Source organism: Olsenella sp. CU969 (genome assembly GCF_905219715.1).
Lineage (GTDB): Bacteria > Actinomycetota > Coriobacteriia > Coriobacteriales > Atopobiaceae > Granulimonas > Granulimonas faecalis.
Genome location: NZ_CAJMXC010000006.1, coordinates 1 through 57,573 on the forward strand (window position 1 = coordinate 1; position 57,573 = coordinate 57,573).

The window sequence follows — 57,573 nt, forward strand, 5'->3', positions numbered from 1 at the left end:
CGTCGACACCCCGCGCCCCATGGAAAGGGCCCCGCCGCACTTAGTGCGGCGGGGCCCTTCTTTGGACCTTCCGTGGTCGCGAGTTTCAANNGCGCCTTCCGCTAGGCGGGCACCACCATACAGGCCACCGTCACGATGACGACGAGGACCACGAAGAGGATCGCCAGGAGCTTGGTGGCGAACTTCAGCCAAGTGGAGTACTCCACGCGGGCCAGCGCCAGGCCACCCATGATGGCGCCGCAGGTGGGCGTGAACAGGTTCACGAAGCCGTTGGCACTGGAGTAGATCTGCACCATGACCTCGGGCGAGAAGCCCAGCTCCACAGCCAGCGGGCCCATGATGGGCATGGACACGGTGGCCATGCCGGAGCTCGACGGGATGAGGAAGGACAGGAGCACGTAGAGGATGAAGGACAGGGGCGCGAAGACGATGGCGCTCATGCCCTTGAGACCGGCGGCGGCAGAGGCCAGAATCCAGTTGGAGAGGCCGGTAACGTCCATGAGGACGGAGACGCCGCGGGCGAGGGCGATGACGAGCACGACGCCCATCATGTCGCCGGCGCCGGCGATGAAGGTGTCCACGAGCTCGCGCTCGGACAGGCCGGCCACGACGCCGATGATGATGGCCATGATGAGGAACCAGGCCGTGGCCTCGGCGAAGTACCACTGGCCGAGCGGGGTGCCGGTGAGGAAAGCGGACCAGCCGAGGGACGTGGTGGTCTCGCTGGTCACGACGGCGTCGGGCTCGGAGTTGAACACGATGTCGCCGTCGATGCCGCCGTCGCCCCAGGCGGCGACGATCTCGTCACCGGTGATGGGGGCGGTGACCTCCTCGGAGGCGTAGCCGGCGTTGAAAGCGTTGACGCCCAGGTCCTCCCAGGGGATGAAGCCGATGATCATGACGACGAAGGTGACGGCGAACAGGGNCAGGNCGGCCTTCTGGCGNCCAGTGATGGCCTTGGCCTCGGACACGGCCTTGGCGGCGCTGCCGTACTCCTTCTCGGCGGCCTCGATCTCGTGGCCGGTGAGGATGGACTTGCCGGTGTCGGCCTTGACCTTCTTGGCGTAGTTGTACACGAAGAGGATCGAGATGACGTCGGCCACGACCATGAGGATCAGGCCGAGGACGATGATGATCGTCTGGTCCACCGGGATGCCGATGGAGGTGAGCGTGGCGGAGGCGACGCCCGTGGCGAACGGGTTGACCGTGGAGCCGAGCACGCCGCAGCCGGCGCCGAGCAGCACCATGGCCGCACCCACGAGCACGTCGGTGCCGGCGGCCATCATGGTGGCGGCGAGCAGGGCGTAGAAGCCCACGGACTCCTCGCAGAAGCCGTAGGTGGTGCCCATGATCNAGAAGATGATCATGAGNATGGGAATGAGCTTGAGCTCGTTGCCGCCCATGGCGCGCACCAGCGTCGAGATGCCGGCGTTCAGGGCGCCGGAGCGCTCGACGATGGCAAGGAAGCCACCGAGCACCATGACGAACAGGCAGACATCGACGGCGTCGACGAAGCCCTCTGCGGGGGCCATCAGCACGTCACCCAGGGTGGCGNCAGTGATGTCCGGGATTGCCGCGGACATGGCAATGGAGATAAGNGCCANCANGATCAGGATGATGAACAAGATCGTGTAAGAAGAGAGCATCTCCCGCTTCTTCTTAGGCTTTGTCACGTCTGACATGCCTTGGGTCTCCTTTCCTCGTTGGGGGCGGACCTCTTTTGAGACGCGCCCCGTGCGGGGGCTCACCAGAGCCCCTCCCCTAACGATTCCTGACTCATTTTATACATATGAAGATTCCCTTAATGCCGAAAACTGGGATTAGGCGGAAAAGGTACCGCTTACTGGTACATTACGGCCGTTCGCGGAAACCTAGATGAAATAATGCAAATTTCCCCTGTTTTCGCAGTTAGAAGCCGACTTTAGTAATACGTGTAGTTATTATTTATTAAGTTATGATTTATCTATTTACTGTCCCGATATTCCATCCATAAGGTTTTAGCCGACTTTACGCCATCAAACCATTTTCATCATATACGCAATAAANGGACACTGATTCATGATTTCCTATGAATGACCTTCCTGGTGCACGCAGGCGGCAAGACGGCACCGGCTTATGCATGGGCACCCCAGGCGCATCCCTATGAACAATTATAGACCTGCCGACCTGTGCCCATCCGCCCCCCTCTCCCAAAGCACAGCCAGTGCCCGTTCAAAGATGTTGGAGCCGGGTCGTCGCCACGGCCGCAACGATCTGTCGGGAGGCGCACAAAGAAGGGGCGCCGAGCGAACATGCGCGACNCCCCTTCCTTGGGCACGGTTTTTCCTGGGATGGAGGGCAAGGCTAGATGACGATGATGCCCGTGGCCAAAAGGATGACGGCCAGAACAGCGCCTGCAATGACGACGTATTCCACAACGTGCTCGGCCGGCGTAAAGGACCTCACGCCCTCTGTCTTGCGGGCGCTCACATAGGCGAAGAGGCCCGGGATGTAGCCGATACAGGTGAGGAGCAGAAAGCTCCAGCCGTTGAAAAGCACGCCGACGACCAAGAAGGCCAGGGCGATAAGGCCGATGACGGCCTGGCCCGCCTGCTTGTGAGCAAGGGAGTACTTCATCTGGTAAGCGGCGGCCAAGGCCCAGGTAACCACGATGGCAACGGTGCACATGGAGAACGCGAAGTCATAGGCGCTCTCGGAGAAAATCACGACGATCAGGAAGGCCTGGGTGCAGGCGGCAACCACGAGCAGCGAGNACTGCGGCNACTTCTTGTCGTTGAGCTGGCCGAAGGAGGCCGGCAGCAGCTTGTGGTTGGCCATGAGCTGGGTGGTCTCGGCGGGCAGGATGGTGAACGAGAGCCAGCAGCCGGCGATGGAGACGATCATGGCGATGGTGATGAAGGGACCGCCCCAGCCCGGGGCCATGAGGTTGAAGACCTCGGCCATGGAGGTGGTGTCGTTGAGCTGGGCAATCTCGGTGTAGGGCATGAAGCCGAAGGGCAGCACGGACNCGCCGATGTAGATGACGAGCAGGGCCACAAGGCCGATGACCGTGGCCTTGCCAGCGTCGCTCTTCTTCTGGGCGCGGCTCGAAAGCACCGAGGCGCCCTCGATGCCGATGAAGCACCACATCATGATGATCAGGCAGTTGACCACCTGCTGGCCCACAGATCCCAGGGCCACGGCGTCGGGGCCGGCCTGGCCCATGGCCACGAGGTTGTCGTAGAGCTGGCCCCAGAAGTCCTGGGTGAAGACACCCGCGTTGAACATCACGACACCGAAGACGATGAAGAGCGCGAGGGCGGCGACCTTGGCCACCATGACGATGGCGTTTAGGAACGAGGCGCTCTCGACGCCGCGAATCACCAGGAAGGTCAGGGCCNACATGAAGATTGAGGCAATGACCACGCAGGGCACGGTNTTGCCGCTGGCAAANGGCGGATAGAACATGCCCACGGCGCTCATCATGGCCGTGGCGAAGGCCACGTTGCCCAGCCATGCGGAAAGCCAGTAGCCCCAGCCCGAAANGAAACCGGCGAACGGTCCGAAGCCCTCAGTGGCGTAGCTGAAGATGCCGTCGAGGTCGGGACGCTTCTCGCCCAGGTTCTTCAGGGAAAGGGCGAGCATGAGGAAGCCGACGCCGGCAATGCCCCNAGCGATGAGGGCCGGGCCTGGGGCCGCGANCTGGGCGATCTGACNGGTGAGGGCAAAGNNNNGCGANCCGATGCAGGAGCTCACCACCATACCGATCAGCCCGAAAAGGCCGATCTTGCCCGNACCGCCCGACTGAGCGGCAGACGTCTGTCCGTCTGACAAGGGAACCCTCCTTCTCCGCAGGGAGGCTTTCGCCCCCGTTTTCTCACAACGCTGGAAGGTATTCCCAAAACAGGCTCCTTTGATTTCAAGTATATATACAGAAGCGACATATATACCGTTTTATTCAGCGCAAAAAAGGGCCCCAGCAACTGCCGGGGCCCTTCGAGAGCACGCATGGAGCTGAAGTTACTTCAGGGTCGCGTACATGACGGCCTTGATGGTGTGCATGCGGTTCTCGGCCTCGTCGAAGACCTTGGACTGACGGGACTCGAAGACCTCGTCGGTGACCTCCATCTCCTTGATGCCGAACTTCTCGGCGACGTCCTCACCGATGGTGGTCTTGGTGTCGTGGAAGGACGGCAGGCAGTGCATGAAGATAGCGTCCTTGTGGGCGAGGCCCATGAGCTCGCTGTTGACCTGGAAGGGCTTGAGCTCCTTGATGCGCTCGGCCCAGAGCTCGGCCGGCTCGCCCATGGACACCCAGATGTCGGTGTAGAGGACGTCGGCGTCGGTGGCGGCGGCCTTCGGGTCGTCGGTGAAGGTGATGGTGGCGCCGGTCTCGGCGGCGATCTTCTCGCAGGTGGCGATCAGCTCGTCGGTGGGACGCAGCTCCTTGGGGCCGCAGCCCACGAAGTGCATGCCCATCTTGGCGCAGAGCACCATGAGGGAGTTGCCCATGTTGTTGCGGGTGTCGCCGAAGAAGNCGAACTTCAGGCCCTTGACGCCCATGGGGAAGTTCTCCTCGATGGTGAGGAGGTCGGCGNTNATCTGCGTGGGGTGGAACTCGTCGGTGAGGCCGTTCCACANNNGGACGCCGGCCNNCTCGGCCAGCTCCTCGACGAGCTCCTGGGAGAAGCCACGGTACTCGATGCCGTCGTACATGCGGCCGAGGACGCGGGCGGNGTCCTCGATGGACTCCTTCTTGCCCATCTGGGAGCTGCCGGGGTCGAGGTAGGTGACGCCCATGCCGAGGTCGTTGCCGGCCACCTCGAAGGAGCAGCGGGTACGGGTGGAGGTCTTCTCGAAGAGCAGGACGATGTTCTTGCCGGCGAGGTACTTGTGGGGCACACCGTTGCGCTTCATGTCCTTGAAGGTCTTGGACACGTCGACGAGGTACTGGATCTCCTCAGGGGTGTAGTCGAGAATCTTGNTAAAGCTGCGGCCGGCGATGTTGACACCCATCGTTGCGGTTCCTTTCTGTCATGCGCCCCCGATGGGGCGCGGCGTTTGAAGCATCGGGATAGCGCGGGCCCCAGGCCCGCGTCGACCGGGGGCCGGACGGGCCGGCCCCCGGAGGAGGCTGAGGTTTAGAGGTCCTCGCGCCAGAACGGCATGCTCATGCAGCGGGGGCCGCCGCGGCCGCGGGAGAGCTCGGCGCTCGGGATGACCAGGAGCTCCATGCCGGCCTTGTAGAGGATGTCGTTGGTGACGTTGTTGCGCTGGTAGACGCAGATGGTGCCGGGGCNCACGCAGAGNGTGTTGGAACCGTCGTTCCACTGCTCGCGGGCAGCCGCGATGGGGTCGCCGNCGCCGCAGGGGATCAGCGTGACCTGGTCGAGGCCCAGGATCTTGGCGAGGGTGTGCTCGAGGGTGTCGTTCATCTCCTCGATCTTGACCTCGTTCTCCTCCTTGCCTGGGGTGAGCTTGAACACCTGCAGGGTGCCCATGATGGCGGGGTGGATGGTGAACTTGTCGACGTCGATCTGCGTGAACACCGTGTCGAGGTGCATGAAGGCACGGGAGCTCGGGATGTTGAAGGCGTAGATCTCGTCGATCGGGCAGTCCTCGTGGCCCCAGAACATGTGGTTGGCCATGACGTCGATGGCAGCGGCCTCGGTGCGCTGGGAGATGCCCACGGCGATGGCGTGGCTGTTGAGGTTCAGCACGTCGCCGCCCTCGGTATGGTATGCGGAGTTGCGGCGATACCACAGCGGGGAGTCCTTGTAGTCGGGGTGGTACTTGAAGATGTACTTGCCGTAGAGGGTCTCGCGGTTGCGGGTGACCGAGTACATGCGGTTGAGGTTGACGCCGTTGCCCACCACCGCGAACGGGTCGCGGGTGAAGTAGAGGTTGGGCATCGGGTCGACCAGGAGGTCGCTCTCGGTGTCGCCGTCGGTGCCCACGATGGAGCGCAGGGTCTCGCTGGCCTTGACGGGCAGCTGCACCTCCTGCTTGGTCACACCGGCCATGGTGTGGAGCACCATCTCGTAGTTGTCCTTGAACGAGTCGATGTACTCGCGGATGATGGCCGGGGCGTGCTTGCCGGTGATGCCGGCCTCGGAGATCCACTGGTCGAGGAACTCGTCACGGGCGCCGGGGGCGGCGTCGAGGGCCTCGGCCACGAGCTTCTCGAGGTAGAGCACCTCGACACCCTGATCGCGCAGGGTCTGGGCGAAGGTGTCGTGCTCCTCCTGGGCGACGNGCAGGAAGGGAACGTCGTCGAACAGCAGACGCTCCAGCTCGTCGGGGGGCAGGTTGAGCAGCTCGTCGCCGGGGCGATGCAGCATGACCTTCTTCAGGTCGCCGATCTCGCNCGGGACATGTAGCCCTTTGGACATTGTGCCTCCTTCTGTCGACGGCGCCTCGCCTNTNTGCGGGACGCCAGCCATTGTGCGGACCAATTATCGGTGGGAACACGCGGTTCGCGGGGTTCTCGGGCACCCGCCAGCCTCGGTTTCGCTGTGCCAATTATGGTTCGCTGACGGTGAATAATGTTTCCTGTTCACGGCCAACGGTTACTTTTCAGCTGTGGACGGCAATATGCTCTGAATTTGGCCTTATTAGTGAATTCGTTGTGTATAACTCGTGGTTTACCTGTGATTATGCAATCACACTAAAATACGGGTTCNCTATTTNATTCAANGCATCCCCCCATTGATACAACACATCAGAAAACTGCAATATTTGCTTTATCTGACAGTGCCGTAATATGTGCATATAGTCTCTCTATTACTGCATATTATTGCGGGACCATGCATAGGGGCCGAAACGGCCTTGGAAAATCGGCGCCCCCTTGCTGCGAAAGACGCGTTTCAATGCCCGAAATGCAGCCGGCCCCACAGCGCATCCACCGCATAATGGGGATGAAAACAACCGGCCGCAAGGCCGACATCGAGGAGCGCCCATGGCCAAGAGCCCTAAGAAAAAGAAAAACAACCTGAAAAAAACTCGAGAGGCCCACAAAAAACGGAAGGACACAGGCCAGAAGGGGCAAGCGCCCGACAAGCGCGCCCAAAAGGACAAGGCGCACGGCGGCAAAAAGGCCAAGCGCGACGCCGCGGCCCTCAAGGCCTATGCCAAGAGCGCGANCCGCAAGGGGCACGAGGAGTCCAGGCGCGCCCGCGCCAAGGAGGCACCCCACCAGCTCAGAGACTACTCCTTCACCCANAACCGCNAGGTAAGCTGGCTGCGCTTTGACGACCGCGTGCTCACCGAGGCGCTCACGCCCGAGGTGCCGCTCTTCGAGCGCCTCAAGTTCTGCGCCATCTTCCAGAGCAACCTCGACGAGTGGTTCATGATCCGCGTGGGCGGCCTCTCCACCATGGAGGGCCTCAAGAACCCGCCGNGCGACAANAAGAGCGACCTCACCCCTGCCCAGCAGCTCGACGCGCTGTTCTCTTTGCTCCCCGACCTTCTCGGGCGCCAAGAGGAGGCCTTCGGCGCCATCGAGCGCCAGCTCGAGCGCTTNGGCCTGGAGCGCGTGGGCGTGGGAGACTTCGACGACCGCGACAACNTGGCCGTGGGCCGCCACTTCGACCGGGTGCTTCTGCCTGTGCTCTCCCCCCTTGTTGTGGACCCGCGCCACCCCTTCCCCAACCTGCGCAACGGGCAGCTCTACGTCATGTGCGCCCTCGACGCCGGCGAGGAGGGAGAGCTGCTCGGCATGGTGGAGGTGCCACCCAACGCGCCCCGCGTCGTGGCGCTGCCCTCGGGCCCCGACCGCTACCGCTACGCGCTCGTGGAGGACGTCATCGTCCAAGGCCTCGCCCACTCCGACGTATTCGGCTCCATGGTTCCCACGAAATGCGCCGTCGTGCGCGTCACCCGCAANGCCGACATCGACCCCGACGGCGAGGGCGTGGAGGAGGAAGAGGACTACCGCCAGCACATGAAGAAGATCCTGCGCCGCCGTTTGCGCCTCGACCCGGTGCGCGNNGANTNCCAGGGCNGCCTGGGCGAGGAGCTCGAGGAGCTGGTACGCGAGGAGTTGGGCCTCTCCCGCGAGCGGGTGAGCCGCCTCGACATCCCGCTGGACCTCTCTTATGTATACGGCCTCGAGTCGAAGCTGCCTGCCCGTCACCGGCAGGCGCTGCTGTTCGAGCCCTTCGAGCCGCAGGGCTCCCCCATGGTCGACGCCTCCGTGCCCGTGCGCGACCAGGTCATGGACCACGACGTCTTGCTCTACTTCCCCTACGAGTCCATGAACCCGTTCCTCGACCTCGTGCGCCAGGCCGCCACCGACGACGAGTGCATCTCCATCCGCATCACCCTCTACCGCGTGGCCACCCGCTCGCGCCTCTGCGAGAGCCTTATCACTGCCGCCGAGAACGGCAAGGACGTCACCGTCCTCATGGAGCTCCGCGCGCGCTTCGACGAGAAGAACAACATAGAGTGGGCCGAGCGCCTCTCCCAGGCCGGCTGCACCGTCATCTACGGCTCCGAAGGCTACAAGTGCCACTCCAAGATCTGCCAGATCACCTACCACGGCACCGACGGCATCCGCCGCATCACCTGTTTGGGCACCGGCAACTTCAACGAGAAGACCGCCCGCCTGTACTCCGACTTCTTGCTGCTCACGGCCGACAAAGGCATCGGCGAGGACGGCAACGCATTCTTCAGGAACCTCACCCTGGGCAACCTCCATGGCACCTACCGCCACCTGGGCGTGGCCCCTTCGGGCCTGAAGCCGCTCATCATGCGCGGCCTCGACCGCGAGATCGGCCGCGCCCGCTCCGGGGCGCGCGGCCGCGTGTTCATGAAGATGAACTCGTTCACCGACCGCGACGTCATCGACAAGGTGGCCGAGGCGGTGCAGGCGGGCGTCTCGGTGACCCTTGTCGTCCGCGGCATCTGCTGCATCCTGCCGGGCATCGCAGAGCGCACCGAAGGCCTTGAGATCCGCCAGATCGTTGGACGCCTGCTGGAGCACTCCCGCGTCTACGCCTTCGGCGAGCATGCCGACNCGCTCTATCTGTCGAGCNCCGACATGATGACCCGCAACACCGAGCGCCGCGTGGAGATCTGCTTCCCCGTGCTCGACCCCACCTGTCGCGAGCTCGTGGTGGAGTACATGGACCTCCAACTCTCCGACAACGTGAAGGCCAGGCGCCTCACGACGTCGGGAACGTGGAGCCCTATCCCTGTGGAAGCCGACGACCCTTTGGTCAACAGCCAAGAGGTGCTCATCGCCCTCGCCTACCACCACGCCATGGTCAATCGCGGGCACGCTGACCGCGGCACCCCCCTCTCGCCCGAGCTGGCGTCGTTNCCGCNCGACGTNACCAGACGCCTCATCGCCCTCTACGCCGGTTACCCGGCAACNAGGGTCCCCAACGTCGCCGCCGACGTGCGCCCCATGGCCGTTGGCGCAGACCCCGTTGTGGAGGACGAGGTGCTCGCCCGAGCNGTCACCGCCGGCGCCGCGACCCTTGCCGAAGCCGACAAGGCCGTTGGAGAAAACGACGCGCCGGCGTCGGGCCTTCCCCACGAGCCCGACTTTGCCGCCGATCCGGACAAGTCCGCCGCAGAGCCGAGCCCGCAAAAAAAGGAGGGCGCAGGCGGGAAAGACGCGGACGAGGTGAAGGCAGAACCCACCGTGGAAGGGTCGGCAGGCAGCGAGGCTCCCACCACCATCGTGCGCAGGCCCCCCGGGCGCGTCGCCGCGGCGCTCTCCCTCATCGGCCTGGGGCTTCGCACCATTGTCATNGGGCCCGAGGCGGCACAGGCGGCCCAGGCCAAGGCGGACAGGAAAAACGAGCGAGAGCAGAGGCGGCGCGAGCGACGCCGCAGGGAGGGACGGNAGATGCGCCTCAAGATAGAGTCCATGGCCTACGGGCCCGACGCCGTGGCCCACGCCGATGACGGCAGGGCGGTGTTCGTGACGGGAGCGGTGCCCGGCGACGTCGTTGAGGCCGAGGTGGTGCGAGAGGAAAAGCGCCTTGTCAAAGCGCGGGTCACAGCCGTGCTGGAGCCGTCTCCCGACCGCNTGNGNNNGCGNTNCCCGNGGGCCTCGGTCTGCGGCGGCTGTCCTTGGGCCGCCATGGACTACGCGGCGCAGCTCGCCGCCAAGCGCGACAACGTGGTGCAGAGCCTCTCGCGCATCGGGCACCTAGGGGCAGAGCGGGCCGAGGCCCTTGTGGCACCGGTTCTGGCCCNCGGAGCTTCGTGGGGCTACCGCAACAAGGTGGAGCTCGCCGTGGAGCGCAGGCGCGGCCGCGCTGTCGTGGGCATGCACGCCCAGGGCGACTCCGGCGTAGTGAAGGTGGACCGCTGCCTGTTGCTGGACGCGGACCACGAGGGGCTTGTGAAGGCGGTCTCGGGGTCGCTCTCCTACCTTGCCAACTCCCACAACCTCAACGTGGAGCGCGTGGGCATCCGGGCCTCAAGGCGCACGGGCGACGTGGAGGTGGCCCTCTGGACGGAGCCGAGCCCGTTTCCCCGCGCCCAGGCCGCCAAGATTCTCGGCGACGCCACGGGTGCCAGCTCCATTGTGCGCGTCATGACAAAGGGCCCGCTCAAGGCCCGCAAGCTGGCCGGCACCGAACGCCTGGACGGCAACGGCTGGTGGCAGGAGCGCATCCTCGACGAGACCATGCGGGTGAGTGCCCCGTCGTTCTTCCAAGTGAACACGCTGGGCGCCGAGCAGCTCGTGCAACTGGTNCTGGAGGCCCTTGAACCCGGCGCAGACGACGCGGCCATGGACCTCTACTCGGGCGCCGGCACGTTCACGCTGCCGCTGGCGCGTCGCGCAAGCTGGGTGGATGCCGTGGAGTCCTACGGCCCCGCCGTGGGCAACCTGCGCCACAACCTCGAGCGCGCCGGCATCGACAACGCTGACGCCGTGGGAGGCGACGCCGGCCGCGAGTTTNCCGACGAGGGAGCCGACATCGTGGTGGTGGACCCGCCGCGAGCAGGCCTCGCCCCCGACGTGGTGGAAAAGCTCTCCACCCTGGACGCCCGCGCCATCGCCTACGTGTCGTGCGACCCGGCCACGCTCGCCCGGGACCTCGACCGTTTTGAGGAGGCGGGGCGTTTCTCTCCCGTCTGGGTGAAGCCGGTGGACCTCTTCGCCCAGACCTTCCACGTGGAGTGCGTCACGCTGCTGCGCCCCCGCTCCTAGACAGTAGAGCAACTGCCGGCGCCTCTGCCCGCACCACGTCCCACAACAACCGCGCCACGGTGGCGTGCCGCACCACCGGGCACGCCACCGTGGCGCATCGTTTTGCCGATTTGGCCGATTCGTTGCGCTACGGTGGCGCGCTTCTCCTCCCGTCCGCACAACAGGGCGGCACCGATGCGCCTGGGGGCGGCTGGGGGCGACCCTTTGAGTCGCCCCCAGCCGCCCCCAGGCGCAGTGCCTCACACACAGTAACAGGAAGGAAGATGGCCCCTACCCTGCCGCCCCGGGAAAGCCGTAGGCGGTTCGGGCCTCCCGACAGCCGGACGCCACGGCGTCTGCCAGCACCCGTTGGCCGAGGACGCCCACAAGGTCCACCGGCATCTCGACCTGGCCTGTGGCGAGCACGAACACGGAGNNGCCGTCGTTGGTGGTATGGCTGGGCGCGATGGCGCGGGCATACCCGTCTGAGCACATCTGCGCCACCTTGGTGGCCTGGGCCTTCGTGAGCTTGGCGTTGGTCGTCACGCACGAGATGGTGGTATTGGTGCGGTCGAGCACGGACAGGGGCATGGACGCGCCGGCCAAAATGGCCGACAGGGGGTCCGCCACCTGAGCCGCGGAGTCGGCGGCCACCCGCGCGCCCGCCACCGGGGCGCCTGTGGCGGGGTCTGTCACCGAGCCCACCGCGTTCACCGCGACAACGGCCGTCACCACGAGCGGGCCCGCCGAGGCGGACGACCACCCGAAGCCGCCCTTCATGGCCATGTCGGGGCCGAGGAACTTTCCCACGGTGCAACCCGTGCCGGCGCCCACGTTGCCCTGGGCAAGACCTGCCGCGTCCGAGCCGTCGAGCGCCTCGGCGCAGGCCTCGGCCCCCATGGCGGCATCGGGCCTCACGGAGGGGTCGCCCACCGCCAGGTCGAACAGGCATGCGCCGCACACGATGGGTACACGGCAGACCCCGAGGTCAAGGCCTATGTCCCTGCGCTCCAGCTCGTCCATGACGCCCGATGAGGCTGCAAGCCCGTAGGCGGAGCCGCCGGAAAGCACCACGGCGTAGACGCGGTCCACGGTCTCCTCGGGGCGCAGCAGGTCGGTCTCGCGGGTGGCCGGGGCGCCGCCGGCCACGTCCACGGCCCCGACGGCCCCCGCAGGCGCCACCACCACCGTGACCCCGGTGCCCGCCTCAGGGTCGCTGCGATGCCCCACGTACACGTCGTCGAATCCTGGGAGCCTCATGGCGCCCCTCCTTTCATGGACAACCCCTATATCAAGATCGCCTGAAAGCACATATGTGCTTTCAGGCNCGTATATGGCCTCTGTCACGAAGCGTCAGTGCCCATCGTACNGAGAAAGGCGCGCATCCTCCGGGAAAGCTCTGCCACGGGCAGGCCGACCACGTTGTCGTAATTGCCGTCGATGTCGCGCACGAGCAGGCTTCCAAGGCCTTGGATGGCGTAGGCGCCCGCCTTGTCAAAGCACTCCCCGCTCGCCACGTAGGAGGAGATCTCGGCCGGCTCAAGGTCGAAGAAGCGTACATCGGTGGTACAGGTGAACGTCTCGTCGGCCACAGAGCCGTCGGCTGCGTGCAACGCCATGGCACAGCCGGTGGACACGTGGTGCACGCGGCCCGAGAGCTCGGTGAGCATGGCTTGTGCCTGCTTGGGCGAGGCGGGCTTCCCCAAGGCCCCATCTCCCATCCACACGATGGTGTCTGCGCCCACGACAAGCTCGTTGACCTCAGCCTTTTCCACCATGGCAAGGGCCTTCATACGGGCGAGGCGGGCCACGAGCTCCAAGGGCGCCTCCCCTTCAAGGCGACGCTCGTCAACGTCGGCAGGCATGACCCGCGGGCAGAAGCCGGCGCGGTGCATAAGCTCTATGCGCCTCGGAGAGGCGGACGCGAGTATCACGGCCCTACTCCACGAGCATGGCCGATGCCACCCGACGGGCATCCTCTTCCCCGAGCAGGGCGGCCACAAGGGCGAGGCCAAAGGGCACGGCAAACGCGGGGCCGCTGGCCGTGACGAGGTTGCCGTCNNNGTACACGCCGTTTTTCTCGGGGNGCACGCCTGCCGGGAAGTCGGTGTCGCAACCGGGATAGCACGTGGCGACCNGGCCGTCGNGCANGCCGTTCTCNGCCAGAAGCGCAGGGGCGGCANAGATGCAGCCGAGGAGGTCGGAGCTGGCGGCACGGCGTTTGAGCTCGGCTGCGACCGCAGGGCAGGCACGCAGGTTGTCGACGCCGCCGAGGCCGCCCGGCACAATCACGAGGTCGAAGGANGCNNNNTCGACGTCGGCGAGCTNCGCGTCGCAGACCACCGGCACCCCTTGGGCGGACGTGACGGTGGAACCGGTGCAGCCTGCGCGGCTCACTTGGGCCCCGGCACGGGCAAGGCAGTCTGCCGGGGCCAGCGCCTCGATGGTCTCAAACCCATCCGCCAGAAGAACGGCGCATGTCTTTGCCATGATGATCCCCTTCCCGTATGAACATAGACTTTTCTCAGTCTAGCGCCGGGAAATGCCGCCGGAGGCGCCCGTGGCTAGAATGGTCGCGACACACACTCAGAAGGANAGGCACTGCCGATGTACCACANCGTTGCAAGCGANATGGACGAGACGTTCCTCGGCCACAACAAGAGACCCACCCAGTCAAACCTTGATGCCGTGGCCGCCATGGGGAAGCTGGGGGNCCGTTTTGTNGTGGCCACCGGCAGCCCCTACTTCAGCGTCCAGGGCATCCTGGAAGAGGTGGGCACAAAGGGCGACCCTGACTCCTACACCATCACCCTCAACGGCGGCTACGTGTGCGCCAACGACGGCACGGTGGTTGCCGCGCACCCGCTTGATGCCGCCGTGACCGAGCGCCTGCGCGCCTTTGGGGAGGAGCGGGGCCTCTGCGGCCACATGTACCTAGAGGGGCGCACCTTGGCCATGAGCCTTAACGAGGGCGAGCGGGAGTTTTTGCGCGGCCGTATGGAAGTGGTTCCGTCCACGTGGGAGGAAGCGGCTTCGCTGGACGAGCCTGTGTACAAGATCCTGTTCGAGAACACNGACCTTGACGCCCTCCATGTCCTCCGCGACGANGCGNANGACGCCCNCGACGACCTCGTNGACGNNGTAGAGCCGGTGTTCTCGAGCGATCGCTACGTGGAGTTCAACCCCGCAGGCGTGGGCAAAGGCTCGGGCCTCGCAGAAATCGCCGCCACCCTCGGCGTGCCCATGGACGAGACGGTGGCCTTGGGCGACTCGGTGAACGACCTCTCCATGCTCGAGGTGGCAGGCCTTCCCCTCGTGGTCTCCAACGTGAGCGAGCTAGCGAGGCCGCTTCTGCCAAAGGGCTGCCGCATCCTGCGGTCGAGCTGCGACGACGGCTGCATGCCCGAAGTGNTGGANGACTACCTCAAGCCGTCGATGGACCAGTAAGCCCGACCGCTCTTAGACGAGGCGCCCTTCCTCCNTGGTGAGGATCCGNTCGCACTTGTCGGCCATGGTCATGTCATGGGTGACCATCACAAGGGTCTTGCCGGCATCGCGGGTGGCGCGAAGAAGCGAGTCCATGACGATGTTGGCCATCCTCCTGTCAAGGGAGCCGGTGGGCTCGTCGGCAAGAATGAGGTCGCCGGGCTTGAGCATGGCCCGGGACATGGCCACGCGCTGTTTCTCCCCTCCGGAAAGCTCGCTCACCNCAGAGTCCAGCTTGTCCCCCACGCCAAAACGCCCCAGCATCTCCTGGATATGGGACAGCTTCTCCTTCTTTGCCAGCTTGGTGTGGTAGAGGGCCAGAAGCAGGTTGTCGCGCACCGTCTTGGAGTCGATGAGGGCAAACGACTGGAAGAGGTAGTTGATGGCGCTGCGGCGAAGGAGCATGGCGCTGCGGCTGTTGATGGGCGGGTAGGCCTTTCCCAGTAGGCAGACCGAGCCCGACGTGGGGGTGTCGAGCAGCCCCAAGATATTGAGCAGCGTGGTCTTTCCGCAGCCTGACGGCCCGGTGACGGCCACCGCCTCTCCTGCGGCAATGCTGAGGCTGAGCCCCGAGAGGACCCTGTGCTCGCCAAAGCACTTGACAAGGTCTTTTACCTGGATAGAGGAGTCCATCATTGCTCCTTTGACACGGTTTCCAACACGACCGCCACAGACCTTCGGCGGGCCGCCAGCACGATGAGCAGGTTGGAGGCAACGAGCAGCGCGCCGCCCATGAGAAGGCCTGCAGTGGACTGGGCGAGGGCGCTCACGGCCACGCCCGTAAGCGTGGCGATGTTCACAAAGAGGAACTCCCTCCGGTAAATGGTCCACGGGCCAAAGCCGAGCACGCACTTGACCGACACCTCCCGGGCGCTCACCCGGTNGACCACCTCNACGATGCAANGGACCATGACGGCGACGATGATCACAAGCATGGCAAGGACGATGCCGAACAAGAAAAAGAGCTCCTCGAATAACTTTTTCATGCCGTCGATGAAGTTGCCCACGGTGGCAAATCGCAGGTCCAAGCCACTGTTCAAGGCGACAGAGTCGTTGTCCAAAAGCTGNGAGGCGGCTTGGCCATCCATTTTCAAGTAGCTGTTGAGGCCGCTGGCTACCAGGCTCTCCGACTCAAAGGGCACCATGTTCTCGGCGCTCAGCACGGCGATGACCATGCCCGAGGNCTCTGCAGNCTCCCCCTCATGGGCGGCCCAGGTGAACAGCCCCTTGGCCCCGTCGTAGGGAACGAACTCCGTGGATNGGTGCTTCATGTACTCCGTGACGATATTGGAGTCCCACGGCTTTCGAGACGCGAGAAGGTACGATTTCAGGGCCTCGGTCTCGCCCGCGCTCAGCGAACTCGGCAGCAGGTACACGCGCACCCCCTGCCTCACCTTGGCAAGGACGTCGGGCGAAAGCTCCACGCCGGCCTGCTCGAGATAGGAGGGAGAAGCTGCCAGATACCAGAAAGGGACGGGGCGCACCGCGGCATCGGGCAGGTCGCCCTCAATATCGACCTCAGGGGTATAGGAGACATTTGACAGGTAGACGCCCTCATCGTCCTCGTGGGCGGCATACCAGTCGTAGACGTCCTTGGCCTGGGCCATCGCATCGCCCACAAAGTGCTNTCCGTCCACGGAAAGGTCCTTGACCACCCACCAGTCCTCGTAGGCGCTCCACACAGAGCGGGTGCGGGCAAGGTCTGTGTACATGGCAAGCGGCTGATTGATATACAAAGAGCCGCCAAAGACCGCAGCCAAGGTGACAAGGTACACGCCGGCCGCCAATACGTAGAATCCCCGCCGCGAGTAGCGGGCGCAGATGGCGTCCACCGGGTTGACAAGCAGGATGGGCAGGGCGGCAAGGGCCAACGAGAGCAAAACCGCCACGACCGGCGCGGCCACGATNGTGCCCACAAAGNCNGCCAACGGGGCGGTGAGGCCAAAGCCGCTCAACATGAGGGCGGTGCCTGCCAAGCATANCGGCACCACGGCAAGCAGCTGCGCCAGCTGGNGCCTGAACAGCCGAAGCAAAAATCCCCCCGCGCCCCATCCCAGCATCAGGCGCACGCCGAGGGTCTTGAGCTCCAAAAGAGAGCGGGCCACCAAAAGAAGGGAAAGCCCGAGGGCGAGCAGAAGGAAGGCCCCGGCGGAGAAGAATGCGAAAAGGCCTGCCATCGGCACAGAGCCGAAGGTTTTTTCTGTCAGCGCCTCCCCACTGCACCCCGTGGCAGTCGCGACATCGGCCAGANGCGCCTGGAACTCCTCGTCGCTCAGCCCCAACACCGTGCAGGAGCTGCCCACAACTGCAGCAGAATCCAGTTTTTGAACCCTAAAGTATGCCCCGGCGCGAATGCTTGGCAGCTCTTGCACCCNNNCGAAGGCGTTGTTGCCAAAGCCCGCATAGGCACCGGGCGCGCCTGAGACCACCGCGCTCACCACAGCATCGTCCACGACGGGAGTGCNCAATACGTCCAAGGGCNCCACGGCGGAAACCGCAGCAGNANNGGCCAAAACGCCAAAGGTATAGAGAGTGGCCCCCGACTGCTGCACGACCGAGTCGTGGCTCACCACGGTCATGGGATGGTCTTGGGCAAACGCCTGNACNGCACCCACCAAGCGCTNCCTGCTCTCATCGGAGAGCTGCATGGTGTAGAGAGTGGGGCGGTCGGCGAGCCACGAGCCCGCCGACCGCATCACCAAGGCCTCCAAAACCCCCTTGGCGCAGAGCGTGCCGACAGCAGCAAGGCAAACAATGACGACCAAGCTGACTACCGAGTACCATCTCTTCACTGGATACCCTCTCGTAGATGTAAAGGGAAACTAGGCCAAGGGGATTAAACCAGGAGCCGCCTTACCCCCGGCAGTTCCAGTAGGCCTGAATTGTTGACGGGCCAACAAACCCCCATGCCTGCGACAGTGTGCCGGGCTGCTGCCAGCCAGAGCTGTATCCATTAACAGAAGAGCAATGCTCGTATTTTTGANAGTTGCAATCAGAGAAGCCAAAGACACCGGCGTTGCGGCCGTAGTTCCAGTAAACTCCGGTGCCTTTGTAGTAGACGGTCCGGGCCAACGCGGCGCCGGAGACCCCGGCGCAGAGAGCGGTGCAGAGCGCGGCGGCAACGAGCGATTTCTTGACCTTCATAATCGACCTCCGTTCGAGGGCCTATTGGTATCTCAGATACTAATCCCCAATACCGCAGGCACAGCCCTCGTGGATGCCGACGATTTACCTATTTAACTGGAAGGGGCCCATGACCAAAAAGAGCGGAGCCCCGAGCTTTCCCTCAGGTGGGTGGCCCCTCGAGTGCAACTGGGCCGCTCCGGCCGAACACAGTGCGACCGGGCCGCAGGTCCCGGGGCATCTGAGCGGCAAAGCCGCGAATTGCCCCAGGACNNGCGGCCCGNTCGCGTCAAATGAAACAGCNGAAGCGCCGCCTAGTTGAACTTGACCACCTTCTGGATGATGCGGTACAGGCCGATGGAGGTCTTCTCCCCCATCTTGGTGGGGAGATTGNCACCGATGCNGATAAGGCCCTTGCGGCAGTAGTTGTACATGCGCTTGTCGTACTGCTTGAAGTACTCCCAGAGGGCGTCGCAGTTGAGGCGCGCGTTGGGGACGTCGGACAGGCGCGCGAAGATGGAGCACACGGCCATCATGAGGTTCATGTAGTCGAGCATGTACGTGCGGAGCTTGGTGCTCTCGACGTCGTCGTAGAGGTGGTAGGCGTCCATCATGATGCGGGTGACCCGCAGCTGCTGGTCGATGCGGCCCGCCATGACCTTCTCGTTGACCGACTGGTCCTCGCGGCCGATGAAGTAGCGGTAGAGGTCGACGTCCAGGTAGTACAGCGTCTTGCAGCGGGGCAGCGGCACGTAGGCGTAGATGTTGTCCACGTAGAACGTGTGCGCCGGCATGGGGANGCCGCCGTCGCGCAGGATGTCGGTGCGGTAGCACAGGGCGTGCATGAGCAGGTTCTGGTCGTAGCCGAAGTGCCCGATCTTCTCCCAGGTGAGGACCTTGTTGCGACGCAGGGCGAACCGGTAGTCGATGACGTTCTGCTTGCCGTCCTCCACGTGCTCGTAGACGTAGTTGGTGACGACGAGGTCCACGCGCACGNCGTAGTCGATGAAGCNGCGGNGGGTCTTCNTNAGGGAGTCGAGGGCGTCGCCGTCGTACCAGTCGTCGGANNCGCACACCTTGAAGTAGACGCCGTCGGCCGCCTCGAGCGCGGAGAGGACGGCCATGCCGTGGCCGCCGTTCTCCTGGTGGACGGCCTTCACGAGGTCGGGGTAGCGGGCCTCCCATGCCTTGGCCTTGGCGAAGGTGTCGTCCTTGGTGGAGCCGTCGTCGACGACGATGACCTGGATGTCGTCGGAGAAGTGGGCCCCCTCGAGGANCGAGGAGATCGCGTGGTCCATGTACTCGGCCGAGTTGTAGCAGGGAATGCCTACGGAAAGCGTCTTGGTGCTCATCGGTGGGTGCGTCCTCATCTGTCGGATTCCTGACGGGTCGTGGTGCCCCCGTCAGGCGTGGGCGGCCATGAGTTCGTCGGAGAGTGCCAGGGCCGACGCGGTGACGCCGTCCATGTCGTAGTAGCGGTACTCGGCGAGGCGGCCGACCGGGTGGAAGTTGGTGAGGTGGTCCACACGGTCGCGGTAGCGGCGGTACAGCTCCTCGTTCTGAGGCTCGATGATGGCGTAGTAGGGCGTCATGCCGCGGCCGCGCTCGTAGGGCTGCGGGTACTCGCGCATGATGGTGGTGACGCCCTCCTTGACCTGGCCGGTCATGATCTTGAACTCGGTGATGCGGGTGAAGTCCTCGCTCGTGGTGTAGTTGACGGTGCCCACGGGCTGGAACCGGTCCATGTCCAGGGTCTCGAAGCGCATGTCGAGGCTGCGGTAGGGCAGGTCGCCGAGGTCGCAGCCGAACAGCTCGTCGAGGGGGCCGGTGTAGACGACCTCGCCGCCGTAGGGCTTGCCCTGGACGGTGACGTGCTCGTCGTCCACGGTCAGGATGTCGCGGGCGTCGACCTCGAGGAAGACGTCGATGAGGTCGTGGTCGAGCATGCGCTCGAACATGCGGGTGTAGCCCTGCTCGGGCATGCCCTGGTAGGGGGCCGCCGGGAAGTAGCGGTCGTCGTCACCGATGAACACCGGGACGCGACCGGTGATGGACGGGTCGATCTCGTCGGGGGTCTTGCCCCACTGCTTCATCGTGTAGTAGAGGAAGACGTTCTCGTAGACGTAGTCCGCAACCTCCTGCAGGTCGGGGTCGTTCTTCTCCCGGAGCTGCATGATGGGCACCTTCTTGTTCTCGCCGAAGGCGGCCACGAGCTTGCGGTAGAGCTCCTCGCCGCGCTCCTCGCCGAAGGCGAGCTTGAGGCTGGCGTGGTTGAACGGGACGGGCATGAGGGTGCCGTGGATGTCGGCCAGCACGCGGTGCTGGTAGTCCGTCCAGCCGGTGAAGCGGGAGAGGAACTGGTCCACGCGCTCGGAGAAGGTGTGGTAGATGTGCGGGCCGTACACGTGCACGAGGATCCCCGCGTCGTCGTAGGCGTCGTAGGCGTTGCCGGCGATGTGGTCGCGGCGCTCGAGGACGCACACCTTGAAGCCGCAGCCCTCGGCGAGCCGGCGGGCGCAGACCGCCCCGGCATAGCCGGCGCCGACGACCACCATGTCGTAGTCCTCGGCGCGGAAACCCTCCGGCAGCCCGGTACGTATGCTCATGGATCGAACCCTTCTGTCACGGCACGGAGGCGCCCCCGGACCGTCGGGCAGCCAGGAGACGCCAAGCCACGTATTCCGCAAGAAATGTTAGCACGCGTACCTATAATGGTCGCGAGCGGCACGGACCGCCACGATATGCCCGCATGGAAGGCCGGCGCTCGGCCGCGGGGCCCACCCAGAGAGAGGAAGCGTTTCCATGAGCGACTTTTTGGCACGTATGAAGGCACAGGCGGCGGGCGACCGCAAGACCATCGTGCTCCCCGAGGGCGAGGACCCCAGAACCATCGAGGCCGCCCGCCGGATCGTGGAAGAGGGCCTCGCGGACCTCGTCATCCTCCACAACGGCGAGGAGCCCGAGCCCGTGGAGGGCGCCCGCATGGTCGACCCCCGCACCTCGCCCAAGCACGAGGCCTACGCCCAGGAGCTCCGCCGCCTCCGCGCCAAGAAGNGCATGNCCATCGAGCAGGCCCGCGAGCTCGTGGACGACGCCACGTACTTCGGCACCATGATGGTCAAGATGGGCGACGCCGACGGCCTCGTCTCGGGCGCCTGCCACTCCACCGCCAACACGCTGCGGCCCGCGCTCCAGATCCTCAAGACCGCCCCGGGCACCAAGCTCGTCTCCGGCTTCATGGTCGTGTGCGTGCCCGACTGCGAGTACGGCGACCACGGCACCTTCGTCTTCTCCGACATCGGACTCAACGAGTACCCCGACGCCGAGGCCCTCTCCGAGATTGCCATCGCGAGCGCCGCCNCCTGGAAGCAGNTCATGGGCACCGAGCCCCACGTGGCCATGCTCTCCTACTNCNGCCACGGCTCCGCCAACTNCGAGTACGTGGACAAGGTGGCCGAGGCNACGGCCCTCGTGCACGCCAAGGCCCCCGGCCTCCTCTGCGACGGCGAGCTCCAGACCGACGCCGCCCTCGACGAGACCGTGGGCGCGCTGAAGGCCCCCACCTCCGAGGTGGCCGGCAACGCCGACGTCCTCGTCTTCCCCAACCTCGACGCCGGCAACATCGGNNACAAGCTCGTNCAGNGCCTGGCCNAGGCCGAGGCCTACGGCCCGCTGCTCCAGGGCATCGCCAAGCCGGTCAACGACCTCTCCCGCGNCTGCNCCGCCANNGACANCGTGGCCGTGGTGGCCATCACCGCCGTACAGGCCCAGCTCGCCTCCGCCGAGTAGGCCGCAGGACAACCCCGCGCCCGCACGCAGAGGGCCGGGCGCCGCTCCCCCGACGGGGGCGGCGCCCGGCCCTTCCCCATGGCGCGGGACCGTGCCTGAGGTCTCAGGCCAGCTCGAAGGCCAGGCGTTCCGTGCCGTCGTGGACGGTGACCGTGCCGCGGGGCGAGAGGCCCTGGGCGGCGAGGGCGCGGAGCATGGGGGCGTTGTCCCGGTGGGTGTCGACGCGCACGTGGGGGTTCTCGGAGCGGGCCTGCTCCACGGCGGCGGCAAGGACCCCGCGGGCCGACCCGTCGGACGCCACGCGGTGCAGCGTGACATAGGGCGAGGCGTCGAGCCACTCGCCGTCGATGGAGGCGTAGGAGGGCTCGTCGCCCAGGCAGACGGCGAAGCACCCGCAGACGCGGCCGCCCTCCTCCGTCACCCAGAGGCGCCCCGCAAAGACGTCCTCCGCCACGAGCGCGGCCGGGGGCCACGAAGAGCCCCACTGCCCGGGGTTCCCCGAGGCTGCCATGAACCGCCGTGCGGCGGCGTAGACGGCCAGACAGGCGGGGATGTCGGCCTCGGTGGCCGGACGGCGGGCGAGCACCACCTAGAGCTCCGAGTAGAGCTCGTCCACGGCCTTGCGGCGCCCGTGTTGCTCGGCCGGGGCCGCGTCGGGCGCGGGGTAGCCGATGGGGAACAGGGCCACGAGGTCGTAGCCGGCCGTCTCGGGCAGAGCCGCCTGGAGCGCGGGGGCGTCGAAGCAGGCCACCCATGTGCTGCCGAGGCCGAGGTCGGAGGCGGCGAGCATCATCTGGGTCGCGGCGATGGAGGCGTCCACGCAGGCGAAGTTGGCCGAGTCGTACCGGCGGGTCCACGCCTCGTCGGCCTTGGCGCCCACAAGCAGGAACTCCGGCGCGCCGAAGGTGAACCGGCAATTCCCCTCGACAGCGGCGCGGGCCTCCTCGGAGGCGATCCGCCACACGTGGAACGGCTGGCGGTTCACGGCCGTGGGGGCCACGCGTGCCGCCTCCACGACGGCGGCGAGCTTCTCGGGCTCGACGGCCCGAGAGCCGTCGAAGGCGCGGCACGAGTACCGGGCGCGGACGAGGTCGGTGTACTCCATGGCGAAGCCTTTCTCGCGGGGCCCCGGCCGGGCGGCCGTCAGGCCTCGGGGATGTGGGGGCCGCCGGCCTCTGCGATGTCGGCCATGTCGGGGAACCGGCGGTCGAAGTTCTCCTTGAACATGATAGCCAGCTNGAGGNCGCAGCGGTCGNAGGCGCAGCCGTNCACCCAGGTGCTCCGGGGGTCGAGGATACGCGGCTCCACGCCGGGGCAGGACAGCGGGACGTCGAGGTTGAAGAGGTCGTTGTGCACGAACGTCGCCTCCTCGATGGAGCCGTCGAGCACTGCGTCGACGATGGCGCGGGTGGCACCGAGGTCGATGCGGTGGCCCGTGCCGTAGGGGCCGCCGGTCCAACCGGTGTTCACGAGGTAGCAGCGCACCTGGTGGCGGCCGATCTTCTCACCGAGCTTGCGAGCGTAAACCTCGGGGGCCAGCGGCATGAACGGCTCGCCGAACATGGAGGAGAACGTGGGCTGCGGCTCCTCGACGCCCTCCTCGGTGCCGGCCACCTTGGAGGTGAATCCGGTGAGGAAGTGGTACTTGGCTCCCTCGGGGGTGAGGCGCGAGACCGGGGGCAGNACCCCGAAGGCGTCGGCCGTGAGGAAGATGACGACGTCGGGGATGCCGTCCACACCGGTGAGCAGGGCGTTCTTGACGTACTCCACGNGATAGGACACGCGGGTGTTCTCGGTGACGNAGTCGTCCATGTAGTCGGGCTTGCGCGTGAGCGGGTTCAGCACCACGTTCTCGCAGAGGGTGCCGAACCGGATGGCGTCCCAGATCTCGGGCTCGCGGTTGCGGGTGAGGCCGATGGTCTTGGCGTAGCAGCCACCCTCGATGTTGAAAACGCCCTCGCGGCACCACGCGTGCTCGTCGTCGCCGATGAGCTGGCGNCGCGGGTCGGCCGAGAGGGTGGTCTTTCCGGTGCCCGAGAGGCCGAAGAACACGGCGCTGGAGTTGGTGGCGGGGTCGACGTTGGCCGAGCAGTGCATGGTGAGGACGTCGTCCTCCACCGGCAGCAGGTAGTTCNTGACCGAGAAGACGGCCTTCTTGATCTCTCCCGAGTAGCCGGTGCCGGCCACGAGCACCACGCGCTCCTCGAAGTTGATGACGACGGCCGCCTCGGAGTTGGTGCCGTGGACCTTGGGGTCGCACTTGAAGCTGGGGCACGCCAGGACCACGAAGTCCGGGTCGCCGTAGCGCCAGAGCTCGAAGCGGTTGGGGCGCACGAGCATCTGTTTGACGAAGAGCGCCTGGTGGGCCTCCTCGGCCACCACCATGAACTTGCGGCTGTGGGGGCGCCGGGCGCCGGCGAGGCCGCGGATGACGAACGGGTCGCGCTCGCTCAGGCGCTCGCAGATGCCGCGCTTGATGCGGCGGTAGTGCTCCTCGGAGATGGGGCGGTTGACCTCTCCCCAGCAGATGGCGGAGCGCTGGGCCTCGGTGTCCACGATGAAGCGGTCCTTGGGCGAGCGGCCGCAGCGGTCGCCCGTGCGCACGACGAGGGAGCCCGTGGACGCGAGCTCGCCCTCCTTGCGGACGAGCGCCTCCTCCACCAGCTGGGTCACGGAGAGGTCCCAGTGGACGTCCTCCTCCTGGACGCGGATGCCGTAGGCGGAAAGTCGCTCGTCGAACATGGGACCTCCTCGGGTACGCGGCGGCCCGGNCGCGGCANAGGGCCGGGACCGGGTCTCGACGACGGGGATCGGAAAACAACGCGAACGAAACGGCGCGCTGTCGTCGTGTTTCACGGGCTATCGAGCCACCGTAACACAGTCTGAACGAATCTATCTTGCCCCATGGGACCGAGGGGCGCCATAGTTGGGATGTTAAATCTTGGGACGGGGCGCGGCCCCGGGAGGGAGGCGCCGTGGAGCCGTCGTCAGCGACCGTCGCGGCCTACAGCCCGTGCGGGTCCACCGCCGCGGTGTGCCGGGCCGTCGCCGAGGGTACGGGGCTCGCCTGGCACGAGCGCGACCTCGCGCGGGGCACGCGGCCCGAGCCCGTGGACCCGGGCACCCTCGTGGTGCTCGGGGCGCCGGTGGCCGGAGGCGCCGTGCCGGCCCTGGGGCTGGAGCGCCTCGGGCGCGTGCACACGGCGTTCTCCCCCTGCGTCCTCGTGTGCGCCTACGGGGACCGCGACCCGGGCCACGGGCTCCACGACCTCGAGGCCATCGCGCCGGGCCTCGGGCTCGTCCCCGTGGCGGCCGTGCTCGCTCCGGTGCGCCACGTCATGGTCCCCGCCCTCGGCGCCGGCCGGCCCACGGCAGACGACCTCGCCGCCTACCGCTCGTTCGGCGCCGCCGTCGCCTCCGCGCTCCGGGACGCCGGCGGGCTCTTCGACCTCGCTCCCCCGCAGCTCCCGCCCGCCTCCTGCCCCCGCGAGCGCCTCGAGCTCGGGTTCACGGCCGAGTGCGACCCGGCTGCCTGCGTGGGGTGCGGGGCCTGCGCCGGCGCGTGCCCCGCTGGCTGCATCCCCGCCGACGAGCCCTACCTCACCGACACCGCCCGCTGCGACGGCTGCATGGCCTGCATCGGGGTGTGCCCCGTGCGGGCGCGGTCCCTCTCGGACCCGGCCCGGCTCGCCGCCGTGCGGGAGCGCTGCACCGCGGGGTGGGAGGGGCCGCACCGCCCGCGGCTCGTCATGGGGGCCTAGGCGCCGGCCGCCGGCGAGAGCTGGACGACCCGGGCCCCGAGACGGGCCGCCTCCTCGGGCCCGTGCACGAGGAAGACGACGGCGCGCGTGCGAGCGGCCCCGCGCACCGCGGCGGCGACGGAGTCCCGGGCGCCGGCGTCCAGCCCCGAGAAGGGCTCGTCGAGGACGAGGGGGCCCGCGGGGGCGGCCAGGGCCCGGGCCAGGGCCACGCGGCGGCGCTGGCCGCCGGAGAGCCCCCGGACCGGGCGGCCGAGGCAGCCCTCGGGAAGGAGCCGCCCCAGCACGGAGCGGGCCTCCGCCGCGTCGCCGCAGACGAGCGCCACGTTCTCCTCGGCGGTGAGGCCGTCCACGAGGTCGGTGCCCTGCGTGAGCAGGCCGAGGGGGGCGTCGGGCCCGCACTCTCCCGCCGACGGCCCGAGCCACCCGCACCAGGCGGCGGCGAGGCTGGACTTGCCCGCCCCGGACGGCCCCACCACGGCCACGGGGTCACCCGGCGCCGCCTCGAGGGTGACCGGCGCCGCGACGGGCACCCCGCCGTGGGAGACCTCGAGCCCGCGGGCCCACAGCACGGTGCCGGGCTCCCGGGCAGCCGGGCCCCGGCGCACGGCCAGGGACACGGCGAGACGCCGGGCCCAGGGCACCGACGCGGCCACGAGGGCCGTGACGAGGCGCTCGGATACCGCCGCGCAGGCCACGACCGTGACGGTCCACGCCATGAGGGCGGGGGTGTCGAGCAGGAGCTTGGCCTGGTAGACCTGGGCGCCCAGGGTGGTGCCGGACAGGGCGATGAGCTCGGCGGCGACACCGGCCTTCCACGCCATGCCCACCGTCACGCGGGAGGTCGCCGCGAGGTAGGGCTGGAGGCCGGGCCAGGAGCNGGCAAGGAGCCTCGACCCGCGGCCCACGCCCATGACGGCGNGGGCGCGCTCGACGGTGCGGTCGCGGGCGCCGAGCCCCTCGAGGGCCGAGAAGTAGTAGGCCGGGAGCACGACCATGGCCACGCACGCCATGCCGACGCCGGCGGAGCCCACCCAGAGCAGCAGGATCACCACGAGGCACGCCACGGGGACGGTCTTGAGGGCCAGCATGGGCGGCTCGAGAGCCACGCGCACCCCGGGGCGGCGCGAGGCGGCGGCCCCCATAAGGCAGCCGAGGGCGGCGGACCCGAGGAAGCCCAGGGCCACATGAAGCGCCGAGAGCCCCACGGAGCCCCAGTAGGCCCCGGTGGACGCAAGCGACACGAGGGAGGCGGCGGCGTCGACGGGGCCGCTGAGCAGGAGGGGCCGGCCCACGGCCCAAGCCGCGAGCTGCCACAGGGCGAGCCAGCCGAGGACGGCGGCCGCCCGGGCCCGACGCGCGGCGGCGGGGCCGTGCGCGGGCGCCGGGCGGCCGCCGTTCGGGGACGTGGAGGCCNTCTAGTCGAGCCAGTAGAAGTCGTCCTCGGGCATGCCGCCGCCCACCGACGCGGGGTCGGCGTCGAAGAGCACCGAGAGGTAGNCGGACAGGGCGTCCCTCATCCCCTGGCCGGTGACGCAGGCGAGCCCGCAGTGCGGGATGGCCTTCTCGGCGAGGGCCTCGTTGTCCACGATGCCCTTCTCGACGGCCACCTCGGCGGCCGAGGCCGGGNCGGCGAGCACGGCCTCGACGGACGCCTTCTGGGCGTCGACGAAGGAGCGGACCTCGTCGGGGTGCTCGGCGAGGAACTCCGCGCGCACCACGGTGACGNCGGTCACGAGCTCGGAGNNCTCGGGCGCCACGGCCTTCCAGGCGTCGCCGAGGCCGAAGGNGGTGCGGGCGCCGGACACCTTGGAGAGGGCCGCGGTGGCGTAGGGCTGGGGCAGCACGGCGACGGCGGAGGGGTCGGCCGCCAGCGCGGCAACGACCTCGGTGGCCTCGCTCTTGTACTCGAGGGTCACCTGGTCGGCCACGCCGGCCTTGGAGAGCAGGTACTCCATCACGTACTGGGGCGTGGCGCCCTTGCCGGTGAGGTAGACCGTGCGCCCGGCAAGGGACGCGACGTCGGTGACGCTGGCATCGGCCGTGACGCACTCGAGCACCGAGAGCGTGTTGATGTCGACGGCCTGCACCTCGCCGTCGGTCTTCTGGTAGAGCACGGCGGCCACGTTGGCGGGCACGAGGGCGACGTCCACGTCGCCGGCCACGACCTTCTTGACCACCTCGTCGGCGGTGCCCACGACGTCAAAGGAGCAGGCCACGGGGGCGTCGCCGGCGTCGGCCCTGGCCATGAGGTCGAGNAGGCCTATGGAGGTGGGGCCCTTCATGGACGCCACGCGGACGGTGACGGGCGCCTTCCCCGCGTCGTCGGCGGGGGCGGCGGTGTCGGCGGGGCCGCAGGCGGCGAGGCCACAGACGGCGAACAGGGCGAGGGCGGCGGCGATGGCGGCCGCCCGGAAGCGCTTCTTGACCATGGGGTTCCTTGTCTCTCAGGTGGATGTCAGCCCTCGTCGTGCGGGAAGACGATGCCCTCGCGCAGGCGGACGGTGTCCATGNTGCCGATCACGGCCAGGGTGTTCTCGTTGAGGCGCTCCAGGGAGAGCTCGCCGCGGCAGGCGGCCAGGAAGTCGGCGACCTCGAACTCCATGTTGCCCACCTCGTGGTCGGTCCGGTTCTTCCGCCCGGGGACCGGGAGCACCTCGCTCGAGCCGTCGCCGTAGAAGACCTCGATGCGTCTGGGCTGGGGCACGCTGTCGACGATCATGGTGCCCTTCTCCCCCTCGATCTGGGCCGGGAGGCGGTCGTCGGTGACCTTGGAGTACGACACCGTGGCCACGGCGTCGGGGTAGTCGAAGAGCACGGTGCCGCAGAGGTCGATGGTGCCGCCGTCGCCCGTGACGTCGACGGTGTCGGCGAAGCACATGAGGTCGTCCGGCTCGCCGAGCATGAGTACGAGGGCGTTCAGCGGGTAGATGCCGATGTCCATAAGGGCGCCCGTGGCGAAGGCGGGGTCGAAGATGTTGGTCTGCTCCCCGGCGAGCACCTTGTCGTAGCGGCTGGAGTACTTGCCGTAGGGGAAGCTGGCCCTGCGGAGGGTGCCGAGGAAGTGGAGGTTCTCGGCCACGACACGCCAGGCGGGGTCATGCACGAGGCGCATGGCCTCCATGGCCACGACGNCCTTCTCCCTGGCGGCCTCGAACACGCGCCTCGCCTCGGCCCGGGTGGTGCCGAGGGGCTTCTCCACGAGGACGTGCTTGCCGCCCCCGATCATCTTGAGGGCCTGCTCGGCGTGGAGCAGGTTGGGGCTCGCGATGTAGACGGCGTCCACGGAGTCGTCGGCCGCGAGGGCGTCGAGGTTGTCCCAGGCCCTGTCCGCGCCGTGGGCGCGCGNCCACTCCTCCGCCTTCTCGAGNGAGCGGGAGTAGGCGCCTGCGAAGGTGATACCGTCGACGAGCCCCACGGCCTCCAGGAACTGGCCGGTGATCATGGACGTGCCGATGGTGGCGATCCTGAGGTCTTCCATCGCCTTCCTTTCTTGGTAAATGACTAAAAGCCATTGTCTCACGACCGGCGCCCGTGGTAGGACGGGAACGGGCGCCCACCGGGGGCGCCGTTTCCGAGAGGAGCGTGCCGTGGGCGCAACCACCGTCATCGCAAGCGACAACCTCAGGGCGGCCGTCGACTCCGAGGGGGCGCAGCTCCTGTCGCTCGCCNTCGACGGCCGTGNGTACCTCTGGCAGGGCGACGGGCGGTGGTGGCNCCGCCGCGCCCCGGTGCTGTTCCCCATCGTGGGCGCGCTCCGCGGCGACCGCTGCACCACCCAGCAGGGGCCCGCGACCATGGCGCAGCACGGCATCGCCCGNACCCACGAGCACGAGGTCGTGGACGTCCGGCCCGCCTCCGTCACGTTCCGCCTCACCGACGNCGAGGGCACGCGGGGGCAGTGGCCCTACGCNTTTTCCCTCTCCATGACCTACGCCGTCGGGGACGGGGCGCTGGCCCAGACTTTCTCGGTGGAGAACACCGGCGACGTGCCCATGCCCTTCCAGCTGGGCGGCCACCCCGCCTTCAACGTGCCGCTGGAGCCAGGCTCCGGCGAGGCGTTCGAGGACTGGGTGCTCGAGTTCGCCGAGCCCTGGACCTACGATACGCCGGTCATCCACGACCGCCTCATCGACTGGTCCGACCGCGTGGCGGTCGTCGACGGCGAGGCCGTGCTGCCCCTCTCCCACCGGCTGTTCGACCGCGACGCCATCGTGCTCCAGGACGTGCCCGGCCGCACCGTGCGCCTGGAGGGCACCCGGTCGGGCCACGGCGTCGAGGTGAACTTCCCCGGCTTCGAGTACTGCGGCATCTGGTCGGCCGCCGGCGACGCCCCCTTCGTGGCCGTGGAGCCCTGGACGGGCACGGCCACGGGCACCGACGAGGGCGACGCCATGGAGGAGAAGCGCGGCGAGACCCTGCTCGCACCCGGCGGGACCTTCGAGCGCACCTTCACCGTGCGCCCGTTCTAGGCCNCNGGGAAGGCGCGGCACGTAGAAGGGCGCGACACGCAGAGGGCGCCCGCGGCCGGTGGCGGNTGCGGGCGCCCTCGTCACAGGCGTCTTCGTGGGTATATCGGGAGCGCCGGCGGCCGGCCCCTACGGGCGGCTCACNACGAGGCGCATGGAGCCCTCGAGGGAGAGCGTGGGAACCGTAGAGGGGGCGATGAAGTTGGAGCCCGCCTTGACGGCGTGGCCGTTGGCCGTGCCCTCGCCGGCGATGACCGACACGCACAGGAACGGGGCGTCCTCGGCGAGCTCGAGGGAGCCATCCACGTCCACGGTCTCCACGGTGTAGTCCTCGTTGCTCTCGAGCACGGCCACGCCGCGGTCGTCCGCCACGACGTCCACCTCGCCGGAGGCAGGGGCCACGACGCCGTAGTCCACGACGTCGCAGGACCTGTCGATGTGGAGCTCGCGCTTGGTGCCGTCCTCGGTGACGCGGTCGTAGTCGTAGAGGCGGTAGGTGACGTCGCTCGACTGCTGGGTCTCGAGGATCATCGTGCCGTGCTTGATGGCGTGCACCGTGCCCGGGTCGATCTGGAAGAAGTCGCCCTTGTGGATGGGCAGCTCGTTGAGGAGCTCGTCCCAGCGGCCGGCGTCCACCATGGCGCGGAACTCCTCGGGGTCCTTGGCGTTCTGGCCCACGATGATGGTGGCGTCGGGCTCGCAGTCGAGGACGTACCAGCACTCGCGCTTGCCGAGGCTGCCGTTCTCGTGCTCGGCGGCGTAGGCGTCGTCGGGGTGGATCTGCACGGAGAGGTCGCCCTCGGCGTCGAGGATCTTGATGAGGAGCGGGANGCGGTCGCCCTCCATGGAGCCGAAGGCCTCGCGGTGCCCGTCCCAGACCTCGGAGAGGTGCATGCCGTCGTACTCCCCGCCCACCACGACGCAGTCGCCGTGGGGGTGCGCGCTGATGGCCCAGCACTCGCCGATGGGGCCGTCGGGGATGTCGTAGCCGAACTCGGTGGCGAGGCGCCGGCCGCCCCAGATTTTCTCGTGGAAGACGGGCTCGAGGAAGATGAGGTCGGCCATGGTGCGCTCCTTCGGGTGAGGCTCTGCGGGCACCCCCACTTTAACCCCCGTCGCGGCCGCGGGNGCGCCCCGGCGGGAAAGGCCACGGTCCGCACGCAATGAGGGCTATCATTGAGGGGCTTTGATATGTCGACCGTCGAGGAGGGACATGCCGCTCAAATACCTGTTTGTGGCCGACGACATAGAGTCCAAGATCCGGAGCGGCGAGTTCAAGCCCCAGCGGCGCCTCCCCTCGTGCGACGAGCTGTGCGAGACCTACGACGTGAGCCGCATCACCGTGCGCAAGGCCATGGACGTGCTCTACGACCGCGGCCTCGTGATCAAGCGCAGGGGGTCGGGCACCTACGTCAAGGACGTGGACCCCGAGGACTCCGCGCCCCTCGACCAGCTCGTGCAGGGCTACTCCGAGAGCGCGCGGGAGCTCGGANCCTCCGTGGACACCCAGATCCTCACCTTCGAGGTGTGCGGGGCCGAGGGGGTCGTCGCCGAGCGGCTCCGCGTGCCCGAGGGGACGCCGGTCTACCACATCGNGCGCGTCCGCTCCATCGACGGCAGCCGCGGTGCGGTGGCCTACACCTGGATCCCCGTCAAGACGGTCCCCAACCTCACCAAGCAGCAAGCCGCACAGTCCATCTACCGCCACGTGGAGGTGGGGCTCGGCCTCACGGTCTCCTCCACGCACCGTTCCATCCGCGCGGTGATGCCGAACCTCAACGAGCGCATCTGGCTCTCCCTGCCCTCCGAGGTGCCCATCCTCGAGATCGACCAGGTGAGCTTCCTGTCAGACGGCAGGCTGTTCGAGTACACGGTCCTCCACCACGACACCCGCGACTGGAGCTTCCGCTGCGTCGACACCAAATAGACGGTGAGGCCCCGGGCGAAGGACGGCGGCGGAGAGGAAAGGGGGCGCCCGCGACCCGACCGGTCGCGGGCGCCCCCTGTTCACACAGCCGGGACGATGCGGGGCGGCCGCCCTAGGCCAGCTTCTCCTGGACGTCGAGGGCGATCATGAGCTCCTCGTTGGTGGGCACCACAAGGACGCGGATGGCGGAGTCGGCCGCGGAGATCTCGCGGACCTCGTCGCTGCGCACGGCGTTCTTGGCGTCGTCGATCCTGACGCCCATCCACCCGAGCTTGGCGCAGATGCGAGCGCGCGCGTCGTCGGAGTTCTCGCCGATGCCGGCGGAGAAGGCGATGGTGTCGAAGCCCTCCATGGCCTCGGCCATCTCGAGGACGAGCTGGGCGGAGCGGTAGGCGAACATGTCGAGCGCGACCTCGGACTTCTCGTCACCCTTAGCGGCGGCCTCCTCGATGTCGCGGGAGTCGCTGGAGATGCCGGAGAGGGCGAGCAGGCCCGACTGCTTGTTCATCATGGTGTCGACCTCGTCGACGGTGTAGCCGCCCTCGCGCTGCAGGTAGAAGACCGTGGCGGGGTCGAGGGTGCCGCAGCGGGTGCCCATGATGAGGCCGTCGAGGGGCGTGAGGCCCATGGTGGTCTCGACGGAGTGGCCGTCCTCGACGGCACAGAGGGAGGCGCCGGAGCCGAGGTGGCACGACACGAGCTTGTGGCAGGCGCCGTCCGTGAACTCCTGCACGGCGCGCCAGATGAAGCGGTGGGAGGTGCCGTGGGCGCCGTACTTGCGGATGTGCAGGCTGTCCACCACGTCGCGCGGCAGGGCGTAGCGCCAGGCGCGCTCGGGCATGTTGTAGTGGAAGGCGGTGTCGGGCACGATCACGTTGCCGAGGGAGGGGTACAGCTCGCGGCAGATCTCCACGACGTCGGCCTCGGCGTAGTTGTGGAGGGGGGCCAGCGGGGCGACCTCGCGGACCTTGGCGAGCACCTCGTCGTCCACCACGGCGGACTCGGGGAAGTACCAGCCGCCCTGGACCACGCGGTGGCCGATGCCGTCCACCGGCAGCCCGAGGCCGTCGATGATCTCGAAGACGTGCTTGACCGCGGTCTTGTGGTCGGGGAGGTCGACGACGAGCCGCTCCTTCTCACCGCCGCGCTCCTGGTGGCCGATGAACGACCCGTCGATGCCGATGCGCTCGCAGTNTCCCTTGGCGAAGACCTCGCCGGTGTCTACGTCGAGCAGCTGGTACTTGAGGGAAGAGCTGCCGGCATTGATGACCAGTACGTTCATGGACGTCCTCCTCTGGGGGCCCGGGGCCCGCTCTCGTGGAAACGCCGGCCCTTGTGGGCCGGCGTCAGACAAGTGTACACGCTTGACCGCGAATGGGAGACAGGTTCAGCCCNCGNCCNCCAGCACGTCGTAGGCCACACCGGCGCCCGTGCCCACGCAGTCGTGGCACCCGAGCAGCACGGGGCCGCCGGTGCGCCCCTTGATCAGGGCGCAGGTGACGNAGCCCACGGCGTCCCGGTAGCGGCCGAGGAGCTCCCTGCCCACGGCGTAAGTGGCCGCCTTGGAGTCGGGGGCATCGAGGCGGCGCGTGGAGCCGACGAGGCCGGAGACCACGCAGGCGCCGGATATGGCCCCGCACGTGCCGCCCATGTCGCCCATGCCGAGCCCGAGGCCCTCGCAGGCGGCGAACAGCTGGGCCTCGTCGAGGTCGACGGCGCCGCCGAGGGCCTCGGCCAGGGCGCAGGCCACGGCCTGGGCGCAGTTGTAGCCCCCCGTGTGGAGCTCGAGGGCGCGCGCCACCGTCTCCTCGCGGGTCATCGGCCGCCCTCGCAGACGACGAGGGACTCCCCCAGCGGGGCGCCGCCCAGGACGTGGATGTGGGCGTGAGGCACCGTCTGCCCGGCGTCGGCGCCGGTGTTGGCGATGCAGCGGAAGCCGGTGGCGTCGACGCCGGTGGTGCGGGCCACCTCGGCCACCGCGTCGAACATGGCCTTGAGGGTCTCCGCCGGCACGCCGTCGGTCACGGACCCGTAGTGGGCCTTGGGGATCACGAGCACATGCACNGGCGCCTGGGGCGAGAGGTCCTTGANGGCACACANNTGGTNGTCCTCGTACACCTTCTCGGCCGGGATCTCCCCCGCGGCGATCTTGCAGAAGACGCAGTCCTCCATGGGTTCCTCCTCTGGATGGGGTCCGGGCTAGAAGAGCGGGCCGTCGGCGCCGTAGGGGGGCCGGGCCGCCGGCTGCGGGGCCGCGGCGCCCTGGGCGCCCGCGGGGGCCTGCTGGGGCTGGGTGGCGTCGAAGAGCACGGAGACCTGCTGCTGGGCGCTCGCGAGGCGCCCGCGGAGGCTCGTGAGGAGCTCGACGCCGCGCGCGTAGGCGCCGAGGGCCTCCTCGAGCTCGAGGTCGCCGCGCTNGAGCGACGAGACGATCTGCTCGAGCTCGACGGAGGCCTGCTTGAACGTGAGCTGGTCCACCGGGGTGGGCTCTGCCATGGGTGGCTCCTTCCGCTGTGGGTTACCGGGTGGTGGGTGCGGGCGTGCAGGCCGCGACCGTGGCCGTGAACGAGCCGTCCGACACCGAGACGTCGACGCTGTCGCCGGGCGAGAGCGAGGCTACCGAGCTCGCCACCGCGCCGTCCGGGCCGCGCACGATGGCGTAGCCGCGGGCGATGACCTTGAGGGGCGAGAGGGCCTCGAGGGAGGCCGCCATGCGCNTCACGGCCTCCTCGCCGCGACGGGTCACGGACGGGGCCGCGCGGCCGAGCCGCCCGGAGAGCGACTCGAGCGCGGCCAAGGAGGGCGCGGTGACCGCGGAGGCGGCCCGGCCGAGGCGCGAGCCCTGGACGTCGAGGGACGCCCCATGGGACCTGAGCAGGCCCTCCATGGCCCCCGCGAGGTCGTCGGCCATGAGCTCCACCGTGGCCCGCCGGGCGTCCACCACGGCCTCGGGGCCCGAGAGCACCGGCCGGGCCGCAAGGGCCTCCACCCGCGCGGCCTCGAGGGAGAGACGCGCGCCCAGGGCCTGGCCCATGCGGCCGGCAAGGGCGTCGAGGGCGCGGGACTCCCCCTCCAGGCGGTGGGAGAAGGAGGAGGCGAGGCGCTGGCCCCAGCGGTCCAGGGCGGCCGTGAGCGACACGGTGTCGGGCGCCACGGACTCGGCGGCGGCGGTAGGGGTGGAGCAGCTGCGGTCCGCCACGTCGTCCGCGATGGAGTGNTCGGGCTCGTGGCCGATGCCCGTGACCACCGGGACGGGGCACGCGGCCACGGCGCGGGCCACCGACTCGTCGTTGAAGGCCATGAGGTCCTCGAAGGAGCCGCCCCCGCGCACGAGCAGCACGGCGTCGGGCGCGGAGGCCGCGGCCGCCCGCAGGCCCTCGACGATGGTGGCCGGGGCGTCGGGGCCCTGCACGGAGCAACCCACGACGTCGATACGCACGAGGGGGTTGCGGCGGGCCAGCGTGCGCTTGACGTCGTCGATGACGGCGCCGGAGAGCGAGGTCACCACGCACACGCGCTCGCAGAAGGAGGGCACGGGGCGCTTGCGCGCGGGGTCCATGAGGCCCTCGGCCTCGAGGCGCCGGGCGAGCTCGGCCACCCGCTGGCGGAGTAGCCCCTCCCCCGCCAGGGAGAGGCGCCGGGCCACGAAGCTCAGGCGGCCCGAGCGCTCGTACACCTGGAACGATCCGCTCATGGTCACCTCGAGGCCGTCGCGCAGCTGCACGCCGGAGCCCTGGTAGACGCCACGCCACACGATGACGTCCATGGCGGCCGACTCGTCCTTGACCGAGAAGTAGCAGTGGCCGCTGCGGGCGTTGGGGCCGCGGAAGCCGCTGACCTCGCCGATGACCTGGATCTGGGGGATGTCCTCGACGGTGCGCCTGGCGAGCCCGACGGCCGCCGACACCGAGAGGGGGCGAACCGCCACCTCAGTCCCTCCTGTTNCTGACGCCGAGCAGGNAGAGCAGCTGCAGGCACGACACGAGGGCCGCGGCCACGTAGGTGAGGGCGGCGGCGGTGAGCACCTTGCGGGCGCCCGCGACGACCTCGCCGTCGAACCCGGCCGTCCGCAAGTACGCGAGCGCGCGCCGGGAGGCGTCGAACTCCACCGGGAGCGTGACGAGCTGGAAGAGCACGGAGGCCGCGAACAGGATGATGGCGAGGTCGACGAGGCCGGCGAACGACATGGAGATGCCGACGATGAGCACGATCATCCAGACATTGCTTGCGAGGTTGACGACGGGGACCAGCGCCGTGCGGATGCGGCCGGGCACGTAGCCCTTGTCGTACTGCACGGCGTGGCCGGCCTCGTGGCAGGCCACCGCGGCGGAGGCCACCGAGGCGCCGGAGAGGTTTGCCTGCGACAGGTGCAGGGAGTTGTCGCGGGGGTCGAAGTGGTCCGTGAGCTCGCCGGGGACGACCTCGATGCCGACGCCGCCGACACCGTCCGCCTCGAGCATGGAGCGGGCGATGAAGGCGCCGGTGCGGCCGTCGGGCACGGGGACCCTGCTCCAGCGCTTGTAGGTGCTGTCAATGTAGTGCTGGGTGGCGAAGCCCAGGACGAGGGAGACGACCACCAGGAGCAGGTAGCCGGAGTCGAACCCCATGGGATAGTACAGGGGCATGCTTGATCACTCCTCAGGTACGAGGGTCGGACCTTCCGACCCTGACGGTTTCCCAAGTATAGCCCAGCGGGCGTTGCAGAACATCTGTTCTATACAACCCGCAAAGGGTCAGAGGAGCTCCACTCGGCCGTCCTTCACGGTGAGGCCGGCGCGCCCCGCGAGAAGGTCGGACAGGATGTCGCCCATGAGGTCGCGGCGCCACCCCTCCCCCAGCCTCGAGGACGCCGGGTCGTCGAGGAACGCCATCAGGTCGTCGCGCCCGGAGAGGAGCTGGGGGGNGATGGACTCCCGCTCCGCCACGAGGCGGACCAGGGCGTTCATGAGGTCGACCACGCTCTCGGACTCCTGGGTGGGCCGGGCGCGGTGCACGACGNGGGGGCACCGGTCCTGCGGGCACGACAGACCGCGGCGCACGGCCAAGACGATGGCGTCGCCATCCTTCTCCTTGAGCTGGGCCGTGCCCCTCACGCGGCGCAGGCGCTCCTGNGTGCGAGGCATGCGCTTGGACACCTCGATGACGACCTCGTCGGAGAGCAGCCACTTGCGCGGGACGTCGCGCTGGGCCGCCTTGCGCTCGCGCCAGGCGGCCACCTCCCGGCAGACGGCCAGCTGGCGGCCGTTCAGGGTGCCCACGCGCTTCACGTGGCGGAAGGCGTCCTCGGGATCGGCGGCGCAGCGCGCCTTGGCGACGAGGGCCTCCATCTCGGGGAGCACCCAGGTGAGGCGGTCGAGGCGCACGAGCTCGGCCACGAGGCCGTCGTAGACGGCGGGCAGGTAGCGCACGTCGTCCTCGGCGTAGGACACCTGCTCCAGGTCCAAGGGGCGCCGGGTCCAGTCGGTCAGGCTCTCGGTCTTGGGCAGGTGCACGCCGCACACGGCCTCCACGAGGGCGCCGTAGCCCATCTGCAGGCGGTGCCCCACGAACGCGGCCGCCACCTGGGTGTCGAAGACAGGATCGGGGATGTCGCCGAACAGGATCTGGAAGATCTCGAGGTCCTGGCTGCAGGCGTGCAGCACCTTGACCCGGGCGCGGTCGAACAGGAGGTCGCGCAGGGGCGCGAGGGCCTCGCCCGTGAGCGCGATGACGTCNACGGCCGCCTGCTCGTCGTGGGTGCCCACCTGGAGGAGACAGGGCTGCGGGCGGAAGGTGCGCTCCCGCAGGAACTCGGTGTCGAGGGCNAGCATGGGCGAGGATGCGGCTCTCCCGCAGAACGCGGCGAGCTCGGCGGCGCTGTCTATGAACAATGGGGTTCCTTCTGACCGGNCCCGCACAGGGANCGGCGGGGCGTGGGCTGGCTGCACGGCCCTGGGTCGGGGCCGACCCCTATACTAGACCGACAGGCGAGGCCGCGGCGAGTGCGGCCCCACGGCGGGAGGGGGACCCATGAGGACCCTGATAGTGCACAACGGGGCGTCGGGGTTCGGGTCGGACGCCGTGTACCTGTTCGAGCGGAGTCTCCTCCACACGGGCGACCGCTGCGAGTTCCGCTCGCTCGCGGCCGACTGGGACGCCGACGAGGCCGTGGCGGACGCCGACGACTTCGACCTCGTGGTGGTGTCGGGCGGCGACGGCACCGTGGCGTCGCTCCTCTACGCCCTGCGCCGCCACCGGGCGATCGTCTGCGTCTTCCCCTCGGGGACGGCCAACCTGTTCTTCGCCAGCCTCGGCAACTCCCCGGAGCCGGCAGCCCTCGCCCGCGCGTGCCGCATCGGCCGGACCATGGAGNGCGACCTCGGCGNGGTGGGCTGGANGGGCCCCGAGGGGCGCGAGCACCGTGCGGGCTTCACCCTCATGAGCGGCACCGGGTTCGACGCCGAGCTCATGCGCGCCGCCGTCCCCAACAAGAAGGCCATGGGCNAGGCCGCCTACCTCATGGCCGCCGTGGGCAACCCCAACCCGCCGCTGGTCACCTTCACCGTGGAGGCCGACGGCGAGACCTTCGTGCGCGAGGGTATCGCCTGCATTGCCGCCAACAGNGCCATGCTTCAGGGAGACCTCGAGATCGTGCCCGACTCCCGCCTCGACGACGGCCTCCTCGACATCATCGTCCTGGAGTCCCCCGACGCCGTGGGGCTCCTGAAGCCGCTGTTCNTGGGCCTCATCGACCGCCACGGCGCAAACCTGGGGCGCCCGTCCATCGAGCGGTTCAGGGCCAGGGAGGCCACCATATCGTCGAGCCGCCCGATCCCCANGCAGATAGACGGCGACCCCCTCGACCACGAGGTCTCGTCGTTCACGGCCCGCATCCTGCCGGAGCGCTGCCGCCTCGTCGTCGACGCCCTCTCCCCCTATGCGGTGGAGAGCGGGGAGGCGCCGCTCTTCCCCGGCACCGAGGTCAAGGCCTTCCCCACCGACTGACACCGCCCGGCACGGCGCCCGAGGACAGGGCGCCCGGGCAAGGGGACGGGCCCGCTCCCCAGGGGGTGCGGGCCCGTCCTTTGCCACGGTCCTCCCGTATGGCCTAGCGGCNCGTNGAGAGGGCGATCTTCTCGAGGTAGTGGCCGTACTCGGTCTTCTTGAGGCCGTCGGCGAGCTTGAGGAGCTGAGCGCGACGGATCCAGCCGGCGTCGTAGGCGATCTCCTCGAGGGCGGCCACCTTGACGCCCGTGGCCTCCTGGACGGAGCGGATGTACTCGCCCACGGAGAAGAGGCGGTCGATGGTGCCGGTGTCGAACCAGGCGAAGCCGCGGCCGAGCTGCTGCACCTTGAGGCGCTTGTCGTCGAGGTACATGCGGTTGAGGTCGGTGATCTCGAGCTCGCCGCGGGTGGAGGGCTGGAGGCGGGACGCGTAGTCGCAGACGTCGGAGGGGTAGAAGTACAGGCCGGTCACGACGTAGTTGGAGCGGGGCTCGAGGGGCTTCTCCTCGAGGGAGACCGCGTTGCCGTCGTCGTCGAACTCCACGACGCCGAAGTGCTGCGGGTCGTCGACGCGGTAGCCGAAGATCGTGGCCTGGCCGTCGGCGGCGTTCTTCTGGGCCGTCTTGAGCTTGTCGCCGAAGCCGGAGCCGTGGAACACGTTGTCGCCGAGCACGAGGGCCACGTCGTCGTCGCCGATGAAGTCGCGGCCGATGACGAAGGCCTCGGCGATGCCGCCGCGGGTGGGCTGGGGGCGGTAGACGATGTTGATGCCGAGCTGGGAGCCGTCGCCCAGNNGNTCCTGNAAGGAGCCGAGGTGCTCGGGCTTGGAGATGACCAGGATGTCGCGGATGCCGGCCTCGAGGAGCACGGACAGCGAGTAGTAGATCAGGGGCTTGTCGTAGACCGGAAGGAGCTGCTTGGACGTGGCGCGGGTGATGGGATACATGCGCTTCCCATGGCCGCCTGCGAGGACGATTCCCTTCATGGGGTGTGTACCTCCCTCTCCTGGGATGGTTTGTACCGGGGCCTGCACCCCCGGGGACGTGCACAGTCCTTTGGAAGTATAGACGCTCCAAGGTGCCCCGGGACCGGGTTCCGAGCCGTATGTCAGACGGACGCCTCGCCCGTGCGGTCGAACCCGTCGAGGTAGGCCGCCACGCTCCGGGTCATCTCGCGGGAGAAGGCCGAGTCGTGCTTGCGGGCGCAGAAGGCGCGCACCCACTCGTCGAACCCCTTGGCGCCCACGCGGTCCGCCACGAGGGAGCGGAGCCTGTCGCCCTCGAGGGTGCGGTAGCGGTCCCCCATGACCTTGGCCGCGAGCGGGGCCCTCCCCGGCTTGGGGCGTGCGGCCTGCCCGGCCGTCGGGAAGCCGAGCACGAGCATGGCCGCCGGGAAGACGTGGGGCGGCAGGCCCAGGAGCTCGGAGACCTCCTCCTTGCGCTCCATGACNTNGCCGATGTAGCAGGNGCCGAGCCCGAGGGCGTGCGCCGCCACGACGGCGTTCTGGGCGCAGATGACGNCGTCCGAGACGGCGAGCATGAGGTCGCCCACCCCNGGCGCACGGAACCCCTCGANGCCGGCCTCGGCGTAGAGGGCGGGCCAGATGCGGCAGTCGGCCAGGAACACGAGCACCCAGGGGGCCCGGGCGATGAACGGCTGGTCGTCGCAGAGCACGGCGAGGCGCGCCCTCGCCTCCGGGTCGTCCACCTGGACGATGGAGTAGAGCTGCTGGTTCCCCGCCGNGNGCGCNNGGCAGGCGGCCTCGAGCACGGCCTCGCGGAGCTCGGGGCCCACCGGGTCGTCGGTGAAGGCGCGCACCGACCTGCGGTCGAAGAGCTGCGAGACCACCGGGTCGTCGCGNTACGGGGAGGCGGGGCGGCCCCGCGCGGCGGCGCGCTCGGCGGCCGTCACCGTGTGCTCGGCCAGCACGGCCCTGGTGACCGACCCCACGCCGCCCGGCACCGGGGTGGCGGCGCCGGCCCTGGCCGAGACGGGCCCCCAGTCGACGTCGCCCGCCATGGAGCCGTCCTCGTNCTCGCTCGTGCCCACGTCCACGACCCAGGCCCCGCGGGCCACCATGTCCGCCGTGATGGAGCGGGGGCGCCCCTGGCAGGTGACCACGAGGTCGGCGGTGCGGCAGGCGGCCGCGAGGTCGGCGGTGCGGGAGTGGCACACGGTCACCGTGGCGTCGCGGGCCAGCAGCAGCTGGGACACGGGGCGGCCCACCGTGGACGAGCGCCCCACCACCGTGGCCGCGGCGCCGCGGCACTCGAAGCCGTAGTGGTCGAGGAGGCGCATCACCGCGGCCGCCGTGCAGGGGGCGAAGGCCGCCGGGTCGCCCGCGGCGAGGCCGGCGACGCTCGCCGGGGCCACGCCGTCGACGTCCTTGGCGGGCGCCACGAGCGCGGCGACGGCCGCCTCGTCGATGTGGGGGGGCAGCGGCCGCAGCACGAGGATGCCGTGGACGGCGGGGTCGGCCGATAGGTCCGCCACAAGGCGCTCGAGCGCCCCCTGGGTCACGTCNGCGTCCAGCTCCACGACGTCGGCCTCGCACCCGCAGCCCTCGAGGCGCCGGGCCGCGGCCGCGCGGTACCAGCGGCTGCCGGGGTCGTCGCCCGCGGAGACGATGGCAAGCNGCGNGGTGACGCCGCGGTCGGCGAGGGCCGCGGCCCTCGCGAGGCAGGCGTCTCGGATGGAGGCGGCCACGGGTGCGCCCTCGAGCTCTCGGTTCATCGGAGGTCCTCCTCGGCTCGGCGGATGGCGGAGGCGGCGAGGCGCTCGCCCTCGCCGCGGGCGGCGTCGGCCCGGGCCACGAGCCCGTCCGCGAGGGCGCGGTCGGCCATCCAGCGGGTGTTGGCGAGCACGGTGGCCACCGAGCCGTCCACGGCCGCGCGCAGGAGGGCGGCGGCCACGGTGACGTCGGAGGCGGCCATGGACGTGCCGGTGCGGGCCACCTCGTCGCAGAGGGAGAGGCACGCGACGGCGAGGTCCATGATGGCGAAGGGGGCGGCCGCGGCGCCGAGGAGGGCCGCGGCGAGCTCCTCGGAGCGGGCCGCGCACTCGGTGTCCGTGCCACGGGGCAGCCTGAGGGCCCGGGCCACGCGCCCATAGGCCTCCGCGTCCTCGTCGGCGAGGGCGAGGAAGCGTCTGCGGTCGGCCTCGAGGGCGGCCTCCAGCTCGGCCATGCGCCCCGCCACCCCGGCGTAGCGCGGATTGGCGCAGGTGAGAGCGACGACCATCTGGAGCTGGGCGGCCCCCACGGCGCCGGCCAAGGCGCTCGAGGCCCCGCCGCCGGGGGCCGGCGTGGGCGCCCCGAGGTCCTCCAGATAGGTCTCTACGGGCTGACTCCAGCTCATGGGCCCCACTCCTCTCCGCAGACGGTCGGCAGCCCAAGACGATACCCGTTCGCGGGCCCCGGGGCCACAGGCCCATGGGAGGGCGGCCCGCGACGGGGTGGGCGTCGTGGGCCGCGCGGAAGGAGGGGTCGTCGGTCTGGAGGTCAGCGGATGCGGCCGTACACGCGGATGGCGTCCACCACGTCCTCGTAGCTCATGCCCATGGGAAACGAGACCCTGCGGATGCCGCCGCGCTCCCCCGCCGCGACGCGGTCGTCGAAGGTCGCGAAGCTCACGCCGCGGTTGGTGGATCGGGTCAGCGGGTCGTCGCACACGCGGTAGCTGTCGTCGAAGAAACCCGTGGTGCGCATGGCGCGGCAGATGACGGTGGCCGTCTCGTCGTTGACGGCGTAGTTGTCGTTGAGGGGTGTCCATGCCATGGCGGCCTCCCTGGGATCGTGGGCTGCCGGATCCTGCGTCCGGTGGTGCCCCCATTCTTCAGGAGAAGACCTTCTGGTTTATGGACGTAATCTGAATTGTCTGCGAACGGCCGGGAGGGGTCCGCGAATGAAGGGACGGCCGGCCCCAGCACGGGGCCGGCCGTCCACGGAACCGTCGGGTCGCAGCGNGGCTAGTCGAGGTCGTCGANCNCGCCGTCGGAGGCGGGGACGTAGACCGTGGCGCTGGCGTCGACGGTCTCGGTCACCTTGGGCATGTCGTAGCGGGGCGCGGAGCCCGAGGTGGAGGACAGGATCTGGTCGGGGAACACCGACTCGGCGTCGTCCATGAAGTGCTGGAGGAGCTGCTTGTACTGGGTGCGGAAGTCCTCGCGGGACGCCTTGAGGCGGTCTATCTCGTCGAGCTCGTTCTGCTTCTCGGCAAGGGCCTGGCGGATGACCTCGCGGGCCTTCTGGTCGGCGTCGTTCTTGATCTTGTCGGCGCTGTCGCGGGCGTCGGCCACCATGCGGTCGGCCGTCTGCTGGGCGGCGATGAGGGCCTGGGAGATCTGGCGCTCGGAGGCGATGGTGACGTTGGAGGCCTGGACCGACACGATCTCGGAGGAGGAGCCCTGCGCCTCGAGCTGGGCGACCTGGGCGCGCGCGGCGTCGAGGGCCTGCTCGGAAGCCGTGAGGCGGCTCTTGAGGTCCATGATCTTCTGGAGCATGGCGTCGACCTCGCCGGCGAGCTCCTCGAGGAAGGCGTCGACCTCCTCGGTGTCGTAACCCTGCTTGGACGCGCTGAACTTGAGCTNCTCGATGTCCGCTGGTGTGATCGCCATTCTCGGTCCCTTCACTAAAGGATCGCCNGGTGCAATTGCACGAACAGGGAAAAGTTTAGCGCACGGAGGCGCCGTGCCGCGCCCACCACGAGAAATGCAGGTGGNCGGCCGCGGCGCTACAGCATGAGGATGAGCCTCACGACGATGGGCTGCAGAATGGAGAGGGCCAGGATGGCCACCACCGGCGAGAAGTCGATGCCNCCGAACGAGGGGATGACGCGCCGGAACACGCCGAGGTAGGGCATGACGAGGCGGGAGAGCACCTGGGAGAGGTCGTCGACGAAGCCGCCGGGGGTGCGGGGAATCCAGCTGAGGATGCACCAGACGAGGATGATGAACTCGTAGATCTCGAACAGGGTGCTCACCGCGCGGGNGAGTGGAAGCCTGGGCTCAGCCTTTCCGGGATAGGGCACGGGTGCGTTCGAGGGCCGCGTCCACGGCGCCGTAGCAGCCCTCCACGAGGGCCGGCTCGAGCACGCGGAGGGCCGCCGCGGTGGTGCCTCCGGGGGAGGTCACCTTCTCCATGTAGGCGCGGGGGTGCTCGCCGGAGTCCGAGAGCATCTCGCTCACGCCCCCCATGGTGGCGCAGGCGAGGTCGCGGGCCGCCGCGGCGGGAAGGCCCGCGTCCACGCCGGCACGGGTGAGGGCGTCGACCATGAGGGCGAAGTACGCCGGCGCGCAGCCGATNACGGCACCCTCGGCGTCGAGTTGGTCCTCACNCATGACGGCGACGGAGCCCAGGGCGCCGAAGAGCTCGCACACGAGCGCGACGTCGTCGTCGGTGGCCCAGAGGCCCCGGGCCACGGCGGAGGCGCCGCGGCGGACGGCCACGGGAAGGTTGGGCATGACGCGGACGACGCGGGCTCCCTCCCCCAGCTGCTCCTCGATGGAGCCCAGGGGCGTGCCGGCGGCGATGGAGACAGCGAGGGAGCCGGCCACGGCGGGCCCCACCTCCTNGAGGAGCGAGGAGAGGACCTGCGGCTTCACGGCCACGACCACCACGTCGGGCGACGCGGCGAGGGCGCGGGCCGCATCCCTGGCGGTGGACACGGNGCAATCGGAGGCGAGGGCCTCGAGCTTGGCGTCGTTGTGGTCGCACACCNTCACGTGGGAGGCGGGGCAGGTGCCCGACGCCACGAGCCCGCGGGCGATGGCGCCGCCCATGGCTCCCCCGCCGACGATGCAGACGGCGGCCTCCGAGGCGCGCACGCTACCTACCGCCGATCACGCGGTCGGCGGCGAGCTTCTCCAGGTCGGCCGAGGAGAGCTCGATGCCGTTGGGCAGGACGACGAACACGCGGTCGTCGATCTCCTCCACGGCGCCGTCGACGCCGCAGGAGAGGCCGAAGCAGAAGTCGAGGATGCGCTTGGCGATCTCGATCTGGGTGTTCCTGAACGAGATGACCACGGGCTGGTTGGTGCGCACGCGGCGGATGACGAGCTGCACGTCGTCGTAGCTCGTGGGCTTGAGCACGTAGGGCGGGAGTTTGCCGGAGCTCACGCGGGGGACGGGCGTGAGGCCCACGTCGCCCGGCGTGGGGGTGTGGGAGTTGCCGAGCACGCTCGTGGCCGAGGGCGCGTAGTCGCCCGCGGTGCGGTGGGTGCTGCCGGCGCCCCAGCGCTCGTCGCCCATGCGCTGCGAGGTGCTGAACCCGCCGGCGGACGGAGAGGAGACGCCCTCCTCCCCGGGACGCCCGCTCCTCGTGTANCGCGAGACCGACTCGGCCTCGGGCCGGGACGTGTTGCCGAGGACGCCGCTGGTCTGGTGCTCGTCGCCCCACTGGTCGTCGTAGTCGTCGTAGCCGCGGTCGTAGTCGTCGTAGCCCTGGCCCGACTCGCCCATGAGGCGGTCGCGGATGTTGTCGAGGAAGCTCACGGCAGACCCTCCTTGGTCTCGTTTTAGTCGCGTTTGGCCGCCGGGTCGCCGGCGGCGGGGGTGTAGTCGGGGTCGAAGACGACGCGGCCGAGGCGCACGAGGGTCGAGCCCTCCTCCACCGCGATCTCGAAGTCGTCGCTCATGCCGCAGGAGAGCACCGGCAGCACGAGGCCCGTCTCGGTCTCCAGACTATCANGAAGCTCCCGGAGTCCCCTGAACGTCTCGCGGTCCTCGACCGGCTCGTGGGCGGGCGCCATGGTCATGAGGCCCTCGGGCTGGATGCCAGGGAGGTCGGCGATGTGCTCGGCCCATTGGGCCAGCTCGGCGGGGGCGAANCCGCCCTAGGTCTCCTCGCCGGACACGTTTACCTCGNGAAGGACCCGGGCCACGATGCCGCGCTCGNCGGCACGGCGGCTCACGGCCTCGGCCNNGTGCGCCGAGGAGACCGACTGGATGACCGTGGCGCGGCCGAGCACCGCGTTGACCTTGTTCTTCTGGAGGTTGCCGATCATGTCGAAGCGGGGCACGTCGACGCCCGCGGCCNCGAGGGCGGCGAGCTTGCGCACGAGCTCTTGNGGACGGTTCTCCGCGAAGNAGGTGTAGCCGGCGGCCATGGCCGAGACGACCTCCTCCGGCCCCACCGTCTTGGAGACGGCGAAGACCCGGACTTCAGAGGCGTCGCGCCCCACGCGCTCGCAGGCAGCGGCAATGCGCGCCTCAATCTCGGCGCGGCGCCGGGCGAGGAACGCGCGGTAGGCCCCCTGGTCCTCCACCGGGCTCATCGGGGATCGCCCCCCTTCTGGGCGCCCTTCGCACCGTCCTTGGGCGCCTCCTTCTGGGCNCNGGCCTTCTGGGCCNTCGTGGCGGNCTTCTCGGCCTTGGCCTGGGCGGCGGCGCGGGCGGCCATCTCGAGGGCCTGGCTCATGTTCCCGGAGATGATCTCGTCGTCCACGATGGGGTCGGAGTCGGCGCCCACCTCGATCTCGGGGATCTGGTTGGCCAGGCGCTCNANCTTCTCGGCGCCGAGGGAGAAGGACGCGTTCTGGCCCACGTAGAGGTCCTCGATCTCCTCCTCGTCCATGTCGGCGAGGGCGGTGAGGGCCTCGTGGTTGCCCGTGAGCAGGAACACCAGGCGCTCCCCCACCTCGACGGAGTTGTCGGAGATGCGCTCGAGCATGCGGGCGGCCATGATCACGCGGCTGGCCGCGTCGATGTCGNCGTNGNGNNNGAGGCGCGNGAANGAGCTGTAGAAGCTCTTGTAGAGGTCGTCCACTGGGCGGTCGAGCTCGGGGAGCTCGGCGGCCTCGGCGATGTCGTTGTCGACGATGGCTTGGACCGTGGCGCNGAGCACGCGGTAGACGAGGTGCGCCTCGCTGGCGAGCAGGTCGAGGAGCTGGCCGGGCACGTCGTGGCCGGCACAGCGCTTGGTGGTCTTGGCGATGTNGCGCACGTGGTTGCTCATGCGGGCGAGGTTGAAGTTGCAGTAGATGACGAACTGCAGGAGGCGCAGGTCGCTGGCCACGGGGTTCTGCAGCACGATCAGGTTGTAGGCGCGGTCCTCAAGCTCGTTGCAGCGCAGGTCGATGGCGCGCGTGGCCTTCTTGACGGCCCGGGCCTTGGCCTTGTCGCCCTGGACCAGGGAGTCCACGGCGTCGTGGAGCTGGAGGTCGGTCTCCGCGTAGATGGACACGAGCTCCTGGCGCAGGCGCGCCAGCTGGCGGTCGAATTGCTCCCTCATGGGGCTCCTTTCTCTCGGGGCGTGCGGGGCTGGCCGATCAGCCGAACCGGCCGGTGATGTAGTCCTCGGTGCGCTGGTCCTTGGGCGAGGAGAAGATCTCGCTCGTGACGCCGTACTCGATGAGGGTGGCGGGCTCTCCGGCGTGCTCCTGGAGGAAGAACGCCATGTAGTCGGAGATGCGCGCGGCCTGCTGCATGTTGTGGGTGACGATGATGATGGTCATCTCGGGCGCCAGCTCGTACATGAGGTCCTCGACCTTCTGCACGGAGGTGGGGTCGATGGCGCTGCAGGGCTCGTCCATGAGCAGGACGTCCGGCTGGACGGCGAGCACGCGGGCGATGCAGAGGCGCTGCTGCTGGCCGCCGGAGAGGGCCAGGCCGTTCTTGTCGAGCTGGTTGGACACCTCTTTCCAGAGGTTGGCGCGCTTGAGCGACTCCTCCACGATGCCGTCGAGGTCGTCCTTGGACGTGACGCCCTGGAGGCGCGGCCCGAAGGCCACGTTCTCATAGATCGACTTGGGGAACGGGTTGGGCTGCTGGAAGATCNTGCCCACGCGGCGCCTGANGTCCACNGGGTCCACCCCGGCGGCGTAGATGTCGCTGCCGTCGAGCTCCATGGTGCCGGCCGTGCGCGTGCCCTCGATGAGGTCGTTCATACGGTTGATGCAGCGCAGGAACGTGGACTTGCCGCAACCCGACGGGCCGATGAAGCTCGTGATCTTGTTCTGGGCGATGTCCATGGTGACGCCGGTGAGGGCGTGGAAGTCCCCGTACCAGAAGTCGAAGTCGGCCACGTGGATGCCGGTCTTTTCGTTGCGGGGAGCGTTGCGGTACTCGGTCATGGGATCACTTGCCTCCGGCTTTCTTGGCGCTCTTGCGGGAGAGGTGGCGGGCGAAGAGGTTGAACGCGAGGATGAGCAGCATGAGCAGCAGGGCCGTGCCGTAGGCGGCCTGCATGTTGATGCCGTCGTTGGCGAGCAGGTACAGGTGGATGGTCATGGGACGGCCGGAGTCGAGCGGCGTCACGGGCAGGTTGATAGCCTGGCCCATGGTGTACATGACCACGGCGGTCTCGCCCACGGCGCGGCCGATGGCGAGCACGATGCCGGTGGCGATGCGTGGGAAGGCGCTCGGGAGCACGACACGGCTCACGACCTGCCACTTGGTGGCACCGAGGCCGTAGGCACCCCAGCGGATGTAGCGGGGCACCGCACGAATGGCCTCCTCGGTGGTGCGCATGACTATGGGCAGCATCATCAGGGCCAGGGCCAGGGCGGCCGAGAGCATGGACAGGCCGAACCCGAAGGCTTCCACGAACAGGGCGAAGCNGAACAGGCCCATGACGATGGAGGGGACCGACGACAGGGTGTCGCTCGCGTAGCGGATGAAGTTCACGAGGCGGCCCTGCTTGGCGTACTCGGCCAGGTACACGGCTGCGAGCACGGCGATGGGCGTGCAGACGAGCATGGCCAGGGCCGTCACGTAGAGCGACGAGACGATCGTGGGGAAGATGCCGCCCTCGGCGTTGACGCCCTCGGGCCAGCCGAACACGAAGTCCAGGCTCATCGCCGGCAGGCCGTTGACCGCCACGAACAGGATGATGAGCACGAGCACCGCCGTGGTGACGGCGCCGGCGGCGCGGAAGACGCCGAGCATGGCGCTGTTGGTGGCCGACTTGGACACCTTGGGCGACGCACCGGACGACAGGAGCCGCTTGATGCGGGCGCGGGAACCCTCCTGGGCCGCCACGTCGGCGGCGAGACCGGCGGGAGGGGCGGCGACGTCCTCGGCGAGCTCCCACTGGGTGGCGCGGGTCTCGTCCTCCCTCTCGCGGCGCTCCTCGGCGAGCTTCTCGGTGTCCACCTTGGCCTCGCGGGGACGGCTCACCAGACGCACGAGTCCCACGCGCCCCGCGGAGATGACGAAGAGCACCACACCCATACCGAACAGCGCGGAGCGGTGCAGGCCGCTGGAGTAGCCCATGTCGAGGGCGATCTGGCTCGTGAGGGTGGAGATGGGGCTCGAGACGCTCTCGGGCACCACGGGGGCGTTGCCCACGACCATGAGGACGGCCATGGTCTCGCCGATGGCGCGGCCCATGCCGAGCACCACGGCGTTGACGATGCCGAGCTTGGCCGCGGGGAGGACCACCTTGTAGATGGTCTGCCACTTGGTGGCGCCCATGGAGTAGCTGGCCTCGCGCACGCCCATGGGGATGGAGCGCAGGGCGTCCATGGTGAGCGTCGTGATGGTGGGCACGATCATGATGGCGAGCACGAGCCACGCTGTGAGGGCACCGAAGCCCAGGCCGCCCGTGGCGTCGGCGACGAGGGGCCGCAGGATGACGAGGCCGAAGAAGCCGTAGATGACCGAGGGGACGCCGGCCAGGAGGTCGACGGCCGTCGANACGATGCCCGAGAGGCGCTTGTTGGCGATCTCGGTGAGGTAGACGGCGCAGCCGATGGCGAGGGGNACGNCGATGNCCAAGGCGCNGGCCGTCACGATGACGGAGCCGGCGAGCAGGGCCATGATGCCGTACTCCCCCTCAGAGGGCGCCCAGGTGAGCCCGAAGAAGCTCAGGATGCCGATGTCGGAGAGGACGGGCATCGCCTTCCACAGCGTGAAGACGAAGATGAGCAGCACGGCCAGGACGGCCACGCAGGCGCACACGAGGAAGAGGCCCTCGAGGGCACGCTCCTTGATCATGGTGGAGCGGCTAACGAGCTTGAGGTTGGAGCTGTGCGCCGGCGCCGTGTTGGGGTCGATGTCATCCAGGCGCGGGGGCTTGAGCAGGGGCTCTTCCTTCTTGCTCACGAGGCGTCGCCTCCCTCCGACTCGGAGGCCGGGATGTAGCCGGCGTCTCGGATGGTCTGGGCCATGTCGGGCGACAGGACCTCGTCGATGTAGGCCTTCGCCTCGCCGGAGGGCTCGCCCTTGGTGAAGAGGTAGCGGCTGCGCGAGACGGGGTACACGCCGCTGGCGACGTTGGCCTCGGTGGGCTCGACGCCGTCGATGGAGAGCGCCTTGACCTTGGAGGTGGTGAAGGCGGAGTCCACGAAGCCGATGGAGATGTAGCCNATGGCGCCCGGGGTGCGGCTCACGACGTCGCGAACCTGGCCCGTGCCGGGGAGCACGGCCGCCGAGGCGTCGAAGCGCGCGCCGTCCATGACGATGGACTTGAAGGCCTCGCGGGTGCCGGAGGCCTCGTCGCGGTTGACCACGAGGATGGGGAGNTCGGGGCCGCCGAGCTCGGACCAGTTGGTGACGTCGCCGGCGTACACGGCGCGGAGCTGGCCGACNGTCAGGTTGCCCACCGGGTTGCCGGCGTTGACGATGACGGCGATGCCGTCGCGGGCGATGACGGTGGTGACGAGCTCGCCGGTGGCTTCCTCGGCGGCCGTGAGGCCGCGGCTCGAGGTGGCGATGTCGGCCGTGCCGTTCATGACGGCCTCGATGCCCGCGGAGGACCCCAGCCCGCTCACGAGGACGCGGTCGCCCGTGAGCTCCTGGAAGCGCTCCGCCGCCATCTCGGCGATGGGCATGACCGTGGTGGAGCCGGCGACGGTCACGGTGTCGCCGGTCGCCCCGGACGAGGGGGCGCAGCCGGCGNGGGCGACGACGCNGGCCGCGAGGCACGCCAGCGCGCCGAAGCGCCTCACGGGGCGAGCCAGGCCACCGCGCCGTGCCGCCCGCACATGCCCCCCTCGGCGCGGTACGAGAAGAAGCGGTCCGTGGAGGCGGGCGTCGATATCTCTGGGTTCACGATGTTGCACGGGTCCATCCCTGCACTCACGAGCGTGTTCACGATGGCCGCGGCCAGCGAGAGGTGGCTGGCGTCGACCCCGACAATGCTACCAAACTCGGTTTCGAACCGATTAAGCAGCTCGGTCGACACCTCATAGTCACATCCCGCGATATGGGGGCCGAGGTAGGCCCGCACCGAGGACGGGGGCACCGGGGAGCCCTCGCACAGCGCCCCGAGCGCCTTGGCGGCTATGCGTGCGTATGTACCCTTCCAGCCCGAGTGGACGACGGCAAAGCCGTCGGGGGCCACGAGCACCACGGGGACGCAGTCGGCGTAGCACAGGAGCACCGGCACCCCGGGGACGAGGCACACCACGGCGTCGGCCCCCTCGGCGGCCTCGGAGCGGGCCGCGGCCACGGCCGCGGGGTCGGCGGAGCGGACGGTCACCACGCGGTCGCCGTGCACCTGGTTGGGGACCACGAGGGACCCGGCGATGTCGCCGGCCCCCAGGGCCGCCAGGGCGCGGGCGCGGTTCTCGGCCACGGCGGCGGGGTCGTCGCCCACGTGGTCGCCGAGGTTGAGGGATTCGAAAGGGGGCAGGGAGACACCGCCCGTGCGCTCCGTGAACGCGAACGTGACCCTGCTCGGGCGACCGAAGTCGCCGAGCAGGGTCACGCCGTCGACGGTCCTCTCCACCAAGGAGGGGGCGCCCATCAGCCGCGGGCGCGCTTGAGGAAGTCGGGGATGTCGAACTCGCGGTCCCCGAAGTTGTTGGAGGCGGGCTTGGGGGCCGGGGCCGCGGCGCGCTTGGGCGCGGAGGCGCCGAAGCCGCCCATGTTGAGCTGGGGCTGCACGTTGCCGTCGTTGAAGCCGGTGGCGATGACGGTCACACGCACCTGGTCGCCGAGGCTCTCGTCGACCACGGTGCCGAAGATGATGTTGGCGTCGGCGTCCACGTTCTGGGCGATGACCTCGGCGGCGTCGTTGATCTCCTGGATGCCGAGGTCCTTGTTGCCGGAGATGGAGAGCAGGACGCGGGTGGCGCCGTCCACGGAGCTCTCGAGCAGGCGGCTGGAGATGGCCTCCTGGGCGGCGTCGGCGGCGCGGGAGTCGCCGGAGGCGAGGCCGATGCCCATCATGGCCGTACCGGCGCCGCGCATGATGGTGCAGACGTCGGCGAAGTCGAGGTTGATGAGGCCGGGGACCGTGATGAGGTCCGTGATGCCCTGGGTGCCCTGGCACAGCACGTCGTCGGCCATGCGGAAGGCCTCGAGCATGGTGGTCTTCTTCTCGGCGAGGTCGAGCAGGCGGTCGTTGGGGATGACGATGAGGGTGTCGACGTTCTCGGCGAGGGCGTCCACNCCGTCCACGGCCTGCTGGCCGCGCTTGCGGCCCTCGAAGGTGAACGGGCGGGTGACGACGGCCACGGTGAGGGCCTTGATGTCGTTCTTGGCGATGTCGGCCACGACGGGGGCGGCGCCGGTGCCGGTGCCGCCNCCCTCGCCCGCGGTGATGAAGACCATGTCCGCGCCGGCGAGGGCGGCCTTGATCTCGNCGCGGGGGTCCTCGGCGGCCTGCATGCCCACCTCGGGGTTGGCGCCGGCGCCAAGGCCCTTGGTGAGGTCGGTGCCGATGTGCACCTTGATGTCGGCGTCGGAGAGGGCGAGGGCCTGGGCGGCGGTGTTCACGGCGACGAACTCGACGCCGCGGATGCCCTCCTCGATCATGCGGTTGACGGCGTTGGTGCCGCCGCCGCCCACGCCCACGACCTTGATGACGGCGAGGTAGTTGTTGGGGGTCTCGGTGTCCTTCATGGTTCCTCCTCGGGATGCTCCCGGCCTTCCTGTGTGGTGCGCAGGTCCTTCTTCTTCGAGGCGGACGCCTGCTCGCCCTCCCCCGCTGAACCCTAAGGTTCAAGTTAAGCTCTACGAATCAGCTAAAGCGACTTATATTGCCATAAATGCGAGTGACCCGTCAACCGGTCTGTCAGTCCTATGAACGTCCCAGCTAGAGCCTTTACCGGCGGCTTTCAAAAGCATAACCCTCTACCTCACCCTCAACCATCCTGTGTGGACAGTGAGCCGTCGGCGGACTGGTCGCCGTCCCCCGTCCTGGTACCGTCACCGGAGCCCTGGGAGCCGTCCCCCTGGGCCTGCGGGTCNCCCCCTCCCCCGTCGGCTGCCGGCGCCTGCACACCGCTGCCCTGGGCCACGGAGTTGCTCGAGACCCTACGGAAGCTCGGCTTGGCGGGGTTGCGAACGTTGATGTAGGTGAGCTGGTTGGGNTGCTGGGCCATGAGCTCGNTGACGACGGNCTCCTTCGACGAGATCTGGGAGGGGTCGCCGAGGCTCACCTCGATGCCGCTCTCGAGCACGCACGAGATGGCCTCCTCGCTCGAGGCCGAGTAGGACACCACCTGGTCGGCGNNGCCCTTGGTGNAGCCCTTCTGGTAGTCGATGACGCCGAGGATGGGGGCGTCCGTGGTCTTGGCACCGGCCTTGGGCGACACGGTGCCCGGCACGTCGCGGATGAGCAGGCAGCCCTCCTGGCGCGCGAGGGCGAGGGCTTGGTCGGCCAGGCTGTCGGAGCCGCCGGCAAGCTTGGCGGGCTCCACCCAGGTGCCGTCTGACGACAGGTACCACGCGACGTTGCCGGAGCTCACGACCACGATGGCGAGGATGTCGCGCTCCGTCACGGTAATGCGGAGGCGGTCGGGGTACTCCCGCCGCACGCTCACGTCGGCGACCCACGGGTTCTTGGCCAAGCGCTCGGCGATGGCCCCGGTGTCGACGTTGAGGAGCGTGGCGCCGTCGGGCACGGCGGCCAGCTTGATGATGTTCTCGGCCGTGAGGTGGTCGGACGGCTCGGCCTCGATGGAGGTGGCCGTGAAGACGGGGGTCAGGCTCGCCGCGAAGAGAGCGCCCACCACGAGGCCGACGGCGACGAGGGCCGCGACGGCCCACTTGAGGGCGGCCGGCCAGGGGCGGCGCTTGTGGTCGGTGAGGCCGAGGCCCGCGACCGAGAGGCGGCCGACGGACTTGGTCTCGCGCGCGCTGCCCGCCGCCGCGAGGCGCCGGGTGGGACGGGGCGCGGGCGCCTGGCGCCGCCCCCTCGCGGGCCGGTCCGTGCGCCTACGACTGGAAGCCGAGGAATTTGACCTGNGGTTTGAGCCTGACACCCTTCGCCTCCTCCACGGTCTCCTGCATGCGGTGCATGAGCGCGAGCACGTCCACGGCGCGCGCCTGACGGTCGTTGACGATGNAGCCGGGGTCGAGCCGGCTCACCAGCGCGCCCCCCGACCGCGCGCCCCGGAGCCCCGCGTCGGCGAGGAGCCGGGAGGCCGAGAGGTCCGGCGGGTCCATGAAGACCTCGCCGGTGGAGGGGACGCCCATGGGGACCCTCCCCTTGCGGACGGCCAGCCGACGGTCCATGGTGCGGGCCACCTGGGGCTTGATGGACGGGGCGAGGGAGAGCTCCACTTCGAGGACGGTCTCGTCGGCGGGGATGGAGGTCCGCCGGTAGCCCCAGTCGATGTCGGGCCCCTCGTGGCGGACGAGCCCCTCCCCCGGCTTGGCGCAGACGACGGCCCTCACGGCGGCGCCGATCCAGTGGTGGCGGCTGCCGGCATCCATGACGACGGCGCCCCCCACGGTCCCAGGTATGCCCGCGAGGTCCTCGAGGCCCGAGAGGCCGCTCTGATAGGCGGCGTTGACCACCTTGGCGAGCTGCACGCCGGCGCCCGCCGACACCGTCCCCCGCTCGACGTCCACCACGATGCGGGAGAACTCGCGGCCCAGGCTCACGATGCAGCCCTCGTACCCGTCGTCGGAGACGAGCACGTTGGACCCCTTGCCGAGGACGGCCGTGGGCACGCCCTCCCGCCGGAGGGTGTCGAGGACCCGCGCCAGCGCCGGGTAGCTGTGGGCGCAGCACGAGAGGGCGGCCGGGCCGCCCACGCGCAGCGACGTGCGCCGGGAGAGCGGCTCGTCCCGGCGCACGTCGGCGTCGTAGGCGCCGGACAGCGACATGAATGCATTGAACAGGCTCATTGGTCTCCCGGGGGTGCGGTGGCGGCGCGTTTGAGGGGGAGGGGCGCCCTTAGGACTCGCGCTCCTTCATGAGCTCGATGAACTCGCGGCCCACCATGGTCACGTCGCCGGCACCCATGGTGATGAGGAGGTCGCCGGGGCGGACATCCTCGGCGATGGCGGCGGCGATGGCGGCGCGGCCGGGGACGTAGCGGACGTCGCCCACCGAGCCGNCGGCCTCCACGGCCGACGCCACGGTCTTGCCGGAGACGCCGGGCACCGGCATCTCGCCGGCTGGGAAGACGTTCATGACGAGCAGGGCGTCGGCGTCGTCAAAGGCATGGGCGAACTGTGGGGCAAGGGCCTGGGTGCGGCTGTAGCGGTGGGGCTGGAAGGCCACCACCACGCGGTCGAAGTCGAGGCCGGAGGCCGCGGCGAGGGTGGCGGCCACCTCGGTGGGATGGTGGCCGTAGTCGTCCACCACGGTTACGCCGGCGACGTCGCCCACGTGGGTGAAGCGGCGCCGCACGCCGCCGAACTCGGAGAGGGCCCGGGCGGCCTCGGCGATGTCGAGGCCCAGCACCCAGGCGACGGTGAGGGCCGCCGTGGCGTTGAGCTGGTTGTGGGAGCCGGGGTTGCCCTTGATGGTCACGTGGGCGAGCTGGCCGTCGGGGAAGCCCACCTCCATGGAGCTTGAGATGGAGCGGGTGGCGGCGTCCGGGGTGCAGACGACGTCGTTCTGGCCGCCGAAGCCGTAGGAGACCACGCGGGGGCCGGCGGCGCGGGCGAGCTCCACCACGTGGGGGTTCTCGCCGCAGCAGATGACGGTGCCGTCCTCGCCGGCCGAGGCCATGAACTGGGAGAAGGCCTCCTCGATGGCCTCGAGGCTGCCGTAATGGTCCAGGTGGTCGGCCTCGATGTTGGTGACCACTACGATGTCGGGGTCGAGCAGCAGGAACGACGCGTCCGACTCGTCGGCCTCGGCCACGTAGAGGTCGCCGGAGCCGTTGCGGCCGTTGGTGTCGAAGTCCTCCACGATGCCGCCGATGAGAAACGACGGGTCGAGGCCCATGTTGGCCAGCATCGTGGCCGTCATGGACGACGTCGTGGTCTTGCCGTGGGTGCCGGCGACGGCCACGGTACGGCGGCCGCGGGACAGCGCCGAGAGCATCTTGGCGCGGGGCCACACGGGGATGCCGAGCTCCTTGGCGCGCACCACCTCGGGGTTGGTCTCGGGCACGGCCGTTGAGGTCACCACGACGTCGGGGCGGTGCTCGTCGACCGTCTCGGCCCGGTGGCCGATGGCGACCTCGATGCCGGCGTCGCGCAGGTCGCGCACGTAGCGGGACTCCTTGAGGTCGGAGCCGGTGACCGCGCAGCCGCGCTCGTGGAGGACGAGGGCGATGCCGCTCATGCCCGCGCCGCCGATGCCGATGAAGTGGGCGCGCTCGAAGCCAAGCCCGTTGTCTGTCATGGATGCCCCTCTCGAGCGCCCCGGGCGGGGCGCGACAGCCGTGTCCGTATCGGTAAAGACTGTAGCCCCTGAGCCGGCTAGCGGCCCTGTTTCCCCAGTTTCTCCGTTTGGTCCGCCAGGCGCGCCGCGGCCTGGTCCTGGGCGAGGCCGCGGGCGGCCGCCCGCATGGCGTCCAGGCGCGCGCAGTCGTCGAGGAGGCCCGTGAGCAACCCCTGGAAGGAGGGGTCGGAGAGCTCGTCGTCGCGGACGAGGACCGCCGCCTTCGCCCCCACGAGGAACTGCGCGTTGGTGGTCTGGTGATCGGCCGTGGCATGCGGGTAGGGCACGAGCACCGAGGGCACCGCGAGGGCCGCGATCTCGGCTATGGAGCTGGCGCCGGCGCGCGAGACCACAAGGTCGGCGGCGGCGAGCATGTCGCCCATGTCCGCGATGTAGGGCACCACGTGCCAGCGGGCCGCCTCCCCGTCGGTGAGGCGGAGCCCCTCGACCGTGGCCTCGTAGCCGTCGCGGCCGCAGGAGTGGACCACATGGAGGTCGGGACGCGACAGGAGCTCGTCCTTGAGGGCCACCATGGCGTCGTTGACGGACGCCGCGCCGAGGGAGCCGCCGAAGACGAGGAGGACCCGGGCGTCGTCGGGGATGCCGAGGGAGGCGCGGCCGCGGGCGCCGTCGCCCTCGATGACGGAGCGGCGGACGGGGTTGCCCACCACCACGACGTTGGTGCCGGCCCCGGCGTGGCCGGAGAGCGTCCTCACGGCCTGGGGCAGCGCCACGGCCACCGTGGCCGCCTTGGGGGCGAGCATCTTGTTGGCGAGGCCCGGCACCGAGTTCTGCTCGTGGAGGATGACCGGCACCCCATGCGCGGCGCACCAGGACAGCAGGGGGACCTCCACGTAGGCGCCGAAGCCCACGGCGACGTCGGGGGCGCCGGTGCGGGCGAAGTGCACCGCGACGTCGCGCTCCGCCATCTTGGTACGCACGAGGGCCGAGACGGCCGTCCAGGGCCGCGAGCGGTCGAAGCCCCGCACCTCGATGGGCACGAAGTCGAAGCCCGCCTCGGGCACGAGGGTCCCCTCGAGCTTGGCCGTCTGGCCGAAGAACNTGANGCGGTNGCCCCGGNCNCGGAGCTCCTCGGCCAAGGCAAGGGCCGGGTTGATGTGGCCGGCGGTGCCGCCGGCGGCGATGACCACGTTCAGCGAATCACCCACGGGCTATCTCCTTCCGGTGTTCCTTGACGAGGGGCCGCGACGCTCGCGCACCTCCGGCCCCCGCTCGGGCCTGAGGCGCTCGGTGGCGCTCCGCCCCAGCTCGATCCGCTCGCGCCCGCTGGAGTCGCGGGTGCGTCGCGCCTCCGGGTGGGACCCGTCCCTTCCGGACCCCTCGNGGCCGCCGCCGCGGTCGCCCGACCGGCCCCCGGCCCCCGGGTCTCCCC

At 69.2% G+C, this 57,573-nt stretch carries 48 protein-coding genes and 2 pseudogenes; 7 read left to right on the forward strand and 43 right to left on the reverse strand.

The features are described from left to right. Window positions 1-101: 101 nt before the first annotated feature. The 4 genes from JX283_RS01325 to JX283_RS01340 form a co-directional block, all read right to left on the reverse strand. A complete protein-coding gene (locus JX283_RS01325; protein ID WP_370583384.1) occupies window positions 102-1,532 on the reverse strand; it encodes a YfcC family protein in 1,431 nt (476 codons plus the stop codon). 811 nt (window positions 1,533-2,343) lie between these two features. Beyond that, window positions 2,344-3,813 carry a basic amino acid/polyamine antiporter gene (locus JX283_RS01330; RefSeq protein ID WP_255533391.1) on the reverse strand — a complete coding sequence of 490 codons (1,470 nt, stop codon included), beginning with the start codon at window positions 3,811-3,813 and terminating at the stop codon, window positions 2,344-2,346. Window positions 3,814-3,999: 186 nt separating this feature from the next. Next, complete coding sequence (gene argF, locus JX283_RS01335) at window positions 4,000-4,995, reverse strand: ornithine carbamoyltransferase (protein WP_204828995.1); 996 nt, start codon at window positions 4,993-4,995, stop codon at window positions 4,000-4,002. Between the two features lie 125 nt (window positions 4,996-5,120). Next, on the reverse strand, window positions 5,121-6,371 hold the full coding sequence (locus tag JX283_RS01340; protein WP_204828996.1) for an arginine deiminase: 1,251 nt from the start codon (window positions 6,369-6,371) through the stop codon (window positions 5,121-5,123). 566 nt (window positions 6,372-6,937) lie between these two features. Here JX283_RS01340 and ppk1 point away from each other — a divergent pair. Continuing rightward, entirely contained in the window at window positions 6,938-11,152 is a 4,215-nt protein-coding gene (gene ppk1, locus JX283_RS08725; RefSeq protein ID WP_370583385.1) for a polyphosphate kinase 1, read from the forward strand. Window positions 11,153-11,422: 270 nt separating this feature from the next. On the opposite strand, the gene JX283_RS01355 is transcribed toward ppk1, so the two are convergent. The 3 genes from JX283_RS01355 to JX283_RS01365 form a co-directional block, all read right to left on the reverse strand. Continuing rightward, complete coding sequence (locus tag JX283_RS01355) at window positions 11,423-12,391, reverse strand: P1 family peptidase (RefSeq protein ID WP_204828997.1); 969 nt, start codon at window positions 12,389-12,391, stop codon at window positions 11,423-11,425. An 83-nt stretch (window positions 12,392-12,474) separates the two neighbouring features. After that, window positions 12,475-13,107, reverse strand: a complete 633-nt coding sequence (locus JX283_RS01360) for a nucleoside triphosphate pyrophosphatase (protein ID WP_370583386.1) — start codon at window positions 13,105-13,107, stop codon at window positions 12,475-12,477. Further along, complete coding sequence (locus JX283_RS01365; protein WP_204828999.1) at window positions 13,070-13,621, reverse strand: DJ-1 family glyoxalase III; 552 nt, start codon at window positions 13,619-13,621, stop codon at window positions 13,070-13,072. Before JX283_RS01365 ends, JX283_RS01360 begins: the two co-directional genes overlap by 38 nt. Before the next feature lie 141 nt (window positions 13,622-13,762). On the opposite strand from JX283_RS01365, the gene JX283_RS01370 reads away from it, so the two are divergent. Continuing rightward, window positions 13,763-14,578, forward strand: coding sequence for an HAD-IIB family hydrolase (locus JX283_RS01370; RefSeq protein WP_204829000.1), 816 nt, complete (start codon window positions 13,763-13,765; stop codon window positions 14,576-14,578). Window positions 14,579-14,590: 12 nt separating this feature from the next. Here JX283_RS01370 and JX283_RS01375 read toward each other — a convergent pair whose 3' ends face one another. The 3 genes from JX283_RS01375 to glf form a co-directional block, all read right to left on the reverse strand. Further along, entirely contained in the window at window positions 14,591-15,250 is a 660-nt protein-coding gene (locus tag JX283_RS01375; protein WP_204829001.1) for an ABC transporter ATP-binding protein, read from the reverse strand. Between the two features lie 2,804 nt (window positions 15,251-18,054). After that, window positions 18,055-19,092 (reverse strand): glycosyltransferase family 2 protein, encoded by a 1,038-nt coding sequence (locus JX283_RS01380; RefSeq protein WP_204829002.1) that lies wholly within the window; start codon window positions 19,090-19,092, stop codon window positions 18,055-18,057. A gap of 51 nt (window positions 19,093-19,143) precedes the next feature. Continuing rightward, entirely contained in the window at window positions 19,144-20,346 is a 1,203-nt protein-coding gene (gene glf, locus JX283_RS01385; RefSeq protein ID WP_135977256.1) for a UDP-galactopyranose mutase, read from the reverse strand. Window positions 20,347-20,542: 196 nt separating this feature from the next. Here glf and pta point away from each other — a divergent pair, with 196 nt between their 5' ends. Further along, window positions 20,543-21,529 (forward strand): phosphate acetyltransferase, encoded by a 987-nt coding sequence (gene pta, locus JX283_RS01390; protein WP_204829003.1) that lies wholly within the window; start codon window positions 20,543-20,545, stop codon window positions 21,527-21,529. Window positions 21,530-21,632: 103 nt separating this feature from the next. On the opposite strand, the gene JX283_RS01395 is transcribed toward pta, so the two are convergent. Genes JX283_RS01395 through pckA form a run of 3 tightly spaced genes read right to left on the reverse strand, consistent with a single transcriptional unit; the run spans window position 21,633 to window position 24,271 of the window. Next, complete coding sequence (locus JX283_RS01395) at window positions 21,633-22,118, reverse strand: GNAT family N-acetyltransferase (RefSeq protein WP_135977254.1); 486 nt, start codon at window positions 22,116-22,118, stop codon at window positions 21,633-21,635. Then, window positions 22,119-22,634, reverse strand: coding sequence for a nitroreductase family protein (locus JX283_RS01400; RefSeq protein WP_204829004.1), 516 nt, complete (start codon window positions 22,632-22,634; stop codon window positions 22,119-22,121). 38 nt (window positions 22,635-22,672) lie between these two features. Then, on the reverse strand, window positions 22,673-24,271 hold the full coding sequence (gene pckA / locus JX283_RS01405; RefSeq protein ID WP_204829005.1) for a phosphoenolpyruvate carboxykinase (ATP): 1,599 nt from the start codon (window positions 24,269-24,271) through the stop codon (window positions 22,673-22,675). Between the two features lie 233 nt (window positions 24,272-24,504). On the opposite strand from pckA, the gene JX283_RS01410 reads away from it, so the two are divergent. Further along, window positions 24,505-25,290, forward strand: a complete 786-nt coding sequence (locus tag JX283_RS01410; protein ID WP_204829006.1) for a 4Fe-4S binding protein — start codon at window positions 24,505-24,507, stop codon at window positions 25,288-25,290. Here JX283_RS01410 and JX283_RS01415 read toward each other — a convergent pair. The 3 genes from JX283_RS01415 to JX283_RS01425 all read right to left on the reverse strand — a co-directional run bounded on the left by JX283_RS01415 (window position 25,287) and on the right by JX283_RS01425 (window position 28,768). After that, entirely contained in the window at window positions 25,287-26,582 is a 1,296-nt protein-coding gene (locus tag JX283_RS01415; protein WP_204829007.1) for an ATP-binding cassette domain-containing protein, read from the reverse strand. The two genes, JX283_RS01410 and JX283_RS01415, sit on opposite strands and share 4 nt — an antisense overlap. 123 nt (window positions 26,583-26,705) lie before the next feature. After that, window positions 26,706-27,719 (reverse strand): ABC transporter substrate-binding protein, encoded by a 1,014-nt coding sequence (locus JX283_RS01420; protein WP_204829008.1) that lies wholly within the window; start codon window positions 27,717-27,719, stop codon window positions 26,706-26,708. A gap of 26 nt (window positions 27,720-27,745) precedes the next feature. After that, window positions 27,746-28,768 (reverse strand): Gfo/Idh/MocA family protein, encoded by a 1,023-nt coding sequence (locus JX283_RS01425; RefSeq protein ID WP_204829009.1) that lies wholly within the window; start codon window positions 28,766-28,768, stop codon window positions 27,746-27,748. Between the two features lie 109 nt (window positions 28,769-28,877). On the opposite strand from JX283_RS01425, the gene JX283_RS01430 reads away from it, so the two are divergent. Beyond that, window positions 28,878-29,759, forward strand: coding sequence for an aldose 1-epimerase family protein (locus JX283_RS01430; protein ID WP_239652413.1), 882 nt, complete (start codon window positions 28,878-28,880; stop codon window positions 29,757-29,759). A 126-nt stretch (window positions 29,760-29,885) separates the two neighbouring features. Here the strand turns inward: JX283_RS01430 and JX283_RS01435 are convergent, their stop codons facing one another. Continuing rightward, window positions 29,886-30,821 carry a type I phosphomannose isomerase catalytic subunit gene (locus JX283_RS01435; RefSeq protein WP_204829011.1) on the reverse strand — a complete coding sequence of 312 codons (936 nt, stop codon included), beginning with the start codon at window positions 30,819-30,821 and terminating at the stop codon, window positions 29,886-29,888. Between the two features lie 148 nt (window positions 30,822-30,969). On the opposite strand from JX283_RS01435, the gene JX283_RS01440 reads away from it, so the two are divergent. Next, entirely contained in the window at window positions 30,970-31,683 is a 714-nt protein-coding gene (locus JX283_RS01440) for a GntR family transcriptional regulator (protein ID WP_204829012.1), read from the forward strand. A gap of 112 nt (window positions 31,684-31,795) precedes the next feature. Here the strand turns inward: JX283_RS01440 and JX283_RS01445 are convergent, their stop codons facing one another. The 7 genes from JX283_RS01445 to rnd form a co-directional block, all read right to left on the reverse strand. Beyond that, window positions 31,796-32,965 (reverse strand): acetate/propionate family kinase, encoded by a 1,170-nt coding sequence (locus JX283_RS01445; protein WP_204829013.1) that lies wholly within the window; start codon window positions 32,963-32,965, stop codon window positions 31,796-31,798. 105 nt (window positions 32,966-33,070) lie between these two features. After that, on the reverse strand, window positions 33,071-33,502 hold the full coding sequence (locus tag JX283_RS01450) for a C-GCAxxG-C-C family protein (RefSeq protein ID WP_204829014.1): 432 nt from the start codon (window positions 33,500-33,502) through the stop codon (window positions 33,071-33,073). Next, window positions 33,499-33,855: a histidine triad nucleotide-binding protein gene (locus tag JX283_RS01455; protein ID WP_204829015.1), complete on the reverse strand. Its 357-nt coding sequence runs from the start codon at window positions 33,853-33,855 to the stop codon at window positions 33,499-33,501. The genes JX283_RS01450 and JX283_RS01455 overlap by 4 nt, the downstream gene beginning before the upstream one ends. Window positions 33,856-33,882: 27 nt before the next feature. Then, the gene (xseB, locus tag JX283_RS01460) at window positions 33,883-34,179 is read right to left on the reverse strand and encodes an exodeoxyribonuclease VII small subunit (RefSeq protein WP_204829016.1); all 297 of its coding nucleotides are present in this window, start codon (window positions 34,177-34,179) and stop codon (window positions 33,883-33,885) included. 22 nt (window positions 34,180-34,201) lie between these two features. After that, complete coding sequence (gene xseA, locus JX283_RS01465; RefSeq protein WP_204829017.1) at window positions 34,202-35,611, reverse strand: exodeoxyribonuclease VII large subunit; 1,410 nt, start codon at window positions 35,609-35,611, stop codon at window positions 34,202-34,204. Window position 35,612: 1 nt separating this feature from the next. Then, window positions 35,613-36,308, reverse strand: coding sequence for a zinc metallopeptidase (locus JX283_RS01470; RefSeq protein WP_204829018.1), 696 nt, complete (start codon window positions 36,306-36,308; stop codon window positions 35,613-35,615). Window positions 36,309-36,416: 108 nt separating this feature from the next. Continuing rightward, window positions 36,417-37,553 carry a ribonuclease D gene (gene rnd, locus JX283_RS01475; protein WP_204829019.1) on the reverse strand — a complete coding sequence of 379 codons (1,137 nt, stop codon included), beginning with the start codon at window positions 37,551-37,553 and terminating at the stop codon, window positions 36,417-36,419. A gap of 139 nt (window positions 37,554-37,692) precedes the next feature. Between rnd and JX283_RS01480 the strand changes: the two genes are divergently transcribed. Continuing rightward, on the forward strand, window positions 37,693-38,667 hold the full coding sequence (locus tag JX283_RS01480) for a diacylglycerol kinase family protein (protein WP_204829020.1): 975 nt from the start codon (window positions 37,693-37,695) through the stop codon (window positions 38,665-38,667). 103 nt (window positions 38,668-38,770) lie between these two features. On the opposite strand, the gene rfbA is transcribed toward JX283_RS01480, so the two are convergent. The 19 genes and pseudogenes from rfbA to JX283_RS01580 form a co-directional block, all read right to left on the reverse strand. Then, entirely contained in the window at window positions 38,771-39,652 is an 882-nt protein-coding gene (rfbA, locus tag JX283_RS01485) for a glucose-1-phosphate thymidylyltransferase RfbA (protein WP_204829021.1), read from the reverse strand. A 122-nt stretch (window positions 39,653-39,774) separates the two neighbouring features. After that, a complete protein-coding gene (locus tag JX283_RS01490) occupies window positions 39,775-41,400 on the reverse strand; it encodes a tetrahydrofolate dehydrogenase/cyclohydrolase catalytic domain-containing protein (protein ID WP_204829022.1) in 1,626 nt (541 codons plus the stop codon). Then, a complete protein-coding gene (locus JX283_RS01495; protein ID WP_168353968.1) occupies window positions 41,397-42,023 on the reverse strand; it encodes a cyclodeaminase/cyclohydrolase family protein in 627 nt (208 codons plus the stop codon). The genes JX283_RS01490 and JX283_RS01495 overlap by 4 nt, the downstream gene beginning before the upstream one ends. 143 nt (window positions 42,024-42,166) lie before the next feature. After that, window positions 42,167-42,442 carry a hypothetical protein gene (locus JX283_RS01500; protein WP_168353967.1) on the reverse strand — a complete coding sequence of 92 codons (276 nt, stop codon included), beginning with the start codon at window positions 42,440-42,442 and terminating at the stop codon, window positions 42,167-42,169. 191 nt (window positions 42,443-42,633) lie between these two features. Continuing rightward, the gene (locus JX283_RS01505; protein WP_204829023.1) at window positions 42,634-43,281 is read right to left on the reverse strand and encodes a DivIVA domain-containing protein; all 648 of its coding nucleotides are present in this window, start codon (window positions 43,279-43,281) and stop codon (window positions 42,634-42,636) included. A 116-nt stretch (window positions 43,282-43,397) separates the two neighbouring features. Further along, on the reverse strand, window positions 43,398-43,646 hold the full coding sequence (locus JX283_RS01510) for a YggT family protein (protein ID WP_239652414.1): 249 nt from the start codon (window positions 43,644-43,646) through the stop codon (window positions 43,398-43,400). Window positions 43,647-43,671: 25 nt separating this feature from the next. Next, the gene (gene proC / locus JX283_RS01515) at window positions 43,672-44,490 is read right to left on the reverse strand and encodes a pyrroline-5-carboxylate reductase (protein WP_239652415.1); all 819 of its coding nucleotides are present in this window, start codon (window positions 44,488-44,490) and stop codon (window positions 43,672-43,674) included. 1 nt (window position 44,491) lies between these two features. Further along, entirely contained in the window at window positions 44,492-45,157 is a 666-nt protein-coding gene (locus tag JX283_RS01520; protein ID WP_239652416.1) for a cell division protein SepF, read from the reverse strand. A gap of 23 nt (window positions 45,158-45,180) precedes the next feature. Continuing rightward, window positions 45,181-45,483 (reverse strand): annotated as a pseudogene (locus JX283_RS08730) (alanine racemase); the annotation flags it as partial. A 452-nt stretch (window positions 45,484-45,935) separates the two neighbouring features. After that, window positions 45,936-46,895 (reverse strand): annotated as a pseudogene (locus JX283_RS01530) (phosphate uptake regulator PhoU). Between the two features lie 37 nt (window positions 46,896-46,932). Then, complete coding sequence (pstB, locus tag JX283_RS01535) at window positions 46,933-47,736, reverse strand: phosphate ABC transporter ATP-binding protein PstB (RefSeq protein ID WP_204829025.1); 804 nt, start codon at window positions 47,734-47,736, stop codon at window positions 46,933-46,935. 4 nt (window positions 47,737-47,740) lie between these two features. Further along, a complete protein-coding gene (pstA, locus tag JX283_RS08375; RefSeq protein WP_239652417.1) occupies window positions 47,741-49,708 on the reverse strand; it encodes a phosphate ABC transporter permease PstA in 1,968 nt (655 codons plus the stop codon). Then, complete coding sequence (locus JX283_RS01550) at window positions 49,705-50,553, reverse strand: phosphate ABC transporter substrate-binding protein (protein ID WP_204829026.1); 849 nt, start codon at window positions 50,551-50,553, stop codon at window positions 49,705-49,707. Before JX283_RS01550 ends, pstA begins: the two co-directional genes overlap by 4 nt. Continuing rightward, window positions 50,550-51,353 carry a polyphenol oxidase family protein gene (locus tag JX283_RS01555; RefSeq protein ID WP_135977228.1) on the reverse strand — a complete coding sequence of 268 codons (804 nt, stop codon included), beginning with the start codon at window positions 51,351-51,353 and terminating at the stop codon, window positions 50,550-50,552. The genes JX283_RS01550 and JX283_RS01555 overlap by 4 nt, the downstream gene beginning before the upstream one ends. Continuing rightward, complete coding sequence (gene ftsZ / locus JX283_RS01560) at window positions 51,353-52,453, reverse strand: cell division protein FtsZ (RefSeq protein ID WP_204829027.1); 1,101 nt, start codon at window positions 52,451-52,453, stop codon at window positions 51,353-51,355. The genes JX283_RS01555 and ftsZ overlap by 1 nt, the downstream gene beginning before the upstream one ends. Before the next feature lie 242 nt (window positions 52,454-52,695). Further along, window positions 52,696-53,817, reverse strand: a complete 1,122-nt coding sequence (locus JX283_RS01565) for a cell division protein FtsQ/DivIB (protein ID WP_204829028.1) — start codon at window positions 53,815-53,817, stop codon at window positions 52,696-52,698. Continuing rightward, the gene (murB, locus tag JX283_RS01570) at window positions 53,771-54,688 is read right to left on the reverse strand and encodes a UDP-N-acetylmuramate dehydrogenase (RefSeq protein ID WP_204829029.1); all 918 of its coding nucleotides are present in this window, start codon (window positions 54,686-54,688) and stop codon (window positions 53,771-53,773) included. The genes JX283_RS01565 and murB overlap by 47 nt, the downstream gene beginning before the upstream one ends. A gap of 49 nt (window positions 54,689-54,737) precedes the next feature. Further along, complete coding sequence (gene murC, locus JX283_RS01575; protein ID WP_204829030.1) at window positions 54,738-56,141, reverse strand: UDP-N-acetylmuramate--L-alanine ligase; 1,404 nt, start codon at window positions 56,139-56,141, stop codon at window positions 54,738-54,740. A 77-nt stretch (window positions 56,142-56,218) separates the two neighbouring features. Continuing rightward, complete coding sequence (locus JX283_RS01580; protein ID WP_204829031.1) at window positions 56,219-57,349, reverse strand: glycosyltransferase; 1,131 nt, start codon at window positions 57,347-57,349, stop codon at window positions 56,219-56,221. Window positions 57,350-57,573 lie beyond the last annotated feature (224 nt).

Coding starts and splice junctions, on each gene's coding strand:
- JX283_RS01555 (WP_135977228.1), bottom strand. CDS start 51,353: ATGGGCGCCCCCTCCTTGGTGGAGAGGACCGTCGACGGCGTGACCCTG.
- JX283_RS01400 (WP_204829004.1), bottom strand. CDS start 22,634: ATGGAGTACACCGACCTCGTCCGCGCCCGGTACTCGTGCCGCGCCTTC.
- glf (WP_135977256.1), bottom strand. CDS start 20,346: ATGAGCATACGTACCGGGCTGCCGGAGGGTTTCCGCGCCGAGGACTAC.
- JX283_RS01495 (WP_168353968.1), bottom strand. CDS start 42,023: ATGAGCTGGAGTCAGCCCGTAGAGACCTATCTGGAGGACCTCGGGGCG.
- JX283_RS01500 (WP_168353967.1), bottom strand. CDS start 42,442: ATGGCATGGACACCCCTCAACGACAACTACGCCGTCAACGACGAGACG.